The organism is Micromonospora sp. R311, assembly GCF_056780015.1.
In genome coordinates, this window is the sequence record NZ_JBSWCE010000045.1 from 1 (window position 1) to 54,928 (window position 54,928).

Annotated in this window: 53 protein-coding genes and 2 pseudogenes; 37 read left to right on the top strand and 18 right to left on the bottom strand. The window is 70.0% G+C overall.

What is annotated here, in order from left to right:
* Nucleotides 1–288: 288 nt before the first annotated feature.
* From AC1WTP_RS29580 to AC1WTP_RS29605, 6 genes are all read left to right on the top strand, one after another.
* Nucleotides 289–1,008, top strand: a complete 720-nt coding sequence (locus AC1WTP_RS29580) for a hypothetical protein (RefSeq protein WP_481652528.1) — start codon at nucleotides 289–291, stop codon at nucleotides 1,006–1,008.
* Between the two features lie 98 nt (nucleotides 1,009–1,106).
* Nucleotides 1,107–1,892 (top strand): tyrosine-type recombinase/integrase, encoded by a 786-nt coding sequence (locus AC1WTP_RS29585; protein WP_481652529.1) that lies wholly within the window; start codon nucleotides 1,107–1,109, stop codon nucleotides 1,890–1,892.
* The gene (locus tag AC1WTP_RS29590; RefSeq protein WP_481652530.1) at nucleotides 1,847–2,023 is read left to right on the top strand and encodes a tyrosine-type recombinase/integrase; all 177 of its coding nucleotides are present in this window, start codon (nucleotides 1,847–1,849) and stop codon (nucleotides 2,021–2,023) included. Before AC1WTP_RS29585 ends, AC1WTP_RS29590 begins: the two co-directional genes overlap by 46 nt.
* A 381-nt stretch (nucleotides 2,024–2,404) precedes the next feature.
* Nucleotides 2,405–6,709: an nSTAND1 domain-containing NTPase gene (locus AC1WTP_RS29595; protein ID WP_481652531.1), complete on the top strand. Its 4,305-nt coding sequence runs from the start codon at nucleotides 2,405–2,407 to the stop codon at nucleotides 6,707–6,709.
* Nucleotides 6,710–6,752: 43 nt separating this feature from the next.
* A complete protein-coding gene (locus AC1WTP_RS29600; RefSeq protein ID WP_481652532.1) occupies nucleotides 6,753–7,127 on the top strand; it encodes a CU044_2847 family protein in 375 nt (124 codons plus the stop codon).
* A gap of 153 nt (nucleotides 7,128–7,280) precedes the next feature.
* Nucleotides 7,281–8,105, top strand: a complete 825-nt coding sequence (locus AC1WTP_RS29605) for an SDR family NAD(P)-dependent oxidoreductase (protein WP_481652533.1) — start codon at nucleotides 7,281–7,283, stop codon at nucleotides 8,103–8,105.
* Between the two features lie 155 nt (nucleotides 8,106–8,260).
* Here the strand turns inward: AC1WTP_RS29605 and AC1WTP_RS29610 are convergent, their stop codons facing one another.
* Both AC1WTP_RS29610 and AC1WTP_RS29615 read right to left on the bottom strand, forming a co-directional pair.
* Nucleotides 8,261–8,839 carry a hypothetical protein gene (locus AC1WTP_RS29610; RefSeq protein WP_481652534.1) on the bottom strand — a complete coding sequence of 193 codons (579 nt, stop codon included), beginning with the start codon at nucleotides 8,837–8,839 and terminating at the stop codon, nucleotides 8,261–8,263.
* Nucleotides 8,840–8,993: 154 nt separating this feature from the next.
* Nucleotides 8,994–9,704, bottom strand: coding sequence for a VOC family protein (locus tag AC1WTP_RS29615; RefSeq protein WP_481652535.1), 711 nt, complete (start codon nucleotides 9,702–9,704; stop codon nucleotides 8,994–8,996).
* A gap of 286 nt (nucleotides 9,705–9,990) precedes the next feature.
* Here AC1WTP_RS29615 and AC1WTP_RS29620 point away from each other — a divergent pair, with 286 nt between their 5' ends.
* A complete protein-coding gene (locus AC1WTP_RS29620; protein ID WP_481652536.1) occupies nucleotides 9,991–10,569 on the top strand; it encodes a TIGR03086 family metal-binding protein in 579 nt (192 codons plus the stop codon).
* A 215-nt stretch (nucleotides 10,570–10,784) separates the two neighbouring features.
* Here the strand turns inward: AC1WTP_RS29620 and AC1WTP_RS29625 are convergent, their stop codons facing one another.
* Complete coding sequence (locus tag AC1WTP_RS29625; protein WP_481652537.1) at nucleotides 10,785–11,240, bottom strand: hypothetical protein; 456 nt, start codon at nucleotides 11,238–11,240, stop codon at nucleotides 10,785–10,787.
* Nucleotides 11,241–11,550: 310 nt separating this feature from the next.
* On the opposite strand from AC1WTP_RS29625, the gene AC1WTP_RS29630 reads away from it, so the two are divergent.
* From AC1WTP_RS29630 to AC1WTP_RS29740, 23 genes and pseudogenes are all read left to right on the top strand, one after another.
* Nucleotides 11,551–13,989, top strand: coding sequence for a type IV secretory system conjugative DNA transfer family protein (locus AC1WTP_RS29630; RefSeq protein ID WP_481652538.1), 2,439 nt, complete (start codon nucleotides 11,551–11,553; stop codon nucleotides 13,987–13,989).
* A 400-nt stretch (nucleotides 13,990–14,389) separates the two neighbouring features.
* Nucleotides 14,390–15,193, top strand: coding sequence for a replication-relaxation family protein (locus AC1WTP_RS29635; protein ID WP_481652539.1), 804 nt, complete (start codon nucleotides 14,390–14,392; stop codon nucleotides 15,191–15,193).
* Between the two features lie 505 nt (nucleotides 15,194–15,698).
* Nucleotides 15,699–16,520 carry a hypothetical protein gene (locus tag AC1WTP_RS29640; RefSeq protein WP_481652540.1) on the top strand — a complete coding sequence of 274 codons (822 nt, stop codon included), beginning with the start codon at nucleotides 15,699–15,701 and terminating at the stop codon, nucleotides 16,518–16,520.
* Between the two features lie 147 nt (nucleotides 16,521–16,667).
* The gene (locus AC1WTP_RS29645) at nucleotides 16,668–17,246 is read left to right on the top strand and encodes a hypothetical protein (RefSeq protein ID WP_481652541.1); all 579 of its coding nucleotides are present in this window, start codon (nucleotides 16,668–16,670) and stop codon (nucleotides 17,244–17,246) included.
* Between the two features lie 630 nt (nucleotides 17,247–17,876).
* Nucleotides 17,877–18,725, top strand: a complete 849-nt coding sequence (locus AC1WTP_RS29650; protein ID WP_481652542.1) for a MarR family transcriptional regulator — start codon at nucleotides 17,877–17,879, stop codon at nucleotides 18,723–18,725.
* Nucleotides 18,726–18,814: 89 nt separating this feature from the next.
* Nucleotides 18,815–19,453: a diguanylate cyclase domain-containing protein gene (locus AC1WTP_RS29655; RefSeq protein WP_481652543.1), complete on the top strand. Its 639-nt coding sequence runs from the start codon at nucleotides 18,815–18,817 to the stop codon at nucleotides 19,451–19,453.
* A gap of 91 nt (nucleotides 19,454–19,544) precedes the next feature.
* Nucleotides 19,545–20,390, top strand: coding sequence for a hypothetical protein (locus tag AC1WTP_RS29660; protein WP_481652544.1), 846 nt, complete (start codon nucleotides 19,545–19,547; stop codon nucleotides 20,388–20,390).
* 231 nt (nucleotides 20,391–20,621) lie between these two features.
* Nucleotides 20,622–21,134, top strand: coding sequence for a hypothetical protein (locus AC1WTP_RS29665; protein WP_481652545.1), 513 nt, complete (start codon nucleotides 20,622–20,624; stop codon nucleotides 21,132–21,134).
* On the top strand, nucleotides 21,131–22,198 hold the full coding sequence (locus tag AC1WTP_RS29670) for an NlpC/P60 family protein (protein WP_481652546.1): 1,068 nt from the start codon (nucleotides 21,131–21,133) through the stop codon (nucleotides 22,196–22,198). The genes AC1WTP_RS29665 and AC1WTP_RS29670 overlap by 4 nt, the downstream gene beginning before the upstream one ends.
* Nucleotides 22,199–22,392: 194 nt before the next feature.
* On the top strand, nucleotides 22,393–22,902 hold the full coding sequence (locus AC1WTP_RS29675; protein ID WP_481652547.1) for a hypothetical protein: 510 nt from the start codon (nucleotides 22,393–22,395) through the stop codon (nucleotides 22,900–22,902).
* A complete protein-coding gene (locus tag AC1WTP_RS29680; protein ID WP_481652548.1) occupies nucleotides 22,899–23,984 on the top strand; it encodes a DUF4314 domain-containing protein in 1,086 nt (361 codons plus the stop codon). Before AC1WTP_RS29675 ends, AC1WTP_RS29680 begins: the two co-directional genes overlap by 4 nt.
* A gap of 45 nt (nucleotides 23,985–24,029) precedes the next feature.
* On the top strand, nucleotides 24,030–24,332 hold the full coding sequence (locus tag AC1WTP_RS29685) for a hypothetical protein (protein ID WP_481652549.1): 303 nt from the start codon (nucleotides 24,030–24,032) through the stop codon (nucleotides 24,330–24,332).
* A 259-nt stretch (nucleotides 24,333–24,591) separates the two neighbouring features.
* The gene (locus AC1WTP_RS29690) at nucleotides 24,592–25,710 is read left to right on the top strand and encodes an AAA family ATPase (RefSeq protein WP_481652550.1); all 1,119 of its coding nucleotides are present in this window, start codon (nucleotides 24,592–24,594) and stop codon (nucleotides 25,708–25,710) included.
* A 17-nt stretch (nucleotides 25,711–25,727) separates the two neighbouring features.
* Nucleotides 25,728–27,326: a vWA domain-containing protein gene (locus AC1WTP_RS29695; protein WP_481652551.1), complete on the top strand. Its 1,599-nt coding sequence runs from the start codon at nucleotides 25,728–25,730 to the stop codon at nucleotides 27,324–27,326.
* Between the two features lie 224 nt (nucleotides 27,327–27,550).
* Nucleotides 27,551–28,732 carry a Rossmann-fold NAD(P)-binding domain-containing protein gene (locus AC1WTP_RS29700; protein ID WP_481652552.1) on the top strand — a complete coding sequence of 394 codons (1,182 nt, stop codon included), beginning with the start codon at nucleotides 27,551–27,553 and terminating at the stop codon, nucleotides 28,730–28,732.
* 100 nt (nucleotides 28,733–28,832) lie between these two features.
* Nucleotides 28,833–29,825 carry a DUF4192 domain-containing protein gene (locus AC1WTP_RS29705; protein WP_481652553.1) on the top strand — a complete coding sequence of 331 codons (993 nt, stop codon included), beginning with the start codon at nucleotides 28,833–28,835 and terminating at the stop codon, nucleotides 29,823–29,825.
* Between the two features lie 136 nt (nucleotides 29,826–29,961).
* The gene (locus AC1WTP_RS29710) at nucleotides 29,962–30,396 is read left to right on the top strand and encodes a DUF3085 domain-containing protein (RefSeq protein WP_481652554.1); all 435 of its coding nucleotides are present in this window, start codon (nucleotides 29,962–29,964) and stop codon (nucleotides 30,394–30,396) included.
* Between the two features lie 75 nt (nucleotides 30,397–30,471).
* Nucleotides 30,472–30,990 (top strand): hypothetical protein, encoded by a 519-nt coding sequence (locus tag AC1WTP_RS29715; protein ID WP_481652555.1) that lies wholly within the window; start codon nucleotides 30,472–30,474, stop codon nucleotides 30,988–30,990.
* Nucleotides 30,991–31,042: 52 nt separating this feature from the next.
* Nucleotides 31,043–31,891 carry a hypothetical protein gene (locus AC1WTP_RS29720; RefSeq protein ID WP_481652556.1) on the top strand — a complete coding sequence of 283 codons (849 nt, stop codon included), beginning with the start codon at nucleotides 31,043–31,045 and terminating at the stop codon, nucleotides 31,889–31,891.
* A gap of 122 nt (nucleotides 31,892–32,013) precedes the next feature.
* Nucleotides 32,014–32,310 carry a hypothetical protein gene (locus tag AC1WTP_RS29725; RefSeq protein WP_481652557.1) on the top strand — a complete coding sequence of 99 codons (297 nt, stop codon included), beginning with the start codon at nucleotides 32,014–32,016 and terminating at the stop codon, nucleotides 32,308–32,310.
* Nucleotides 32,311–32,385: 75 nt separating this feature from the next.
* Nucleotides 32,386–32,982 carry a hypothetical protein gene (locus tag AC1WTP_RS29730; protein ID WP_481652558.1) on the top strand — a complete coding sequence of 199 codons (597 nt, stop codon included), beginning with the start codon at nucleotides 32,386–32,388 and terminating at the stop codon, nucleotides 32,980–32,982.
* 408 nt (nucleotides 32,983–33,390) lie between these two features.
* Complete coding sequence (locus AC1WTP_RS29735; protein WP_481652559.1) at nucleotides 33,391–33,768, top strand: hypothetical protein; 378 nt, start codon at nucleotides 33,391–33,393, stop codon at nucleotides 33,766–33,768.
* Between the two features lie 171 nt (nucleotides 33,769–33,939).
* A pseudogene (locus AC1WTP_RS29740) lies at nucleotides 33,940–34,110 on the top strand (hypothetical protein); the annotation flags it as partial.
* On the opposite strand, the gene AC1WTP_RS29745 reads toward AC1WTP_RS29740, so the two are convergent.
* On the bottom strand, nucleotides 34,058–35,443 hold the full coding sequence (locus AC1WTP_RS29745; RefSeq protein WP_481652560.1) for an IS110 family RNA-guided transposase: 1,386 nt from the start codon (nucleotides 35,441–35,443) through the stop codon (nucleotides 34,058–34,060). The pseudogene AC1WTP_RS29740 and the gene AC1WTP_RS29745 sit on opposite strands and share 53 nt — an antisense overlap.
* 90 nt (nucleotides 35,444–35,533) lie before the next feature.
* Here AC1WTP_RS29745 and AC1WTP_RS29750 point away from each other — a divergent pair, with 90 nt between their 5' ends.
* Together AC1WTP_RS29750 and AC1WTP_RS29755 are read left to right on the top strand one after the other, a co-directional pair.
* Entirely contained in the window at nucleotides 35,534–35,896 is a 363-nt protein-coding gene (locus AC1WTP_RS29750) for a metalloregulator ArsR/SmtB family transcription factor (protein WP_481652561.1), read from the top strand.
* A complete protein-coding gene (locus AC1WTP_RS29755; protein ID WP_481652562.1) occupies nucleotides 35,893–36,396 on the top strand; it encodes an SRPBCC family protein in 504 nt (167 codons plus the stop codon). Before AC1WTP_RS29750 ends, AC1WTP_RS29755 begins: the two co-directional genes overlap by 4 nt.
* Before the next feature lie 385 nt (nucleotides 36,397–36,781).
* Here AC1WTP_RS29755 and AC1WTP_RS29760 read toward each other — a convergent pair whose 3' ends face one another.
* Nucleotides 36,782–37,339, bottom strand: a complete 558-nt coding sequence (locus AC1WTP_RS29760) for a hypothetical protein (protein ID WP_481652563.1) — start codon at nucleotides 37,337–37,339, stop codon at nucleotides 36,782–36,784.
* A 91-nt stretch (nucleotides 37,340–37,430) separates the two neighbouring features.
* On the opposite strand from AC1WTP_RS29760, the gene AC1WTP_RS29765 reads away from it, so the two are divergent.
* Nucleotides 37,431–37,823 carry a PPOX class F420-dependent oxidoreductase gene (locus tag AC1WTP_RS29765; protein WP_481652564.1) on the top strand — a complete coding sequence of 131 codons (393 nt, stop codon included), beginning with the start codon at nucleotides 37,431–37,433 and terminating at the stop codon, nucleotides 37,821–37,823.
* 385 nt (nucleotides 37,824–38,208) lie between these two features.
* Here the strand turns inward: AC1WTP_RS29765 and AC1WTP_RS29770 are convergent, their stop codons facing one another.
* Both AC1WTP_RS29770 and AC1WTP_RS29775 read right to left on the bottom strand, forming a co-directional pair.
* The gene (locus AC1WTP_RS29770) at nucleotides 38,209–39,546 is read right to left on the bottom strand and encodes a hypothetical protein (protein ID WP_481652565.1); all 1,338 of its coding nucleotides are present in this window, start codon (nucleotides 39,544–39,546) and stop codon (nucleotides 38,209–38,211) included.
* Between the two features lie 117 nt (nucleotides 39,547–39,663).
* Nucleotides 39,664–40,928: pseudogene (locus AC1WTP_RS29775) on the bottom strand (IS110 family RNA-guided transposase).
* A 473-nt stretch (nucleotides 40,929–41,401) separates the two neighbouring features.
* Between AC1WTP_RS29775 and AC1WTP_RS29780 the strand changes: the two are divergent.
* A complete protein-coding gene (locus tag AC1WTP_RS29780; RefSeq protein WP_481652566.1) occupies nucleotides 41,402–42,637 on the top strand; it encodes an IS110 family RNA-guided transposase in 1,236 nt (411 codons plus the stop codon).
* Nucleotides 42,638–42,786: 149 nt separating this feature from the next.
* Here AC1WTP_RS29780 and AC1WTP_RS29785 read toward each other — a convergent pair whose 3' ends face one another.
* Nucleotides 42,787–43,143, bottom strand: coding sequence for a VOC family protein (locus tag AC1WTP_RS29785; RefSeq protein WP_481652567.1), 357 nt, complete (start codon nucleotides 43,141–43,143; stop codon nucleotides 42,787–42,789).
* A gap of 221 nt (nucleotides 43,144–43,364) precedes the next feature.
* Between AC1WTP_RS29785 and AC1WTP_RS29790 the strand changes: the two genes are divergently transcribed.
* Nucleotides 43,365–43,991, top strand: coding sequence for a hypothetical protein (locus AC1WTP_RS29790; protein ID WP_481652568.1), 627 nt, complete (start codon nucleotides 43,365–43,367; stop codon nucleotides 43,989–43,991).
* 196 nt (nucleotides 43,992–44,187) lie between these two features.
* On the opposite strand, the gene AC1WTP_RS29795 is transcribed toward AC1WTP_RS29790, so the two are convergent.
* The 5 genes from AC1WTP_RS29795 to AC1WTP_RS29815 all read right to left on the bottom strand — a co-directional run bounded on the left by AC1WTP_RS29795 (nucleotide 44,188) and on the right by AC1WTP_RS29815 (nucleotide 49,159).
* Entirely contained in the window at nucleotides 44,188–45,417 is a 1,230-nt protein-coding gene (locus tag AC1WTP_RS29795; protein WP_481652569.1) for an RNA polymerase sigma factor, read from the bottom strand.
* Entirely contained in the window at nucleotides 45,414–45,737 is a 324-nt protein-coding gene (locus tag AC1WTP_RS29800; protein WP_121157025.1) for a YciI family protein, read from the bottom strand. Before AC1WTP_RS29800 ends, AC1WTP_RS29795 begins: the two co-directional genes overlap by 4 nt.
* 53 nt (nucleotides 45,738–45,790) lie before the next feature.
* Nucleotides 45,791–46,402: a dihydrofolate reductase family protein gene (locus AC1WTP_RS29805; protein WP_481652570.1), complete on the bottom strand. Its 612-nt coding sequence runs from the start codon at nucleotides 46,400–46,402 to the stop codon at nucleotides 45,791–45,793.
* A gap of 555 nt (nucleotides 46,403–46,957) precedes the next feature.
* Nucleotides 46,958–47,902 (bottom strand): hypothetical protein, encoded by a 945-nt coding sequence (locus tag AC1WTP_RS29810; protein ID WP_481652571.1) that lies wholly within the window; start codon nucleotides 47,900–47,902, stop codon nucleotides 46,958–46,960.
* 93 nt (nucleotides 47,903–47,995) lie between these two features.
* The gene (locus AC1WTP_RS29815) at nucleotides 47,996–49,159 is read right to left on the bottom strand and encodes an IS110 family RNA-guided transposase (RefSeq protein ID WP_481652572.1); all 1,164 of its coding nucleotides are present in this window, start codon (nucleotides 49,157–49,159) and stop codon (nucleotides 47,996–47,998) included.
* Between the two features lie 331 nt (nucleotides 49,160–49,490).
* Between AC1WTP_RS29815 and AC1WTP_RS29820 the strand changes: the two genes are divergently transcribed.
* Nucleotides 49,491–50,285, top strand: coding sequence for a HEAT repeat domain-containing protein (locus AC1WTP_RS29820; RefSeq protein ID WP_481652573.1), 795 nt, complete (start codon nucleotides 49,491–49,493; stop codon nucleotides 50,283–50,285).
* Between the two features lie 187 nt (nucleotides 50,286–50,472).
* Nucleotides 50,473–51,090, top strand: coding sequence for a hypothetical protein (locus AC1WTP_RS29825; RefSeq protein ID WP_481652574.1), 618 nt, complete (start codon nucleotides 50,473–50,475; stop codon nucleotides 51,088–51,090).
* A 211-nt stretch (nucleotides 51,091–51,301) separates the two neighbouring features.
* Here the strand turns inward: AC1WTP_RS29825 and AC1WTP_RS29830 are convergent, their stop codons facing one another.
* From AC1WTP_RS29830 to AC1WTP_RS29850, 5 genes are all read right to left on the bottom strand, one after another.
* A complete protein-coding gene (locus AC1WTP_RS29830; RefSeq protein WP_481652575.1) occupies nucleotides 51,302–51,964 on the bottom strand; it encodes a hypothetical protein in 663 nt (220 codons plus the stop codon).
* Entirely contained in the window at nucleotides 51,913–52,998 is a 1,086-nt protein-coding gene (locus AC1WTP_RS29835; RefSeq protein WP_481652576.1) for a transposase, read from the bottom strand. Before AC1WTP_RS29835 ends, AC1WTP_RS29830 begins: the two co-directional genes overlap by 52 nt.
* Nucleotides 52,926–53,126, bottom strand: coding sequence for a hypothetical protein (locus AC1WTP_RS29840; RefSeq protein ID WP_481652578.1), 201 nt, complete (start codon nucleotides 53,124–53,126; stop codon nucleotides 52,926–52,928). Before AC1WTP_RS29840 ends, AC1WTP_RS29835 begins: the two co-directional genes overlap by 73 nt.
* A 217-nt stretch (nucleotides 53,127–53,343) precedes the next feature.
* Nucleotides 53,344–53,865, bottom strand: a complete 522-nt coding sequence (locus tag AC1WTP_RS29845; protein WP_481652577.1) for a hypothetical protein — start codon at nucleotides 53,863–53,865, stop codon at nucleotides 53,344–53,346.
* A gap of 54 nt (nucleotides 53,866–53,919) precedes the next feature.
* Nucleotides 53,920–54,345: a hypothetical protein gene (locus AC1WTP_RS29850; protein ID WP_130336310.1), complete on the bottom strand. Its 426-nt coding sequence runs from the start codon at nucleotides 54,343–54,345 to the stop codon at nucleotides 53,920–53,922.
* Nucleotides 54,346–54,928 lie beyond the last annotated feature (583 nt).

Sequence of the window (54,928 nt, forward strand, 5' to 3'; positions counted from 1 at the left end):
GCGAGCGGCATTTTCGCTAACAGCGCGCTGATTCCGGAGGCTGAGGCGCAGCGTTTCACGGCATCCGCAAATGCCGCCGAGCGAGCGACTACGTTCCGTGAGGAAGCGCGGTGAGTCAGACACCCGGTCGTGCCGAGTTGAGTACGACCGCCCACGGGAACTCGAGTTGCCAACCCGCGCGCCGAGGTTGCTCGACTTCAGCGAAGTCCCCGCAACCCTTCATCGACTCCGCGTCGTTTCGGCGGCGGGGCTAGTCTGTGCCTCGCCTCGACCAAGGGAAGGTTCGTCATGCTCGACGACATGCGCGTGCTGCGCAGTGCAGTGAAGGGCTATCGAGCGGCGGCGACTGCCGCCGGTGTCCCCTGGCTCGATGAGGACGACCGGATCGACGGGCTGCCCGTCGATGTGCTTTGCCGGGTCTTCGACGTGGTCCGCATCGCCGAACAACCGATCTGGCTCAGTACCCAGGGCTTGCCGTATGGACGGGTTCTGCCCGACGGCGCGTTTCCGCTGATGTGGAACAACGCCGATGACCTGTTTGGCTACCTGTCCTTCGCGGTCGGGATCCCCTTCCACTGGCGGCATCAGATACCACTGTTCTTCATCGACCACCTCGTTTTTACGTTCGTGCTCACCGGCGACAATGAGGGGGAGATCTGGCGCTACCAAATCGACGCCGACGACTGGAATCCGGTTCGCGCCGCCCCCAGCCTGGCCGCGCTGTTCGCGGAATGGACCAAGGGGTTCACGGCAAACGTGTACGACCGCTCACCGTACGACACGTGGTTGCATATCGGCTACGACGGGCGCGACCCGGTCGACGTGCTCCTTGAACGAGACCTCGACCCCTTCGCCTTCCCCGTGTACATCTCGCAGTACCCCCACAAGGATCTGCTCCGTGCACGGCAATTGGAGTGCGGTGTCGACGTAGACCGTGCCGACCAACCCGAGCGCCAAGAAGAACTGCTCGACGCCATCGACGCGGCTCTTGCGTCCCTTCGCAGGTGATCCGGCGCCGTTCGACGAGTCGGCAGCTCACGCCAACGCACGCATCTGCCGCGCGGAGGGTGTTGGCGCTGACTGTGACTGGTGACGCACCGTGAGGTATGACTACCTCTCCCGCTTCCGGTCCCGGTGTCGTCTCTCCTGATCGTGTTGTTCTTCGTGCGGCGGTTTCTGCCTATCTCGGTCGGTACCGCGGTGACTCGCGGCTGCACACCGAGTCCGACCTGCGCGTCTTTCTGACCTGGTGCACCGACCAGGACCTGGAGCCGCTGTCGGTTGCTCGCATGGACATCGAGCGGTACGTGCGCTGGCTCCAGGACGTACGCCGCTTTCAGCCCTCGACCGTCTCCCGCCGCCTGTCGGTGGTGGTCGGCTTCTACCGCGTCTGCGTCATCGACCACATCCTGCCGCACTCACCGGCCGACTACGTCCGTCGACCGGTCGTGCCACCCGAATCACCCACCCTCGGGCTGGGCCACCTACAGCTCGAAGCCCTGATCACCACCGCACGGAAGTCGGCCAACCCGAACGACTTCGCGCTGATCGCCATGCTCGGACTCCTTGGGCTGCGGATCTTCGAAGCCTGCGGCGCCAACATCGGCGACCTCGGCGAGGAACACGGCCACCGCGTCCTTCGCGTCCGCGGCAAGGGCGGCAAAGTCGTCCTCGTCCCGCTCCCGCCCGCGGTGGCCAGGGCCGTGGACCGTGCGGTGGACGGGCGCCTCGATGGTCCGATTCTGCGCAACGCCATCGGGGCGCGGATGGACCGGCATGCGGCGACCGCCGGCTCAAGCACCTGGCTGCCGCCGCCGGGATCCGGATGCCGAGGATGCACCCGCGCATGCTGCGGCACACCTTCGTCACCACCATGCTCGACGCCGGTGTGAGCCTGCGCGACGTGCAGATCGCCGCCCGTCACGCCGATCCGCGGACGACCATGCGCTACGACCGCGCCCGCAAGACCCTCGACCGGCACCCCAACTACATCCTCGCCGCCTACATGGCCTCGGGAACGTAGCGACCACAACGAGCGGATCTGCCAATGACAGCGCCCGTCACGGATACAAACCCGACGATCACCTTGCCGCACCCCGCGTCAAGACTGTCCATTTCGACCTGGACTGATGCCGACTTCCCAAACATGGGATGGTACGACTGCCCGGTCCATGCCGTGAGCATCGGCGAGTACGCGGACGACACCCTTCCGCCCGCCAGGATGCGGAGCGCGACCTCTGGCCGGATGCCCCGATATTGCCGAAGCCATCCAGTGGGCTAGTCACATGACCAGGCCCTTCGCAATCTTCGAACCCAAATAATGATCTTGAAATGATCGTGCCCTGTCGCCTTGCAGCTATGCCTTACCATCGATGCCTGGCTGACGAGCGGCAAGGGGAGGGCCATGGGGGAAAGCACGTCACCAGCTGCCGCGCTGGGGCGCGTACGTGGACGCTCCGGGCAGGTGGTTGGTACAGCCTTTCTCGTCACTGCTGATCTCGTTCTCACCTGTGCCCATGTCGTCAGCGCGGCGCTGGGCGGTGATCCCTACGACTCTGTTTCGCCGGCTGAGGCGGTCACGGTCGAGTTTCCGTTGACCGGTGATGGGGCCTCGATGGCGGCGTACCGAGCCGTGGTGGTCGGTTGGCGACCGGCACGGGTCGATGGCAGTGGCGACACCGCCCTGCTGCGGCTGGATCGCTCGCCGCCAGCCGCTGCCCGACCCGCCCGCCTGACTCTTATGGACATGGCATGGGGGGATAGTGCGCGGGTGTTCGGCTTTCCGGCGGATCTCAAGGACGAGTACGGGGTGTGGGTCGAGGCCAAGCTCCGGGCCCGTCAGGGTGCTGGCTGGCTACAAATCGAGTCCCCGCCGCAACAACGTGGGATCGGCCCGGGGTTCAGCGGCTCTCCGGTCTGGAACCCCTCGGTGGGCAGGGTCATCGGCATGGTGGTGGCGGCAGAGCGGGGCAACACCACCGCGTACCTGATACCCGTGCGGACCCTGGTCGAGGCCCATCCGGAGATCGCCGTGCCGGATGCGGCCGAGACCTGCCCCTACCGGGGCCTCGATCCGTTTCTCGAAGAGCACTCGACTTACTTCCGCGGCCGGGAGTCGCTTACCGAACGCTGCGTGGCCCAGGTCGCGCGCTTTCCGCTGGTGGCCCTGGCCGGTCCATCGGGCAGCGGAAAGTCCAGCCTGGTGCATGCGGGGCTGACTCCTCGGCTGCGCCGGCAGGGCATGCTGGTCGCCACATTCCGCCCGCTGCCGGGTGCTCGATCCACTTCACTGCTCGCCAACGCGGTCATCGGCGTCCTTGATCCGGACCGGGGCGAGGTCGCGCGGCACGACGAAGCCGAGGCCCTCGCTGACCGGCTCGATGCGTCGCCGGCCCGGACCGTGCCTTGGCTCGCCGGGCAGATGGTCGAACGGGCCGGCGACGGAGGTCTGCTGATCTTTGGCGACCAGTTCGAGGAGCTGGCGACCCAGGACGCACATCGGCTGTGGCTGCTGCTGCACGATCTGACCCGCGCTGCTCCGCGCCGGGCGGACGGCACCCCACGGCTGCACGTCGTGCTGACCATGCGATCGGGTGCGCTGGACACCCTCATCACCGAGGAGACGGCGCTGGCCGCCGCCCTGGGGATAGTGCTCGTGCCCGCGATGAGTCGATCTCAGTTGCAGGCCGCGGTCAGCGCCGCCGACGTCGATTTCGAGCCGGGGCTGGTGAACCGGATCATCGAGGATACCGGCAGCGAGCCTGGGCAACTTCCCTTGCTTGAGTTTACGCTGACGCAGCTCTGGCAGCAGCGCAGCGCCGGGACCCTGACCCACCGGGCGTACGAGGATCTGGGCGGGGTGTCCGGCGCGTTGGCCAGGTACGCCGAGGAGGTGTACGACAGGCTGCCCGAGCCGGCGCGACCATCCGCCCGTCGCCTTCTCATCCAGCTAGCCCGGCCCGAGAAGGACGGGAGCTTTCTGCGACGGCCGGTGCGGCTCACCGATCTGGGCGACTATCTCCGTCCTGTCCTCGGTCGGCTCGTGGCCAGCCGGCTTGTCGTGGTCAGCAAGGCCACGGACGGTTCCGAGGTTGCCGACCTTGCCCATCAGGAGCTGATCCGACACTGGCCGCAGCTGAGGGAGTGGCTGACGCAGGAGCGCGATTTCCGCAGCTGGCAGGAGGGGTTACGGACCAGCCTCGCCGGCTGGGACGCCGATGGCCGGGACACCAGCGGCCTGCTGCGTGGCGCCGCGTTGACCACCGCGGACCGGTGGGCGCGGGAGCACCCGGAGGACATTGGACCGGCCGAACGCGCCTTCATCCGGGCCAGTCGGGCCAACGAACGACGCCGCGTGCGGATCCTCCGATCGGTGGTGGCCGCCATCTCGGTTCTCGCCGTGGCCGCCACCGCTCTGGCGGTGATCGCCGCCCGCCAGACGGCCCAGGCCGAAGCACGCCTGCGCACCGCCGTCTCCCGGTCGCTGGCCGACGAGGCCGACCGGTTACGCGACAGCGATCCGCGGGCATCCTTGCAGCTGGCCCAAGCCGCGTGGCACCACGACCAGTCGGCGGAGGCCTGGGGTGCCCTCTTCACTTGGTACGCCGCACTGCAGTCAGTGGACAAGGTGTATCAGGACGCGTGGGAGGGAGATCTCAAGCAGATCCTCACCAGCCCGGACGGGTCGGTCGTAGTGTTCGTGAGCAAGTCGGGGCTTCCCGCCGTCTGGACGGGCATGACCGGCGAGGCCCCCGAACGATGGCGACTGCCAACGGCTGGTGCCGCTCAGGTCGGCGGCAGCTTCGCCCTTAGCCCGTCCGGCCGGTACCTGGGGTACATCAGCGCCCTCGGCGGAATCCTGCTTTGGGACCTCGCGCGCCGCACCGGCCCGGTGGAGCTCGCGCCGGACACGAGCCGGGAGGATCTGACGACCAACTCCCGGTTCGACTCGATCTCGTTCTCTCCCGATGACAGCCGGGTGCTCGTCTGGTCCCGAGCGGGAGCGTCGGCAGAGTCGACCATCCGGGTCTGGGAGGTTAGAGACGGGCGCCCCGTTCGGGCGGTGAGCCCGAAGCTTTCGGTCGAGTCGACCTTCTCAGTCTCGTTCGGCCACCGGCCGGACACCCTCCTACTCACCGGTTCGGGACCCGCGCGCCTCTACCAGCTCGACAGCGGGCGGCTGCTCGGGTCCCTCTCCGTCCCGGATTCGGCGGTCACGAGGCCCGCAGGCGACGGTGCACTCATCACCTACTGCGACGACGAACGGTTGCATCTCATCGACGTGGCGACCTTCGCGCTACTACGAACGACTGCGGTGCCGTCATGCACCGGGGCGTTCGTTTTGCGCGACGGCCCGCCCTACGCTGTCTCCGCTACCTCGCACGCGTCCGGTGACTCGAACACCGCAGTGAGCGTTACCGACCTTCGCACCGGCCGCAGCTACCAATTCACCACTCCGCCCATCGACTTCGACCCGCTGTTCAATCCCGCCATCGCCCTGTACCGCGGCTCGGGCGACCGACTGGTTGCTATCACCGGGGTCGGTACGCAGGGGTATCAGCTGGCAGCGAGGCCGCTGCCGGCGGCCACGGAGCCGACCGGCCCCACACCAACGCAGCCGCCCGGTGCACGGCCGCTGGGATCGGTGACCCTGTCCAGTCCCGACGACCGCTGGGTGGTCGCGGTGAACGGCGAGACCGGCCAGCTCGACCTGCTGGACAGGAAGACGGGAGGAACAGTAGACAGCACCCATGGCTCCCCGGCGCCCAGCGCCACGACGGTGACCTTCCGGGGTCTGTGGTGCGGGTTTTCCCGCGACAGCAAGCGATTCCTGGTGGTCCAAGGCGACGAACTGGTCAGCTACAGCATTCCCGGGCTAGCGGTCGAACGCCGTATGTCCCTGCCCGTACAGCCCGAGCTCGGCAAGCCGCCGGACGAGCCCGACATCTCGTCTTGGGCGAGTTCCGTGGCGGTGGACGATGACGGGCGGATCATCGTGTTGCACGCCGGCGTCCTCACCCGGTGGGACGTCAGCACCGGCGATCTGGCCGACTCCCCACTGCCGCTGCGAGCGGACCACGCAGGTCAGCAACGATCGGCCCTGCTTGCCGTCATGGCACCGCTACCTAGGCCCGGCCACCGCGGGGAGGTTGCCGTCGTGGAGCCCAACGGCGACGTGGAGATCTGGAGCATCAACCAGCGGCGCCCCATCGCGACCGTAGCGGCAGATGCGGTCTCGGCACAGGGCTCGCTGGTCTTCGACCTGTCGGGCTCCCGCCTGGCCATCAAGGCCGAGAATGGGCTGATCAAGATTTGGAATATCGACGAGCGGCAAGTTGAAGGGGCGCCGATCCCGGTCGGCTACACGGACAACGTACTTGGGTTCACCCCCGAGGGACGGCTACTCACCGTCTTCACGCTCGTCAAGCCGAGCGTCCAACTGTGGGATGACAAGAGCGGGAAATCGCTGGCGACCCTAACCATGCCCATCGATAACTTGGCAGCCCTTGTTCATGGCCCCCCAGACACCAGCTGGTCCCTCACCGGAAATCGGCTGACGGCGTGGGGTGGTGGGCGGACGCATTCCTGGCCGTTGGATCCCGACAAGTGGATGGAGAGTTTGTGCGCCCTCAACGACCGACCGTACACAGAGGCCGAACGGCAAGCCATCGAACGGCACGATGGCGCCAGCGAACCGCCCTGTGGGTGATCCGTAAGCTCTCTTGGGACACCAACAACCAGAGGAGTTGCGGATGGCGCACGTCGTGGCAATGCCGGTTGACGGAGGCGGTTCGGTCCTGATCGAGGTTTCCGACGAGCGGGCCGGTATCGAGCGGGTCGGTCGACCCGGCGAGCTCGTCCGTGATGCCGGCGAAACGCTGCAGCAGGCCCTCGCCCGGGTCCGACCGGCGGCCGAGGCGGTCCTCGACAGCGTCCGAGGCATGGCGAAGCCCCCGAACAAGGTCGCCGTCGAGTTCGGCATCAAACTGACTGCAGAGGCTGGCGTGATCGTCGCACGCACGGCCGGCGAGGCGAACTTCGCTGTCACCGTCGAGTGGTCCGCACCCGCTGACGATCGGACGGAGGGGCGAAACGCAGCGGTTCCCGCTGTAGAGGCGGGCGAGTAAGCTGAGCGCCCTTACTCTATTGCCGCGAAGCGCTCGTCACCGACGGTGATGTCGGCGCCGGTCGTCGGCGTCCGGACGTGCCGATGAGCGGATGCTGTCTCGTTCCGATCGTCGGGGCATCCGGGCGCTTGGTGGTCCTGGCATGCTGGGTGCGTGATTGACCTTGCAGGACAAGTGGTCGTCGTTACCGGAGCGGGACGTGGCCTGGGCGAGTCTTACGCTCGGTTGCTGGCGGCCAGAGGCGCGCACGTTGCCGTGCACGATGCAGGAGTTGACCGCGACGGCAGCGGCAATGATCCGGCTCCCGCCCATGCTGTGGCCGGTGAGATAACCGACGCCGGGGGGCGCGCCTCCGTGCACGTGCAGAACCTCGCGACGCGCCGCGGCTGCGAGGAACTGATCGCTGAGGTCCTGACCAAGCACGGACGCATCGACGCACTGGTCCACAGTGCGGGCATCGTTCGTTACCACGGCATCAGCGAAGCGACTGCGGACGAGTACGACACGACCATGGCGATCAACGCCGGCGCGGCATGGTGGCTCTGCTGGGCGGTGTGGCCGCTGATGCGGACCCAGCGCTACGGCAGAATCGTGCTGACCACATCGGACTACGGATTACGGACCATCGACGGCGCTGACGTCGCCGCATATAGCGTCAGCAAGGCGTCACAGTTCGGTCTTATGAACGCCCTCGCCGGCGAAGGCCGGTCACACGGGATCCTGGTGAACGCCATCTGCCCAGTGGCCGCCACCCGCATCTTCCGTCGAACCGTGCAACCGCAGGAACTTACCCCCGCGTCGGTGGCCCCAGGGATCGCCATGCTTGTTTCCCGCGAGTGTCCCTTCACGGGACATGTCCTCAGGGCCGCTGGCGGCGAGTGGAGGATTTACCAGGTCACCGCAGTGCGGCAAGCCGACCTCGGCTGCGATGCCTCACCCGAAGACGTGCTCGACTGGGCGACCCGCCCCACTGCTTGAGCAGCTATGCCGCTCCATCCGAGCCGGTCTCCTTATCTAACTTCCGCTCAAGGCCGCCATCCGCTCGTGGCCGTGCGTGACCGGCGACGCCGGGGCTTCCGAGTGAGTGTCAGTCGGCAACGCCGAGCGTCGTGCGGCGACCGCCAACCGCCGCCCTATGAGCGCGGTGTCGAGATCTCGGCGATGATGGCAGTTCCTTGTATGGACAGACCTTCGTGCATGGTGATCGTCTGGTCCGGTCGGAGATTACGCCACGCGTCGGGGCTCAGGGGTGCCAGACGGATCGGTCCGGTCGCTCCGGGTGCCAGTTCCGGGGCGTACTCGACCCAGATTCGCGCGACACGAAGGTTGGGGTGCCCCTCGGGCATGTGCTGGCCGATGTGCCACACCGGCCGCAACACGCCCTTACCAGGTATGGGGATTCGTCGGCCTCCATCAGCGACCGGCACGAGCGTCAGCTGGGCGCGGATGATTCCGTGGATGCTCTCCCATCGCCGCCATCGGCACCATGTGGCCGTGTCGGCGAGCCACATCAGCTCCGCAGCCTCAATCAGCAGGTCCCACCACTCCGCACCGGCAGGCCAGTCATCGAGGTCGGCGAGGAGATCAAGGGCGACGTCCCACTCGTTGTGTTTGAGATACTCCGCCACGTCGGCGGCTGTCGCTCCGGCCTCGTTGGTGGCGTTGGCCGGCACCATCGTGACCGCTCGATCTAGCAGCTCAGGAACATCCACCTCAGCATTGTCTGGCGGCACCGCCTACTCGGCGACGACTTATCCGGCGGTGCACGCTCATGCCGCCGACCGGGCGTCACGAAGCGTGACGAGGCGTCGTAGGGCCGAGCGCCTCGGTCGCGCCGAGATAGGGAAACTCGCCTGCGTTGCCGAATCACCTGTGCGCCGCTGCGAGTTCGGCGGCGTTCTGGAACGCAGAGGCCGCCCGTTCTGATTCATCCGCGTTCAGCACGACGCGTTCGACACGGGCCAGCATCTCGGTTGCGGTATCAGGGTCGTGCAGCACCATCGCGAGTTCGGCGCGGTACACGAGGACCTCTAACTGTGCGACCGGATCGTCCCCGGCCTGGGGGCGGGCCAGTGCGCTGTCGAGGATCCGGACGGCCTGCCGGACATCGCCCCGGGAATCGGCCTGCACGACAGCGTTGGCCAGAGCCTTGGCCAGGCGCCCCGCTGGCGTGGGTTCAGGGGCGGCGGCCTGGTGGACGACGCGGATCCAGTTGCCGCCGGGGTCGATGACGCTGAACCCGCTCACCCCGTCAGAGTTCTTCCGCGCTCGAGGCCGGGTCATGCGCGGCGTTCCGGACACCAGAACTTTCCCGTACGTGGCGCGCATGCCTACGGCGAACGCCCGGTGCAGTCCTTCGATGTCCGAGGTGAGGACTAGGCAGGAGCCGTAGGACTGCTCCGGGTCGAAGCCGGCGATCTCGAAGAAGTGAAGATGCAGGTCTTCACGCTGCAATGCCACGTACGGGTTGGGCTTGCGCTGCCGGTAAGTCGTACGGAAACCGAGAACCTCGTAGAAATTGACCATGTCGTCGATGGAGGCGCAGGGCAGCAGCGGAACGGTCACCTCGTTGGCCATGCCTCCTTTCCTACGCAGGTTGGGGTGCCCGTCGCACATGGAAATAGCCGTTCGCCTTGCCCAGCCACCTGATCGTCCGAGGTGCCAGAGTGCGGGCCCAGTGTGACGGGAGCCAGCGCAGGCCTCCGCTGCCGGCATCCGCATCTGCCGCCGTCCGTGCGCGCCGGCCGTCGGCGTACCCGTCACGGTTCGTAACAAGTCAGCCAGCGTTGGCGCCGCCGTTCGGCTTCCCCGCCCGCGGCGTTCCGGGAGAACATGAATCGATGATCTGCCCTATCGTCGTGGCGTGACCTTCGCCGGGCAACGACACGACTACTTCGATTCTCTCGGCTGGGTGGCTCTGCTGATGACAGCAACCCCTCCCCGTCAGCTCGATGCTCGTACGCCCTGCGAAAACTTCGACGTACGGACCCTGCTCGGGCACCTCATCGGCACCGCGCGCCGCGGACTCGCCACCGCCCAAGGCCGTCCGATGCACGACATCCCCCACGTCATCACGGAGGTGCCGGACGGCGAGGTGGCCCCGACGTATGTTGCCCTGACACGTTCCCTCCGCCGAGCCTGGGCACCGCTGGCCGCAGCCGACCAGGTCAAGGCGCCCTGGGGACCGTGTACCGCGTTGGACGCCGTACGAGGTTTCACGGTCGAAACCGTCACGCATGGGTGGGATTTGGCCGTGGCCACCGGGCAACCGAGCGACGCCCCCGACGGCGTAGCCGAGAGCTGCCTCAGTTACGCCGCCGGCATCATTCCGGACCGATTACGCGGCGTCATGTACGACGCCCCCGCCAGTAGCCCAGAAGGGGCGTCCGCGACCGAACAACTCGCACACCTTCTCGGTCACAAGCGCGACAGAAGCAGATGATCACGAGCCCTTCGAATGCGGCTACGCGGTACGCCAGAGCTCAACGCAGCCCGTCTCTGCCCCGAAGATCCGGTGCACGGATTTGCCGCGACCCGCGCGCATCCGTCCGTCCTACGGTGACAGGACGTGACCGGACGACGCGGGCGCCCCGGTGATGACAGCCCCAAAGGCAGCCGACGTTGCCTCCGTCAACCTGCGGATCTTTATACGTCAGCTCAGGACGTGTACACCAACACCCCCAGGCAGCGGGTGCCGAGGTCAGATCCGGTAGGTGCCGCCGGGTCGGGGCTGTTGACGGTCTCGATGTAGCGCATAGCCCCGGCGGCGGACAGGCCGAACAGTTCGCAGAGCATCCGTAGGTCACCGCTGGTGGCGTGGGCTTCGTCGAGGATGCGGTCCTTCTTCTGCACGGTCAGGGCCGCACGGCCTGCCCGGCGTTGCGAGGCGAGGAACCGGTCCGCGTCAGCTGGCTTCGCGGTCCAGACCGGCCGGCCCAGGTAGCGGATGAACTCGAACAACGCCGACCGATCGCCGATGACGGTGCTGTCACAGATCCCCGCGCCCACGCACGCCAGCAGGTACTGGTCCACCAACTCCTGCTCGTAATCCGCCTCATCCTCAGCCGACCCGAGCTGACGCGGCGAACCCAACGAGCGCACGACAGCCAGCACCACACCCCTTTAACGATCCGAGAGATTGGTAGGAAGTCATGAAAAAAGGTGACAGGTCAGAATTCCTGACCTTCGGTCAAGCGCCCGTGCAGCCAGCAAGCAAGACGAGATCGAAGGTCTGGCCAGCGACTACGCACCTCACCAAGAGCATCGGCCGCGATCAACTCTTGGTAGTTCCGGCAACACGCCCGAGCGAACTGGCCGACCTGGACGAGGGAGACGACTTGTGACCCCGTCCGCCTCCGCTATCACGGCTGTCCTCCCGCCCACGCCGGCGCCTAGCCCATCAGGGCCGGGCGCCGGCTTTGTCGTGCCCCCTACCGGGCCGACCCGCTGGCTCCTCGACGCCGCCGCCTGGGCCGGACAGCGGCCGTGGCTGCTTGCCGTGGCCGCCGCCGTTCTGGCCGCCGTCGTCGCCGGGCGCAACCTGCTCGCCCTGTGGCGGCACCGCCGGCACGCCGACGGCGCCCGCCTCGTCACGATCGCCCCGCCACCAGAGGTCGACCCACACAGCGCGGCAGCGTTGTGGGCCAACCTCACCGGCACCCTCACCCCATCCCGACGCAGACGGTGGCTCTACGGCAGCCCCCACGTGGTGTGGCAGTACACCTGGACCGGGCGGCGGCTGCTCATCTCCGTGTGGGTGCCCGGCACCGTGCCGCCCGGTGCCGTCGAGGCTGCCGTCCGTGCCGCATGGCCGGGGGCCGCCTGCACCACCGACGACACGACCCCACCACCGATGCCCGTCGACGTGCCGGCGGCGGTCGGTGGGCACCTGCTGCCCACCGCCGCCGAATGGCTGCCGCTGCAAACCGACCACGACAACGACCCGCTGCGGGCGCTGATGTCCGCCGGCTCCCAACTCAAGGCCGACGAGTACGCGGGCGTGCAGATCCTGGCCCGCCCCGCCGCACCCCGCCGCGCCCTGCGCGCACGACGAGCCGCCGCCCGGCTGCGCGACGGCAAGACCGCCATCCCCACCATCAACCCGGCCGCACCCCTGCTCTGGCTCATCGAGGTCTTCCAGACCGGATCCTCCACCCGCCCCCGGTCCAGCCCTGCCGCAAGCCAGCGGCGGGACCCAGGAGTGGAACGCGACGTGCGGGCCATCCTCGACAAGACCGCCCACCCGCTGTGGGAGACCGCCGTGCGCTACGCCGTCGGCAAGGACAGCCGGCGCGCGAGCACCGACCAGCGGCCCCGGCTGCGGGGCATCGCCGACACGGTCGCCTCCTCCTTCGCGGTGTACTCCGGCCGCAACCGCCTCACCCACCGCACTCGCATGCCCCACCCCGCCGCAGTCCTCGCCCAGCGGCGCCTCGGCGCCGGGTTCCTCACCTCCACCCCCGAACTGGCCGCCCTCGCCGCCCTGCCCCGAGACCTGGCCGTGCCGGGCCTGGACCGGGCGCGGGCGAAGTCCATGCCCACCCCGGTCGCCGTGCCTACCGGCGGGCGCGGCACGAAGATGATCGGCGACGCGCAGGTCGGCGGCCACGGCGTCGCCTTGGCCGTCCCGGACGCCCGCTACCACCTGCATGTCGTCGGATCCACCGGCAGCGGGAAGACGACGCTGTTGGTGAACATGGCCGTCGACGACATCAAAGCCGGCCGCGGCACCGTCGTCATCGACCCGCACGGTGACATGGTCCTGGACATCCTCGACCGGCTCCCCGCATCGGTCGCGGACCGGGTGGTGCTGTTCGACCCCGACCAGCCCAACCCGCCGACGATCAACCCGCTGTCCGGCGACGACCCCGACCTGGTCGTGGACAACCTCGTGTCGATCTTCGGGAACATCTTCGCCAAGGCGTGGGGACCCCGGATGGACGACGTCATGCGGGTGGCGTGCCTGACCCTGCTCCGGCACGCCAACGTCACCCTGCAGCACATCCCGCCGCTGCTCAACAGCGCCCAGTTCCGGTCGGCGATGACCGTCGACCTCGACGATCCGGCCGGCCTCAGTGGCTTCTGGCAGTGGTACGACGAGCTCAACCCCGCTCTGCGCTCGCAGGTCATCGGCCCCGTCCTGGCAAGGCTTCGGGCGTTCCTGCTCCGCGACTTCGTCAAGCGCACCATGCGCTACCCGAAATCCAGCTTCGACATGGGCAAGGTCCTCGACGGTGGCGCCCTGCTCGTCCGGATCCCGAAGGGCCAGCTCGGGGAGGACACCAGCAAGCTCCTCGGCTCCCTGATCTTGGCGCAGGTGTGGCAGGCCGCCACCGCCCGCGCGAAGATCGCCCCCGACAAGCGCCGGGACGCCACGCTGATCATCGACGAGGCGCAGAACTTCCTCACCCTCGCCAACAGCCTGGACACGATGCTCGCCGAAGCCCGCAAGTACCGGCTGTCGCTGGTTTTGTCGCATCAGGACCTCGCGCAGTTCCCCAAGGACCTCCTCGCCGCGGCGTCTGCGAACGCCCGCAACAAGATCTACTTCTCGTGCGCGCCCGAGGACGCCCGCGTCCTCGCAAGGCACACGCTGCCCGAGCTGGACGAGCACGACCTGACCCATCTCGACGCCTACACCGCCGCGACCCGCCTCGTCGTCGACGGCCGGCAGACACCGGCGTTCACGCTGCGCACCCGTCCGCCGCAGCCGGTCGTGGGTGAGGCCACCGCGATCCGGGAGACCGTCGCACGGACCGTCGAGGCGCAGAACACCAGCGCCATCGACGCTCTCGTCGACCGGTGGTCCCAGCCCCGCGACGACAAAGGCGCAAGGGCCAAGGGCGGCAGAGGCGTCTCCTGACCGGGCTCAAAAGCCCTGCGGGATCAGCGCTTCGGTGTCTGTCAAGACGGCCGGATCGAGGCCGGGATGCCCCTTCGGTCAGCGCATCACCACCCCTTCACCACCGTCAACTCTGTGCCGCTGACAGAACGGCTCGGGTGGGCCTGTCAGTGCTGCACACCCGCCGTGACCAGCCACGGCCACGGCCTCCACCAATTCCAGACACCCCTCCCACAGAGGGGATCCTCCTTCCTCCCTGAAGGGAACCCGCATGTCCGCCGAACCCGACCCGCAGTGTCCTGACCCCCCTCACCCCCACTCCTCCGAGCCTTCCTCGCCCGGCCGCTCCGCGTCGTCGAGCCGCCCGTCCCGCCAGGGCCGCCTGCAACTCCTGCGTCGTCTGACCCTGCGCGACCGTCAGATGCTCGGCTGGCTCTCTGAGCACTACCTGCTGTCCACCGACCAAATTGCCCAGGCGCTGTTCCCGTCCCGGCGGGCGGCCCTGTTGCGCCTCGCGGCGCTGCACTCCATCGGCGCGGTCAGCCGCTTCGTGGACATCACCACCGGCACCGGTCAGTACCTCTACGCCCTCGGCCCTCTCGGCGCCGTGCTGCACCCGACCGCCTACACCGACCCGGACCGGCCGTCGGCGCGGGCGCCGCGCAGCAGCATCGAGCGCACCGAACGCATCGTCGGCAGCCACAAGCTGCGCCACCTGCTCGGCGTCAACCAGCTCTTCGTCGACCTGCACGCCTACACCCGCACCGACCCGAACGCGCAGCTGGCGCGGTGGTGGTCCGAGCAGCACGCCACCGCCGCCTACGCCGCCGCCGACATCCGCCCCGATGCCCACGGCGTCTGGACCGTCGGCGAGCGCAGCGTCGGGTTCTTCCTCGAACACGACAACAACACCGAGAACCTGGGCAGGGTGCTGCGCAAGCTGCGCGCCTACGAACGCCTCGCCGAGTTCGGCCCCCGCTACCCCGTCCTGCTGCGGGTGCGCAGCCGCCGCCGGGAGGCGAACCTCCTGCGCGCCCTGGTAGGCGTGCCCACCGCCATGCCGGTGGCCACCGGCGTCCACGACGAGCACCCCGCCGGCCCGGCCTGGACGCTGACCACCGACCCGGGCCTGCGCCGCTGGCTGCACGAGCTGCCCAGCGACCACGGACCCGACAATCCCGCCACCAACCCGCACCGCTTCACCCACCCCGACGTAAGCGACTAACCCCAACGGGCCTGCCAGCCGCCATCGCTGTCTGACAGCGCAGGTCACGGCCCCGCCGCCCCAGCGCCCGGCCCGGTGAGCGCCCCGCCTTCTGACAGGCGACCAGGTCGCCTGTCAGACCTACCGGTTCTGACAGGCGGTCCGCCTCACCAGCCCGCGCTGAGGGCGAAAGCGTCTGACAGTGCTGCTCAGCGGCGGGTTTGCGCCCACGACGCGCGCGGCAGGCGGTGACAGACAGCGTCGCTACCGTTTCGGCAACACCACACCCCACATATCGCTCCACCCCGGTTCGGTTCCACCTCAGGGACACCCCGCCGCACCCAGCGGTACGCGACGCCCACCCGCTCCGGCCGGTCGGCACGCGCTCCGCGCGACGGCCCTCGAGGTCGCACCAACCACCCGCACCACCGCACCGCTTCTTCCCTTCCGCCCTGACCCGACCCATGCACCCGGTGGGCCGGTCAATCCCGCCTGCCTACACGCACTCGACAAGGAGGACCTGCGCATGTCCGCTCTCAACGGCACCCCGCTGACCCGTCACGGCAGCCGCGTGCCCGCCATTCCCACCCGACCCGCCCCCGTGCAGGCCACCAAGGCGCCCGCGCGCCGACCGGCCCCTGCCCAGGCCACCACCGTCGTACCGAGGACCGTCACGCCGGCGCCGACCATCGCCACGATGATCGTCTGCCTGCCCGACGAGCTGCCCGCCGAGGCGTTCACCGCGCACCAGCTGCACACGCAGTTCGGGGTCGCCGGCACCCTCACGCCCCTGTTCTGGGCTGTTCCGCAGCTGCGGCTGTGGCAGCGCCAGCAGATGATAGGCCTGCGCAAGGGCCGCCCCGCGCCGTGCGCGGGCGGACCGGTCAGGCTGCTGGACCTGCAGGGCATGCGCCACGCCGCTGGCGTCGGCGCCGGGATCCGCTACCAGATCTGGCAGCAGGTCGTGCACGGCACCCGCCCGGCCACCCCGTGGCCCGTGTTCGAGAGCCGCCACCTCACCGACCCGCAGAAGTACCCGTTCGAGGCCGCCTCGGCGGACTTCCACGCGCAGCCGCGCGTCAACGCGATGCGGATGCACGCCGCGGCGACGCCCGGCACCGGCCAGCCCAACCCGGGCGAGCTGGAGATGTACCAGGCAGGCCAGATGGCCTACCAGCACTACCACGCCACCAGCGCCATCGCCGGTGACGCTCTGCTCACCGCCGACGGCCGCAAGCTGGCCCCGGCCAGTGACGCCCTCGCCCACCGAGTGACCTACCTGGAGCAGGCCCTGCGCTACCTCGACACCGTCGAGCCGGACCAGCGGCTGCTCGCGGTCGCCCTCTAACCGCACAACAAGCCGCCCGGACGGCGCGCCCTGATCCCTGTACCCCGGGGGACAACCAGGCGCGCCGCCCGGCCGGTGCGCGTCCACGCCCAGACACGCGCAGGCCCCGCCATGCGCACCCCTCACGCAGTAGGAGGCATCCACCTGATGAGGTCACGACACCGCGCCGCCGCCATCCGCGCGGCGCTCACCGCCGTCGAACACGACGCCGACACCCGAGGCTGGGACGCCCTGCCGGCCCTGCTCGGCCTGTTCGACGCCACCACCCACCGCCACCAGCCCCGCATCGACATCGACGCACTCAGCGTCGATCCGGCGTTCTGGTGGCTGCACGCGCAGACCGTCCCCGGCATGCGACTGCCCTACTGGGTCGGCCTGAAGACCCTCACCACCCACCTCACCGCCCCCGACGCGGCGCCGCTGCTAACCCAGTGGGCGCACACGGGGCAGCGGCGGCTGCTCGGGATGGCCTTCCTCGGCGAGGGCTTGGATACCAGCGACGCCGGCCGTCGCGATGCCGCCGTCCACGGACTGCCCGCCGACGACGAGGGAATCCCGGTGCGGGCGCTCACCGCCTGCGACATCGACGGTCGCCACTACCAGATCCTGCGGTACCGGGGCGTCGACACCACCACGACGCTCGTGCTGGACGACCCGCCGGCACGGGTGCGGGCCACCGTCATCCCGGCCTGCCTGCGCCGCCTGCTCACCACGGCGCGCGCCTGATCGACGCAGCCGACCACCGGGGGCCGCAACGCGGCACTCCAACCGGACGCGCCGGCCGATCCGGTATGGGGCCCCCCGCGCGCCGACACCGCCTCCGACCGCTCACCGGCTGCCGCTACGCGAGCGGGCGCCCGCCAGCAGTGGCCTGTCTGACCCACCCCACGGCAGCTCCACTCACCTGTGGAGGGCGCCGTGGGCCGCCGGGCGCCCTGGGCTGGGGCGTGCACCCGAGCCCGGCCAGCAACAGGCCGCCCTTTCCCTCTTCCCCCAGCGGCTGGGCCTGACCGCCCTCGCCGCGCGCGCCCGCGAGATCGGCGCTTCCCGCCGGCCGCCCCGGCCGCCCCGGCAGACGCCTCCTGCCGACGCCGAGCCCCCGTTCTAGCCGCACCCCAGCCGGCGACGGCAAGGCGGCAACCGGGCGCAGCAGAAACAAAGGGCCCGACCCCAGGGTGCGGACCTGCCAATACGCAGGCCGCCTCTGACCCACAGGGGATTTTCCGACGCGGTAGGGACGGCGTCCCTTGCCCGTCCCGAGATGCGGTCCGTGCACTTGATCACCGCCGCTGTCGAAGGGTGGATCAGTGCATGGACTTCGATCCGCACCAATCCCTACGACGGAAGGACACCAGCATGACCGACACGCACGAGGAACCCGTGCCCGCGCACGGCGCGTTCAAGGTCCTCGGGGCGCTGGCGGAACTCGGCGAGGCCACCGCCGCCGCGGTCGCCGAGCACGCCGGACTCGGCTACTCCACCACCACCCCGAAGCTGCGCGCCTGGGAAGGATCCGGGCAGGCCGAGCGATTCCGCACCGGCGACGGCCGCAGCCTGTGGCGGCTCACCGACGCCGGCCGCGCCGCCACCGCCACCACCAACATCCCGCAACCCACGGCGGCCGAGGTGCCCGAGCCGACCGCCGACGTTGCGGCCACCGAGGACCAGAGCACGACCGACGACGCGTCCCCGCCCGCCACCGCAGCCGACACCCCACAACCGGCCGGCGGCAGCCCGTCCCCGCAGCCGCATCCCGATCCGCACGTACTGGCCGCCCCTGAGCCGGCCGAGCCCATCGAGCCGAACAGCAAAGTAGACACGGCAGCGGTTGCCACCTCCATCCCCGCCGCCGACGCAGACCAGGACCAGGACGCGCCAGGGGAGCCGACGCCTGCGGATGGGCGACCCGACGCCGAGACGGCGGACGCACCGCCGGACGGCAGCCCCCCGGCCACGGCGCGCCGGGTCGGCGGGTCGCTGCGCGGGGCGGTCCTGGACCTCCTGGAAGCCCACCCCGACCGGGCCTACAAGACCGGTGAGCTGTGCAAGCTCATCGACGCCGCGAACGCCGGCACCGGCGCGGCCAAGGCCAGTCCCGGGGCGGTCGCCAACGCCGCGATCAAGCTCGTCGCGACCGGCAAGGCGGTGCAGGCCGTGGACCGCCCGGCCACCTTCCAACTCGCCCCCGCCACCGGCGGCCAGTAGCCCGTCCGTCAGGTAGCCCGGGGATGGGCGTCGAAGTTAGCGCCTCACGCCCACCCCCGGTGCTCCTTCTATCCAAGGAGCGTTCCCGAGTGTCTCCCATCCTGCACACGATCGCTATCGCCGTCGGCGGGATCCTCGCCGGCCTCGCCCTCGCCGGAGCGCTGCTCTGGCGGCAGCAGCAAGCCCTGCACGTGGCCCGCTACGAGGCCACCCACGACGAGATCACCGGCCTGCCCAACCGGCGGCTGTTCCTCACCCGCCTGCGCGCCGCCCTCGCCGACAACGCGCCGGTCGGGGTGGTGCTGCTCGACCTCGACCGGTTCAAGACCGTCAACGACACCCTGGGCCACGACAGCGGCAACGTCCTGCTCGACCAGGTCGGCCGGCTCCTGGCCAGCCTGCCCACCCCCATCCAGGTCGCGGCCCGGCTCTCCGGCGACGAGTTCACCCTGCTCGTGTCCGGCGACCCTGACGACACCGCGGCCGCGGCCCACGCCGCGTGGCAGGTCATCGGCGCCGCCCCGATCCGCGTGATCAACGGCGACGTCCGCGTGGCCGCCTCGGTCGGCTACACCCACACCCACGACCCGCACGCCAGCCCCCGGCAACTGCTCGCCGAGGCCGACGCCGCCATGTACTACGCGAAGCGCTCCGGCATCGGCGTGTGCGACTACCGCCCCCACAGCGCGCCCGCCCCGCGCCGCAGCCGCGACCGCCACCACCGCTGACCCGCCTCCACGACTCCTCGCACACAGAAGGACCCCGCAGCCGCTGGCTGCGGGGTCCTTCCCCTTTCCCACCCTGCCAAAGGAGACCCCTGTGTTGTCCTTCAACGCCGTCCACACCCTCACCGGTTGCCTCCTGGCCGCCGACGCCGACGCCGAAATGCTGGGCTGGGGCCAGCCCGCGACGCTGCTGCTCATCCACGACCGGCCCCTGGACACCGCCGGGCCGGCGCCGATGCGCGAGATGCGCAGCCTGGAGTTCCCGCTGCACCGCGACGACCTGCTCACCGATCCCGCCGGGCTGCCCGCGCTGCTGCACCGCCTCGCCGCCGGCCTCGACAACCCGGATGCGCCCACGCCCTACCAGGCCACCCTGCACACCATCATCCGGCTGATCCGGGCCACCGCGCCCGACGCTCGGCTGCTGGCCTGGGCGACCTGCTACGACGACATCCTCGACACCGACGGCCGGCTCCGGCAGGCCCGCCGCGTCGACGCCGTCGACATCGACGGACGCGTCTACCAGTTCACCCGCCTGCGCGGCGAGGACCACCCGCTCCTGCGCGGCGACGACACCCCCGACCCGGGCGACATCCCCGCCACCCACCCTGGGCTGGCCGCGCTGCTGGCCGCCACCGCCCGCTACATCCACACGAGCATGCACGCAGGCATGGCATCCGGCCCGCAGGTGCCGCCACACGCCGACCCTGACGAGCCGATCTTCGGCGTGTGCGGGCCCGACGGCGCGTCCATCCGCTGCCGGATCTGCGGGGCGGTCGACGAGATCGCCTTCGACGAGGTGCCGTCCATGGCCGGGTACGGCGAGGACACCTACACCCGCTGCACCCGCTGCGGGTCGGTCGAGACCACCGACCCGATCTTCGGCTGGCGCGCCAAGCCCGCCCCTTGGCCGCCCCACCCCGCGCACGAACAGCCGTGACGAGCAGCCGCGGCAGCCGGACCCACGAGCTTCCACCCCCCGAGCACAGGCGCGGCAAGCGCCGAATGGGGCGGCATTGCCACAGCTGCACGCGCGTCGCCATCCGCAGCCCCCGGCCACGCGCCAATCGCGCGTGATCCGCCCCGCGCGGGGCGTCCCGCCGTCAGCTCGCGCCTGCGTACACGCACGCGCGGGTCCGAATCATCGCCTCTCGCTGAAGGAGCCTGTCCCGTGAGCACCCACAGCTACATCGGCGCCACCGACCCCGACAGTCCGCACCTCGTGCACGCCCGTTTCGTGCTCTTCGACGGCCACCCGGGCGTCGTCCTGCCCACCCTGGCCGCGATCTGGGCCGGCCACGCCCACTACGACACGCGAGCGCTGATCACCGCGATCCTCGCCTGCGACTGGGAGTACCTCGACCCGGAGGTCACCGCCGCCGCCGGCTCCGGGTTCGCCGGGCAGCAGCCGGTGCCGGGCGTCGGCATGAGGCTGGCCTCCACCACCGGCGGCACGGTGGACGCGCCGGAACCGGTGACCGTGTTCCCGCTGTGCCACGCCGGGCACCTCGACGCCGAGTGGATCTACCTCATCGAGGCGGACACCGCCACGATCGCCGTGCACACTGGCGACGGCAGCCGCGTCTCCCGTTACCAGCTCACCGGCTGCCTGCCCCCGCCCACCGCGGACCGCCGCCCACCGCAGCGCTGTGGTCCGCGACCGGCGGTGGGAGCGTCGCGGTGAGCGCCCGCGCCCTCGCGGCGATCAGCGCCGGGGTGATTGCCGTGCTGGTGCTGTGCGCCGGCGGGATCGGTGCCCTGTTCACCGGTGGCGGCACCGCCTCGGCTGCCTGTCTCGGCGCGGTCGGCCCCAGCTGGGAGCCGCCGCTTGCCGCGGTCACCGCGTCCCCGGCTGCCGGCGGCGCGGGTGGCTGGAGCAGTGAACAGATGGCCAACGCCGCCGTGATCGTCGCCGTCGGCGCCGAGCTGCGGGTCCCGCCTCGGGGTTGGGTCATCGCTTTGGCCACCGGGATGCAGGAGTCGACGCTGCGCAACCTGTCCGGCGGGGACCGCGACTCCGTCGGGCTGTTCCAGCAGCGCCCCTCCCAAGGCTGGGGCACGCCCGCGCAGCTGCAGAACCCCCGCTACGCCGCCGACAGGTTCTACCAGTCGCTGCTGGCCGTCGATGGCTGGCAGGCCATGGCGCTGACCGATGCCGCGCAGGCGGTGCAGCGCTCCGCCTTCCCTGACGCCTACGCGCAGTGGGAGGACGACGCGAGCGCCCTGGTCCGCATCGTCGCCGCGCAGAATCCCACAGCTATCGCGGTGAATCTCGACCCGTGCGTGAGCGTGTGCGCGGACCGCGCAGCCGCCGCCGGCGGCGGCTGCGTCGGTGTCGCAGCGGTGTTGGCACGGGCACGGTCGTGGTTGACGGCCTGGTCGGGTGGACCGGTGCCGTACCTGTCCAGCGGCGACCCGGGAACGTGGTTCCGCGGCTTCCGCAGGGACTGCTCGGGCTACGTGTCGATGGCGTTCGGCTTGGGCGGGCCCGGCTTGAACACCGCGGGCCTGGCGGCACGTTCAACGGCCATCACGAAAGCTGATTTGCGACCGGGCGACCTGCTGATCAACACGGCACCGAATCTTCAAGGCCACGTGGTGCTGTTCGAGCGGTGGACGGATTCGTCGATGACCCGCTACTACGGCTACGAGCAGTCCGGCGACGGCGGCACCCACCACCGCTTGATCCCGTACCCCTACTTCGGCGACTACCCGATGACCCCGTACCGGTTCGGGACCACGTCATGACGGGCGCTGCAGCACACCCCGCAACCGGGGTGCCCGCGACGCTCCCGCCCGGTGGTGCTCGCAGCGCAGCTGACCAAGGACGGCGTCAGCCACCCGGGGTGCCGAGAACTGGTGCAAATCCCGCCACAGAAGCACACTCCCCGCCCGGCCACGACCGGCCGGCGGACCGCACACACCTTGATGGAGGTTGCACCATGAGCTGTTCCACCCTGATCGGCCCCACCGCTTCCGGCGGCACCTATGCCGCCCGGATGCTGCGCAACAGCGGCGACCCAGAGCAAATGGCGCGGCTGCTGCGGCGCATCTGGCAGCGCACCTTCGAACGGCACACCCTCGCCCTGGCCGACACGCTGCTGCGCCACGACTGGGGCAGGCTCCACCACGTGGCGTGGGACGCCGTGTGGCTGCCGGTTGCACGCGCCGGCCTGGACGCCCGGATCTGCCTCGCGGCCCACCCCAACGTGGCGACGGTCCTGCACGCCACCGCCCATGCGGTCTGCGCCGCCACCGCCCCCACGCCGGGGGAGGCCGGGCGGCGTGAGCCGTGGCTGCGGCAGGTGAGGACCGAGTTCGACCTGGTCTGGCCGCACGGGCGGGGGCCGCACCGGCTGCGCCGCGACGCCGACGGCCTGCTGCCCGACGTCGACGTGCCCGACTGGTCGTGGTGGCTGCTGCCCACCCCGAACGAAGGGACCAGCCGGTGACCTACCAGCCCGGCGACCGCGTCGCCCTGGAACACACCGCCGACCCGCACACCCTCCTGCGCCCTGGCGACGAGGGCACGGTGCGCCGCTACGACCGCGATCAGCGCATCCTCCACATCGACTGGGACAGCGGTTCCCAACTGGCGATGCTCTTCGACGCCGGTGACCGCGTCCGCCGTATCCCCGCCCCGATCGGCGCCACTGACTGGGAGCGGGTGCTCGACGCCCTGCGCTCCGCTGGCGCCACCGCTGGGCAGGAGGCGGCACGGTGGTGGGCGCAGCACGTCCTCGGCGGCCGAGCCGCCGGCGACGTCGCTGCGATGGCGCGGCAGGTCTTGGCCGGCGTCGAGGAGGTCGACCCGCCGGTCCTCGACGGGCTCCCCGCCGCCGACCGGTACGTCCTGGCCGAGGACTCCGACCGGTACGCCGAGCATGCCCCGCCCGATGCCCCAAGGTGGGAGGAGCTGACCGCGCGGCAGTGTGACCAGTCGCGGTGGGCGTGGTGCGACGGGTACGACGACGCCGCGCAAGCCGAGGCGGCCCGGCAGTGCCGAATGATCCTGCACCCCGACGGCGACGACCGGGACCTCAGCCACGTGCACCCCGATCAGGTGCGCCTGGGCGGGCCGGGTGTGTTCGGCGGGGACTGGGCGTGGACGCCCAACCCGGACGGGGAGCTGCGCATCCCGGTCGGGTTCGCCGGCACCCTGGTCGACACCTGGAACGGGTGGGCGGTGTTCACCTGCACCCGCGAGGTGGCGGAGGCGATCGTCGTCGACCAGTCCGACGCCCGCGACCGCTACCGGCAGCACCTCGCCGCCGACGGCATCACCGGCGAGCGCCTGGAGCGGATGGTTGACGAATCGATGGCCCGCCTGTGCTTCGTCGGCGACGTCATCGTCGTCGACGAGACCCGGGTGCACGACGACCCGGATGTCATCGAACGGATTACCCCCGACGCGCACGGCCGGTACGTCGTGATGGGCCGCGCCTGGACCTGGACCGCGGTGCACCCCTACGACTGCGACCGCATCGCCGGGCACATCCCCGACCCGCCTGCCCGGCCCGCACCCGAGGTGTAACTCCCGTCCGACACCAACCCTCGACTCCGAAAGGACCCCACTGCCATGCTCGACAACGGCGACGCCGACCTCGGCGGATACGGCCACGAGGAGATCCTGCAGGTCCTCGTGACGCACCTGCTCACCACCGCTGATCTGGACCAGCTCTGCGACGACGCCGATCTACCCCATCTCGTTCACGACGACGGCACCCCGGTCACCATCACCTCCGCCCGCGTCTACCGCGACGCCGGAGTCATGACCCTCGACCGCGGTGTGTGGGTGGAACTGTCCGACGGGAGCGTGTTCGGCCTGACCGTGCATATCTCCCGCCGCCCCCGCTACGACATCACCCTGCGCCGCCGATAGCGCCGAACCCCGCAACGACTTGATCGATCCGGGGTCGGGTGCGTTCCTTGTCGTCGCCCACCGGCCGGTGACGGCGACACCCGACCGGCAGCCCCTGCCGGCCTTGCTTGCTGCACCAACCTCACGGAGGTCGCTGGCCGCCCCTGCCACAGGGCCGCGCCCGGCACCGCCGTCTCCGCCGCGCGGACACCGCACCACGTCTGCCCGCGTGCCCGGAGACGGGTGCGCGGGCCCCATCCCTGACGACAGGAGACCCCGCATGGACGCTGCAACCCCGCCCACCCGCACCGAACCCGCCGAAGCGGGTGGCGGGCGACGGCCCGGCTACCTCTACCGCCTGGTCGCCGCCCACCTCGCCGCCCACCCCGACCAGGTGCTCAAGGTCGGCGAGATCACCACCGCCATCTCCGCCCCCTCCACCGGCGCGGTGTTCGACGCGTTGAGGAAGATGGCCGCCGCCGGCTACGCCACCCACCACACCGGCCCGCACCGCTTCCAGATCACCCAGGCGGGCATCGACGCAGCCGGCGCCATGCCACCATCCGCCCCCCGCGCGTCCGGCAACGGCGGGCGGTCCACCCGGCGGCAGCCGGTGACCCGGCCCAACGGCGACCTGTACTTCCCGCGCAAGCTCGCCGGGGCCACCGACGTGGACGTGCTGCGCCGGCTGCGCGACAAGCGCATCCCGGTGCTGCTCTACGGCCCGCCCGGCACCGGCAAGACCGCCCTCGTCGAGGCCGCGTTCCCCGACCTGCTCACCGTCGCCGGCACCGGCGACACCGTCGTCGAGGACTTCCTCGGCAACTTCATCCCCCTCCCGGACGGCGGGTTCGAGTTCGTCTACGGACCCCTGGTCACCGCGATGCGCGACGGGCGGGCGCTGCTGGTCGACGACGCCACCCTCATCGCGCCGAAGGTCCTCGCCGTGCTCTACCCGGCCATGGACGGCCGCCGCGTGATCACCATCCCCGGCTACCGCAACGAACGCGTCGACGCCGTCGACGGGTTCTACGTCATCGCCGGCCACAACCCCGGCGTCCACGGCGCCATCCTCACCGAGGCCCTCGCGTCGCGGTTCGACGTGCACATCGAGGTCACCACCGACTGGGACCTCGCCCGCCACCTCGGCGTCCCCGCCCCCGCCGTCCAGGCGGCCGTCGCCCTTAACGCGGACCTGGCGGCGGGGCGGGTGTCGTGGGCGCCGCAGCTGCGCGAGCTGCTCGGATTCGCCCGCGTCCGCAAGACCCTCGGCCTGCCCGCGGCGGTGGCGAACCTCGCCGGCCGCGCCCCGGAAGGGGACCGGGAGGCGGTCACCGCCGCCCTGCGGCAGCACTTCGGCACCGAGATCACCGCGCTGACCCTCGGCAAGCAGCGATAACCCCCGAAGGAGAACTGATGCCTCATCCCCACAGCCACCTGCAGCACGGCCCGGCCGCGCCCGCCGCGTACGACCCGGACTGGCGGGAATGGAGCGACGCCTGGACCCGGCACGTCCCGGTCCTGACCGGCCGCACCGACCTGACCGTCGCCGTCGCCCCCGGCGCCGGCGGCGGCGCACCGGCCTGCTTCTACCCCGACGCGCGCCGCATCGAGGTCGACGCCACCCACATCGGCGCCCCCGATGTCGCCAACCCCCGCCGCGCCGGCCACAAGAAGCTGGTTCCCACCGCGTATGGGCTGCTCGTGCACGAAGCCGCGCACGCCGCCCACAGCCAGTGGACCGCACCGCCTGGCACTCCACCGGTCGTCGCCCACGTCGCAGACCTTCTGGAGGAGTCCCGCGCCGAGAACCGGCAGCGCGGCAGACGGCGCGGCGACCGCCGGTGGCTGCGCCACACCGTCACCACCCTCCTCGACCCCACTGACGCTCCTGTCGACGACGCGTGGCACGCCGCGCACCTCGCCGGGCTCCTCCTGGCCCGGGTCGATGCCCGGATCATCACCGCCAAGGACATCAAGGGCGTTCGCGCCGCCGTCACCGGTGTCCTCGGCCGCAAGCGGCTCCTGCAGCTACGCGATGTGTGGCGACAGGCGCACCTGGCCGAGGACACCGATGCCGAGCAGATGGTCGACCTCGCGTGGCGGTGGTGCCGCATCCTCGGCATCGACCCACACCGGCAGCCGCACCCGCCCGTGGCGGACGCAGGCGTGTTCGCCGGCATTCTCGCCCAGGCCCTCGCGGACTACCTCGCCCACACCGCCGGCCTGAGCCCGGCGCAGTACCGCGATCAGCAGATCACCGTCCGGCACTCGGCACCCACGACGTGGACCCGCCGCGACCCCACCGACGCCGAACGCGCCGCCGCCCGCACCCTCGCCGCAAGGCTGCGCCGTGCCCGCACGCACCAGCCCGAACCCGCCGCCCGCCCCAGCACGGTCCCACCGGGCCGGCTGCGCACCCGCCACGCGATCACCGCCCAGGCGCAGATCGCCGCCGGCACCATGCCCACCGCCACGCCGTGGCAGCGCCGCCGCCAGCTTCCGCCGGCGAAGCCGACCCTGCACCTGGGCGTCATCGTCGACGCCTCTTTCTCGATGCACCCCTACGCCGCGCCCATGTCCTCGGCCGGGTGGGTCCTCGCCCACGCTGCCCTCAGTAATCAGGCCATCACGGCCACGATCGCCTTCGGCGGCGACGTCACCCTGCTCGTCGGACCCCGGCAACGCCCTACCCACGTGCTGGAACTTGCCGCCGACGGCGGCAGCACAGCGTTCACCGACGCGGTGAAACTCGCCGACGAGGTGCTGCAGCTGCGCCAGCCCGGCAGGTTGCGGATGCTCGCCGTCGTCTCCGACGGCGACCTGCCCGACATCGACCCCGCCCAGCGGCTCATCACCACCCTGCACCGCGCGGGTTGCCCGGTGCTGTGGCTGCGCCCCGCCGACCTCGACGGGCACACCTTCGCCGACACCACCACGCTGCTGGTGTCCGACCCGGTGCAGGCCATCGGCCACATCGCCGAGGCCGCCACCACCGCCCTCGAACAGGCCTGAACCAGCCGCCAGCCAGCCCCACCGCTGGCGTCTCCGCCGCCGCAGCGGCGACACCGACCCGCTCTGATCACCACTTCTCCGTCGCGGTGAGAGGCCCTGCTTCTCCCGCGCTTGTCCTGCTCGCACCGCCACTTGGCCGTCGCCCGGCCACCGCGCACCCCGCGCACACCCGGGCACGGCCGATGAGGCCGTTCCCGGGTTCCCACAGCTCGAAGGGAACCCCCGTGACCCACACCTGCCCTGTCCGCCCCGCCACCGGCGCGCCGGGCACAAGCCGCCAGCCGAGGATCGCCGTGGTCGGCGGCTCCCTCACCGGCCCCGTCGCCGCGCTCCTGCTACTTGACGCCGGCTTCGACAACGTCGCCGTCTACGAAGCCGCGCCCGCCACCGCCAACCTCGCCGGCGGCCTGATCGGTCTCGAACACGCCGCCCTGGACGTGCTGGACCGCCTCGGCATCGGCCAGGACGAGTTCGTCGCCCACGACTCGGAAACCATCTGGCAGATCCCCGTCCGCCACCGGCGCCCGGCCGCCGGGCTGCGGCGGGTCTACCCGGGCCGCAACACCACCTGGACCCTGCTGCACGCCGCCCTTGCCCGCCGCCTGCCCGCAGGGCTGCTGCACACCTCGCACCGCGCCACCGGCCTCGACGCCCCCGCCGGACAGCCTCGGCTGCACTTCAGCGACGGCCACACCGCCGGCTGTGACCTGGTGGTGTTCACCGACGGGCGGTCCTCGGCAGGCAGGCGGCTGCTCGACCCGGACCGGCGACTGCGCTACGCCGGCTACGTCGCCCACCGCGGCCACGCCCCCACACCGCACACGCCGCAGCGGGACTTCCTGCGCCTCGAACCCGGCCCCGGCTGCCAGTACAACGTCGCCCCGGTCCCCGACGGCCTGGACTGGACCCTCTACCTCAACGCCAGCCCCGCCGAATACACCGACCGATTCGGCGCCCCACCCAACCGCCGGGCGTTCGCCCTCCCACAGCACGTCAGCCCCGCCGCCCGCGCCCACGTCGACACCCACGCCCAGCGGCTCCTGCCGGCCGAGCACGCCGCCACCGTGCACGCCACCGACACCCGCATGGCCGTGCCCGTGATGGACATCGACCCACCCACCCGCATGGTCTGGCCCGTCGGACGCGGCCACGCCGTGCTGCTCGGCGACGCCCTCGCACCCGTACGCCCCCACACCGCCCGCGGCGCGAACAACGGCATCGAACAGGCAGCCGGCCTCGTCGCGGCCCTCACCCAACGCCGCCGCTACGACGCCGACCTCGACGCGGCCCTGCACGGCTGGCAACGCCGCCACCTGCCCACCGCCGTCGCCGCCGTCCACCGCGGCCCGGCCATCGGCGCCCGCCTCGGCCTCGGCGCCAGCACCCGTCACGACACCCGCAGCTGACCGGCCACACCTCGCCGACGCCCGCACTCATGCCACACATCCGCCGGCTCCGCGCCCCGATCCCGGGCTGCGGAGCCTCTTGTCACAAAGGAGTTGCCCCGTGCACGAAGACCACCAGACCCGGCTGTCGCTGGCCTCACCCGGCGACCTGCTCGCCGCCGTGCCCTACCTGCTCGGCTTCCACCCCGCCGACAGCCTCGTCATCGTCGGCCTCACCGGCAACCGAGTCACCGTGGCCGGCCGCGCCGACCTCCCCCAACCCGCCGACCGGAGCGAATGGACGGGCAATGCCGCAACCCGGTACCGGGCGATGCTGCGCAACGTTGACGCCACCGCCGCGATCCTCATCGGCTACGGACCCGCCACCACGGTCACCCCGGTCATCGACGCCCTCACCCGACACCTGCACGCCGCCGGCATCACCGTCCACGACGCGCTGCGGGTCACCGACGGCCGCTACCACTCCTACCTTTGCGCAGATCCGCGCTGCTGCCCGCCCGACGGAGTTCCCTTCGACCCCGCCTCCAGCGCCACCGCCGTGCACGCCGTCGTCGCCGGGCAGACCGCCCTGCCGGACCGGGCCGCCCTCGTCGCCAGCATCGCCCCCACCGCCGGCGCCGCCGTGGCCGCAGCCACCGCACGGGCACAGCAACGCCGCCTCACCGTCCGTGCCGCAGCCGGGCGGGCAGCGCTCATCCGCACCGGCCGCACCGCCGTCGACGACGCGCTCGCCCGCTACGCCGCCGACGCCGTGCTCACCGACGACGAGGCGGCCTGGCTGTCCGTCCTGCTGACTGAAGTCGCCGTCCGCGACATCGCCGGGCAGGCCACCGGCACCGAGCCCAGCCACCTCGCCCTGTGGACCGACCTGACCCGCCGCGTCGACCCCGCCCTGGCCGCCGCCCCCGCGAGCCTGCTCGCCTTCACCGCCTGGCGGCTGGGGCACGGCGCCCTCGCCTCCGTCGCCCTCGACCGGGCCTTCGCCGCCGACCCCCACTACCGCCTCGCCCACCTCATCGACCAAGCCCTGCGCCACGGCGTCCCACCCACCGCCCTCAACGACTGGCCCAGCACCGACAGCCCCACCCCGTAGCCACAGCCGCCGCGGCGGCCTGACCCGCGCCGCCACCCACCCGGCAGTGCGGCACCCGAAAACCCGCAGGACGCGCAGCACGGCCCGGCCGCCGGCCCGGTCCGCGGCGGCGCCCCAATACGACCAAGGAAACCCGATGGCACTGCACCTCTACTTCGACCTGGCAGACACGCTACGGCTCGCCGAACACGCCGTCACCAGCGCCTCGCACACACCGTCCTTCACCGAGCACACCGACGGCATCGCCTGTCCCGGCGCGCTGGTGTGGGTCCACGACCACGGCGTCTACCTCATGTCCAGCGGCCTGCCCCACCTCGACGACCCGCACCGCCCCGGTTCCAGCCTCGTCGTCTACGCCCACGGCTGGAACCCCGACACCCACGGCCACCGCCGGGACCCGGACCTGGGCGGAGACGACTTCGCCGAACACCTGCACCTCACCGAACAACCCAGCCCGCTGATCGATGCCATGCGCGCCGGCCACGGCCGCGGCTACCGGTGGCTGCACCTGACCGTCACCGCCGACACCTACCAGGTGCGCCTCGCCCACACCCGCGACCACCAGCACTGACAGCCCGCCCCGCACGCCGGCCCCGCCGACCCAAAGAACCGGGCGGCGGGCCGGCGTCCGCCCTTGGAGACCCGCATGTCCACACCCCACTCAAAACCGGAACCGGTGACCCTGGAGTCCGTTCTCCGCGACGCCTGGGACGCCTTCCACCCCGGCCAGCCCGCACCGCTGGGCTGGCTCACCCACACCACCACCCGCATCCACGACCACCTACGCGCCCAGCGCACCGCCCCGCCCACGCCGCCTCCGCCCGACGCAGAGCCAGCGGCGCGCCTGCGGCAGCGGGTGTGGCAGACGCTGCGCGAGGCAGCCAGCGAGCACCACATCGACGCCGACGCCGCCGACCGGATCCTGCACGCCCTGGACCTACCCGGACTGCCCCGCCACTGGCACGTCCGCCTCACCGTCCCCGTACTGATCGAGATCACCGCCACCAACCGGGAAGACGCCTTCGACGCCGCCGAGGACGCCCTCGACACCGCCCTCACCCGCACGGGCCGCGACAGCCACGCCGACTGGGACGCCGCCACCCGCGCCGACGCCACCCCCGGCGACCTCGACACCTCCGCCGACGAACCAGCCGACCTTCGATGACCCGCCACCGCCGACCCACCAAGCCAGCCACCGCCGTGAGGAAACCACTCCCGTGATCGAACATCCTGTCCGCACATACACCGGGCACACGATCACCGACGACGCGATCACCGCCGCCCAACGAAGCAGCGGCGCGGTGGCGGTGATCGCCGCGGCGATCACCGACGCCTGCCACGCCCTGGCCGGCACCGAGGCCGACCTCGCCCGCTGCGCCGACGCGATCGGCGCGCACCTCGACGAGGTCCACCGCGCCATGGCCGCCGGCCCCGGCGAACCGGCACCCACCCTCAACCCGCTCAGCGTGCTGCAGGCCCTCGGGCCGCGCCTGGACGCCCTGACCGCCCAGCGCGCCACCCAGATCAGCCACCTGCGGGCTCTGGCCCGCATCTGGCTGGCCCACCACACCCCAGCGTCCACCGCGGCCCGAACCGGCCAGGTTCGCCGCTACGCCGAACTCATCGTCGCCGCGATCGACGCCGACATCAGCGAGGGACTCGTGCCCGCAGGGGTCGGCTCGTTCGCCGACCTGCACCGCTACGTCGACGCCAACGACTACCTCATCGCCGCCGGCGTCCCCTACGACGGCACCCAGGACAGCACCGACCTCACCACCGCGGTGCAAGGCCTGGTCGTCGCCCGGCTACGCACCCCCGGACGCCCGTTCTGCACCCACGGCTCCTGCCGCTTTCCCGCGCACGACCACACCACCGCCTACGACCCCGGCGGGCAGGAGCCCGACCACGCCGCGCCGATGCAGTGCCGGCACTGCGGCCAGCCCGCCCACTACGACGCCCACCTCGAGGACTACCGGCACGACGACCCCGCCGCGCCAGACTGCTTCCTCATCCACCGCGACGACCCCGCCACCTCGATTGCCGCAGGTGGCGGGACGACGACTTGATCGAAACGGAAAGTCGAGCGTCACTGCACCCGGCCGCCGCCCTGGCGAACCCGACAGCGGCATCCCCACACCGCTGGCCCCGGCGGCGGCCACCCGACTCCGACCCCTGAAGGGAGAACCGGATGCCGCACCGCCGATCGATACCCGGCACCGTCACCGACGTCCTGCTGTGGCTGCTCGCCACCGACGTCGCCGCCGCCCACCAACCCCACCCCGACGCACGCGGACGCTGCGCCAACCTGCGCTGCACCGGCCAGACCTACCCATGCCCGCCCGCACGCGACGCCCACCGCGCCTGCCGGGCCGCGACCCGACCCGGACTGCTCGCCCGAGGGCGGGCACGCGTCACCGCCCCCACCTGCCGGTTCACCGGCTGGTTCCGGCCCACCCGGCCGCAGCCGACGGCCCGCGCCGCCTGACCCTGCCCGGAGCATCCCCTGCGACGCCCCGCCGGCCACGGCACAACCTCGAACCCCTACCCAGGAGAACCACACATGCCGGACACCGGATACCCCTTCGACACCACCAACCGCGCCTACCAGCGCTTCCTGACCCTTGCCAGCGACCACTTCGAGATGGTCGGCTGGGATGACGCCGAGACCGGACGACCCGCCATGATCACGCTGATCGACATCGGCAGCCGCGACGCGTTCAGCGTCGCCCTGCTCGACACCGTCGAAGACCGTCACCCCCACGCCCTGCTCGCCGTCACCACCACCGCCGCCCTGTCGGTGCACGGCCCCATCCCGGGCCGCGCCGCCGCCGCCGACTACGCCCCCCACCTGGCCCTGCACCACGCCGACGTCGCCGCCACCACACCCGCCGCCCTGCACCACCCCGACCAATCGGCGATCAGCCCTGACGAGTGGCTGACCATCCCTCCCGACATCGCGGCAACCGCCCGCGCCATCGCACCAGCCACGGCGAGCGCCGCCCTGGTCCTGCTCGACCGCGACCGCGCTCAACTCGCCGTCGTCGGCCCCTTCACCAGCGTCGACGACGCCCAGGCATGGCAGGCCGAAGCGGACGGCTGGCCGCCCGTCGACCGCCTCGTCGTCGACGTCCATCCGCCCGCTACGCACGACAGCTGACCCGCTCCACAAAAGGACGACACGCGGCATCCTGACCGCCCGCCCGCCGACATGCGACCGTGGGCGCCGACACCCGACCAGCACACCGGGAACCGGACTGCGAAGCACGGGGGCACGATCGCCGCTCGGGTGGCCCTCACCAGACCGTGGTCGACGACGACCGCGGGCTGACCCATCCGGCAGGACCGGCCCAGCCGACACCTCGGAGCGGCCGGCGCTGGCGGCATCACCGATCTACCGGCGGCCGCGCCCCTCACCGATCGCCCGCGAACGGCGGACGGTACGAGGCACCGGCTGAATCGAGCCCGCTACCGGCAACGGCCCGCCCACCGCGACACCTGAACCCCACACCGACCCACAGGGGACGTCGCCGTCGGCGGCGCCTCCTGCCGCCCGCAGGGAGACATCATGGAACCTGTACCCCACCTCAACTGCGACGACGAGCCCGCCGGCACCACCGACCTCAGCGTCGGCGACCCGGTCCTCGGCAAGTCGCGGCTGCTGTCACAGCAATGCGACACCTGCATCCTCGCCCCCGGCAATCGGATGCATCTCGCCCCCGGCCGGCTGCGCGACCTCGTCACCGAAGCCCGGAACCGGGAGTCGTTCATCGTCTGCCACGACACGCTCCCCGACTACAGGAACCCCGACGCCAAACCAGCGATCTGCCGCGGCTTCGCCGACCGCTACCGCACGCAGGCGCTGCAACTCATCGAACGCCTCTTCGGGTTCGTCGAGGTCGACCCGCCGCAGCCCTCCGGCCCCCACCCCACCGCAGGGAGCTGACACGTGGCCGGCACGCGCGACCTCATGCGCCGCCAGAACAAGATGATCGACCGGATCGGCTGGGCAGTCACCCTCGCCATCCCGCCCGCCGACGACCCCGACCAGGGCAGCGCGTACGCCTAACCGTCGGCCTCACCGCCCCACAACCACCCGGAACTGCTCACCGCCGGGCTGGACGGCCACGTCGCAGGCGCTGCGCACGACCCCGCCGGCCGCGTCTACGACAGGGCCGAGCGGTTCGGCCACGGCCAGCGTGTCAGCGACGTCATGGCCGACCACGACGCCGTCATCATCGACGGACCCGCCACCACCCACCCGTATCCGGGCACCGCCTGCGCCCGCTCACGCGACGAGCGGACGCGCAGGCAGCAGATCGTCTGGCCCGACCCGCGCGGCCGCTTCTGTCGGCGTACAGGTGAACGTGCCCAGGTAGGTACGACCGAACGTGCCCGACGTCGCGTATCGACAAGCGCCCCGGACCCGTCCTGACCAGCTTCGCGTCGGCCATCATCTGCCGGTAGACGATGTCGGACAGGCGCCGCTTCAGCGCCCGTAGGGCCTCCATCGGGGTCTTGCCCGCCGCCAGTCTGCGCCGGTAGTAGCGGCGCCCTTCGGTGTCACGGCGTAGCTGGACGATGGCCATGATGTGCAGCGCCCGGTTGATGCGCCGGTTCCCGGCCCTGGAGAGCCGGTGCCGGTTCTGGTCACCGGACGAGGCGTCGATCAGTGCGGTGCCGTTCCAGGAGGCGAAGTGGGCGCGGCTGGGGAACCGGGCGATGTCTGCGATGTCGCCGAGCAGGCGGGCCGCGCCGGACGGTCCGATGCCGGTCAAATTCATCAGCCGGCTGCCGGTGCTGTTGACCAGGTCGGTGAGTTCCTGCTTTGCGATTTTGATCTTCTTGTCGATGACGACGAGTTCGCCGATCAGCTCGGAGGCCAGCCGGCGGCGGGTCTTGCCGACCACGTCACGCGGGCGCACGGTGCCCAGCAGGGCGCGGGCCTGCTGGGCGGACAGGTCCTTCTTCGCGCCGCCGGGCACCAACTCGAGTAGCAGGTGGTGCAGCCGGGAGACCACTTCGGTGCGGGCCCGGCCGAGCTGGTCACGGCGGTCGACCAGCAGCCGTAACGCGACCGTGGTGTCGTCGGTGACGACCTGCCGCAGACCTTCGGTGCGCAGGGCGACCACAGCGACGCTGCGGGCATCGACCGGGTCGGTCTTGCGGCCCTGGCCGGTGGCGAACACGCGGGCCCGGGCGGACAGCTTCGCGGGAACGTCCACGACGGTTTCGCCGTCGGAGACCAGGCGTTGCGCGACATGCCGCCCGATGCCGTTGCAGCCCTCGACCGCCCACAGGCGGTCTTTGTGCTTGCGTCCGGCGGCGAGCATGGCCTGGTAGCCGTCGCGGTCGGTGCCGAACCGGCCCTGCCCGACCGTCTTCTCCCGGGCGTTGATGATTTCGATGGTGGCGGAACGCTTGTGCGGGTCCACGCCGATGATGACCTGAGCCATCCTGTCCTCCCTCGATCCGACGGTGTTCGTCGACGGGAGGGCAGCGCTACCTTGAGCCGGGCAGTCCCCTCTTGAGCCTCTCTCCGCCGCGGTGACCGGCGGGGCGCACGCCAGATGAGAGCCACACCAAACAGCGGTGGGCAGCCGCGATGAGAGCGACCCCACCGGTCACCTCGACCAAGCCTGGCCGGGCTGCGGTCGTACCACCAGTCAACAGGTAGCCGCGATCCGCGCGCAACGCAGCACGCTTTTACAGTGGACGACGTGGCGGCAGCGATCGCCGACCCGGTCCGGCGAGACATCCTCGTGATGCTGCGCGAGCAGAGACTCCCCGCAGGGCAGATCGCCGACCATTTCACGATCAGCCGACCCGCCGTCAGCCGACACCTGCGGGTACTGCGGGAAAGTGGCCTGGTCCGCGACACCCTCATCGGCCGCCAACGCGTCTACCAGCTCGACGCGACGCGGCTGGCCGACCTGATCGAGTGGCTCGACCAATTCGCCCTGACCGTCAGCTGGCAGCGTCGCCTCGACGCGCTAGAGACCGAGGTCTACCGCACCCGACGCGAACGCCACCGACATGACACGACAGATCAACGACAGGAGAACACCGCATGACCAACCAACCCAACGGCCGGCTCGCCCCGACCGCAAACGGCAACCAACTCGTCGTCAGCCGCACCTTCCGCGCACCCATCCAGGACGTATGGGCCAGCGTCACCGAACCCGACCGCACCGTCCGATGGTTCGGAGCATGGAAGGGCGACGCCGCCCCCGGCCGCATGATCAAAGTGCAGATGGGCTTCGAGGAGTCGGCACCGTGGCTCGACAAGCGGATCGACGTATGCGACCCACCCCGGCGACTCGTGCTGTCCAACGAGTCCGGCGACATGCGAATCGAGCTGCAGCTATCGCACACCGACGGGCTGACCGAGCTGCAGCTCGTGCACCACCTCGACCCCACCGACGACATCAGCGCTTACGGCCCCGGCTGGGAGTACTACCTGGACATGTTGGTGGCATCACGGGACAACCTGCCGACACCGACCTTCGACGACTACTACCCGGCGATGAAGCCCTACTATGAAGCGCTGCTCACGCAGACCGACCCCGCGTGACCTGGCAACGGCGCCGCGAACAGCAGGGCGATCTCCCGAGCCCTCCTGACTTCGAGTCGGTCGAGGCATGGGCCGGGGCCGGACCGGTCATTCGCGGACCGATGACGTCGACGCGGCATACGGTCGGCTGACTGCGACTGGCGTTCCTTCGATCCAGCCACCGCACGACACGGGCAACAACCGCAACGCCTTGCTGCGCGACCGACAGCAACCTCGTGGAGATCGTTGCCAAAAGATCGTAGGAACGAGCATCCGCTCATAGCCGATGTGCGAGCTTTTGCCCGACCGAAGCGCCGGAGGCTCGGACACAGCGCCTGTCTCACCCGATCGGGCCGTGGTTAGGGATGTGGGCGAAAGGGTGTTGTGGTCTACTCGCCGATAGCATTCACGCCGTCGGTTGGTGCCCGCCGTGGTCTGTTGCGCCGGGGTGTCGTTCGGCTGGCCAAGTGTTGCACCACAGGCATGACCAGCACAGGTTTGCGATGTTGTTAGAACCGTCGTTGAAGCGGGCGAGCCGGTGGCCGAGGGAGCCGATGCGTCGACCAACGAGCGCCCACGGTGCCGGCCGCCCGTCGGCGCCCGACGGCCGATGTTCGAGGGCGAGGGAGCCGCAGTGCTCGCAGCGCCCTTCAGCGGCCTGAAGAACGTTCCAGATGTCCGCGGCGGTGATCCTGCAGTCTGGTGGCCCGGACATGAGCCTCGTCCGGTTCGCTGCGCGTGCCTTCAGCCGACACCACGTCTGGCGTTCCTCTGCTGTGGTGTCCGTAAGGTACTGGGCCCAGGACGCGTAGACCAGGGCAGGTGGCGCTACCCCAGCACCGTCTTCGGGTTTGAGCGGCGCGGGATGCGCGCTCGCGAGCAGCTTCCGCGCCTGCTCGGGCGGCAGTTGCGTCGCGAAGCGCACCAACTCATCAAGGGTCGAGGCCTCGCGTATGGGCTCCATGATGACGATTCTGCGCGTCCTCCCGGGCCGGCGGCTTCGTGTATGCGGGCCTGTCGACCAGGCGGCGCTGGGTGCGGCGTAGTGTCGGATCGTGGATCTACCCGAGGACCTGGTCGACCTGCTCCATGGGCCCAGCATCTGCTTCATCACGACACTCATGCCGGATGGGTCACCTCAGATCAGCGAGACCTGGGTGGACACCGACGGCAAGCACATCGTCATCAACACCGTTCAGGGTTTTCAGAAGGTGCGCAACGTCGTACGTGACCCGCGCGTCGCGGTAGCGATCGCCGACCCGGAGGACCCGAGTCGCTACATCGCGGTACGGGGCCGGGTCCTCGACCTGACCGAGCACGGCGCCGTCGAGCACATCGACCGCCTGTCCCAGAAGTACCTCGGCCGCCCCTATCCGTGGTTCGGTGGCCGTGATCAGACTCGCGTGATTATGACGATTGAGGCGGAGAAGATCAGTTCTCCGGGTTGACCGTCCGGGACAGCGCTCCGCGGGGTACGACCATCGTCTTGCCAATGCATGTGGCGCACTCAACTGCCGCCGAGCGAGCGCGCTCGGCGCGGTTCAGGTCGCGTCTGCTGCAGCGTGCGCCTACGGGACTGGTGAGTCGAGCCGCATCGTACGGATCGACGGCAAGCGGTTGATCGAGTTGCTGGCGCGGTCAGAGTGCCCCAAGCCGCACCGCCGGCTCTGAGGAGCGGGACGTCCGCTCTTACCGCTGGTCACGCTCACCGCCACCGGCACCTGGCGCTACCGCAGGTCGGGCTGACCGCCCGTACGCTACTCGGCGCCGCGCTGTTCTCCCTCGCGCTCGCCGTGCTGGTGACGATCCTCGCCGTTCGGCTGACCGGCCGGGTCAATCCTCGAAGATCCGCCAGCAGGCGTCCCGTGCCGCGGTCAACTGCTCCGGCTCGAGGCCGGCAAAAAGCCACACGTACCGGTCCGCCGGGGGTCGTACCGCGCTGCCGGGGACACCGGAGAGCGCCTCGGCCACCATCGGCCCGCCCTTGACCAGCGCCAGGCCGGTTTCCAGGACCGGTATGAGCTTCGGCGCCACCACACCCGGTGCGCGTTCGCGGATATCCGCGGCGTAGAGGTGGCCGTCCTCGTCGGGGACCAGGTTCAGGCCGACTGAGCGGGGACGCCGCCCGACGGCCACCAGGTTGGCGACCATCGTCAGGCAGGTGTGCCGCACCATGGTCAGCTGCCCGGGGTCGAGCCGACCGAGGACCGGCGCGAACCGGGCCGCGATTATGGCCGGTGCCGGGCGCCGGTCGGCCGGGTCCGGCCGGGCGCTGACCAGTTGCTCGAGTGCGTGGCCGGCGGTGGCGATGGCGGCCACCGCCTCGTAGCCGGGAACGAGCTCGGAAGGCAGCAGGAACTCTGCCACCTCCCGGACGGCGACCGGCCCGGACGGGTCCGGCCGGGTGTCCGGTGCCTCATCCGGCTCCACGGCGACGGCCGGCGGCTCGGCCTGCGGCTGCCAGACGACGCTGACGTACCAGTACAGCGGCGAGTGGGTCGACCGCGCCTCGGACTGGTACAGCGTCACGCTTCCCCCGGCGCTGTCCCGCCACAGCGTGTACCGGACGGTGCCGTCGGCGGTGAGCGGCCGGGGGACGACACCGAACGTGCAGCCGTAGGCGCGCAGCCGATCGAGGTATCCGGTGAACGGGCCGGTCGACCGGCGCCACGCCGCGTGTTCACCCGTACCGTCCCGGGAACGCCCGGCCTGGACGAGGGTGGCCTCCTCCGGCACCGGGAAACCGTCGGGGAAGCCGGGTGGCAGCCCGCGCGCGTCCAGTTCGGACAGCGGTTCCATGTCCGTGAACCGGGCGGCCCTCGGGTCGTATTCGAACGGATCCTCCGGCTGCCGCTTGGGTTCCAGTTTTCCGTCGACCCCGGCGGCGGCCAACGCGTCGAGGATGATCCGGACGATCAGGGCGGCGTACCGGATCTCGTCTTTCATGTCCAAGTGCAGGACGGGTACGCCATCGTCGTCGAGCACCTCGCACCAGTTTGGCAGGCTCCACTCCGGCTCGTCCGGGTGGCGAATCTGGGAGATCTCCGCCGCCGCGGCCTGCAGCGCGGCACGGGCCCCGACCGGGTCGGTCGCGTCGTAGACGGCGAGCGCGACTCCGGAGGAGTTCTCTGCGACGTAGACGACGAGCGCTGGTTCATCGGGATGCGGCACGCCGAGGATGCTGCCACATACGCACGCATCTAATCCGAAAATTGGTGTCCGACCGCAGGCGGCATCAGCCCATGGCACCTCGACCGGACTGTGGCCGTGACGTTGTGGGGTGTTGGGTCAGGCTGCCGATTGGAGGATGACTGTGTAGCCGAGGGCTTCGAGCTGGCGGACGTGACCTCGTTTGCGGCGTTCGGGGTCGATGCGGGTGGTGTAGAAGTCGGCGCCGAGGTCGTGGAAGCGGGCGTCGTCGTCTGAGAGCAGGTGCCAGATGATGACCAGGAGGGATCGGCCGATAGCGACGACGGCCTTCTTGCGACCGCGGCGGCGGGCGATGCGTCGGTAGCGTTCCCCGAGGAAGGTGTCGGTCTTACCGGCGGCCACGGCGGCGTTACCCAGCACCCGGGCCAGGTAGGAGTTGCCGTGGCCGGTGGCGTTCTTACCCTTCTTCTTGCCCGCGGACTCCTTCACGCCGGGGGCGAATTTGGCCCAGGACACCAGATGCCCGGCCGTGGGGAAGCGGTGCATGTCCAGTCCGACCTCGGCGAGGATCACGTGCGCGGCGGCCGGGTTGATGCCGGGAATCTCATCCAGCTTCGCCACCGCCGCCATGAAAGGGGCCATCTGTTCCTCGATTTTGGCCTCCAGAGCGGCGATGTCGACGTTGATCGCGTCGACGCGCGCCAGCATCCGTTGCAGCAGGAACGCGTGGTGGTCGGTGAAGTAGCCGGTGAACGCCTCCTCCAGCAGGGCGATCTTCGCTCGCATGCTGCGCCGCGCCATCTGCGCCAGCACCTTCGGGTCACGTTGGCCGGCGACCAACGCGGCCAGCATGTCCCGGCCGGATACCCCGAAGATGTCCGAGGCGACCACGCTGAGTTTGATCTGCGCGTCTTCGAGGAGCTTCTCCACCCGCTGTTTCTCCGCGGTGCGCACCGCCACCAGGTCGGCCCGGTATCGGGTCAGATCCCGTAGCTTGCGGATCGGTGGCGGTGGGACGAAGCTGGGGCGGATCATCTGCCGCTCGGTGACCTTGCACAACCACACCGCGTCGAGTTTGTCGGTCTTCGGCCGGCCCGGTAGGTGTTTGACGTCCTTGGCGTTGACCAGCCAGGTGTCGAATCCGTGGGCCTCCAGCAGGTAAACACCGGCTTCCAGTAGTCCGAGGTTGCCTCCATGACCACCCGGGTGACCCCGAGCGCGGCCAACCGCTCGGCCATGCCCAGCAGCGAACGGGTCATCGTGGCGTAGGTCGTCACCTCCTGCATCCGCCTACCTGACGGGCCCTGGCCGGGTACCCGCGCGCAGCACACCAACTCCGCCTTGCCGATGTCCAGCGCCGCGACCCGCTCGATGATCTCTTCGTTGTCCTGCGTCTCGGTCAGCACCACGCCCTCCTCGCACTCGCAGGGGAAAGGTGGCCGCTGCCCGCAGGAACCATAGGGACAGGTGGAGAAATCTAATCCTCGTGCTCGCAGCAACACTGAAGGGCCCGTGAGCTGGCTCCCCGCGCCCGGCTAATGGTCGACCTCGAAGACCAAGGTGAAGACGGCGTCAGCGAACAGCGACCACCCCCGATTTTCCGCCCGGAACGGGCGTCCCTCAAGGGAGACAGAGGCTAATGGGTTCTGTCAGCCTGCTGGTGCAGGATGGCTCCGGTAGCGGCTGGCGGGTCAGCACTCCACTCATCGGGCCTTCAAGGTCTTGCGGCAGACCGTGCGCCCGCTGGTCGTGAGGAGGCTGGACAGCTGATGGGATGACGTGCCCCGCTTCTGTGCGGTGAGCACTTGGCCATTAGATCGCTGGGGTCTCTTCCACGCTGCCGTGACCGACATGGTTTGTCGAGGAAGAGGGCGAGATGCTGTTCCTGGGAGACGATTGGGCCGAGGACCATCACGACGTGGAGCTCGTTGACGATCGAGGGTCGAAGCTGGCCCGCAAGCGGCTACCCGAGGGACTTGAGGGTGTTACCCGGTTGCATGCGCTGATCGCCGAGCACATGCCGAGCGAGTGGGCCGAGCTCGAATCAACCGAGGCCGCAACGAAGGTGCGGATCGGTATCGAGACCGACCGCGGCCCGTGGGTGCAGGCGCTGATCGCGGCCGGCTATCAGGTGTATGCGATCAACCCGATGTCGGTGGCTCGTTACCGGGAACGGCATTCCACCTCGGGGGCGAAGTCCGACGCCGGCGACGCGCACGTGCTGGCCGAGATCGTGCGTCTCGACCATGCCCATCACCGTCCGGTCGCCGGGGACAGCGACCAGGCCGAAGCGATGAAACTCGTCGCTCGCACTCACCAGACGCTGATCTGGGACCGGTCGCGGCAGATGCTGCGGCTGCGCAGCGCGCTGCGCGAGTTCTTCCCCGCGGCGTTGAACGCCTTCGACGACCTGACCGCGCCGGACACGCTGGAACTACTCGGCCGGGCACCGGACCCTGCCCGCGCCGCCCGGCTGTCGCGGTCGCAGATCGCTGCGGCGCTGCGCCGGGCGAACCGCCGCGACATCGACGCCAAAGCCGCGAACCTGCAGCAACAGCTGCGCGCAGGGCAGCTGCGCCAGCCAGACGCCGTCCAAGCCGCTTATGCGGCCATCGTGACCACCCAGGTCCGGCTGATCGCGGCGCTCAACGCCGAGGTCGAGCAGCTCGGGCAGGTGGTGGCCGACCATTTTGGCCGGCACCGGGACGCTGACTACTACCTGAGCCAGCCCGGCCTCGGGGTGGTCCTCGGCGCCCGGATCCTCGCCGAGTTCGGCGACGACCCGCACCGCTTCACCGACGCGAAAGCCCGCAAGAACTACGCCGGCACGTCCCCGATCACCCGGGCCTCCGGCACCCGCACAGTCGTGCTGGCCCGCTACGCGCGCAACCGAAGACTGAGCGACGCCCTGCACCAGTGGGCGTTCTGCTCGCTGAAAGGTTCACCCGGCGCCCGCACCTACTACGACAGCCTGCGCGCCCGCGGCACCGGTCACCAAGCCGCCCTGCGCCAACTCGGCAACCGCTTCGTCGGCATCCTGCACGGCTGCCTCAAGACCGGCACCCCCTACAACGAGGCAACCGCCTGGGCCCATTTGCAGGCCACCTCTTGACATCGAAAAACATGGGATGTCTGCCGCCGACCGTGCGCTACGCAGCGTCACGGCAAGCGGATCGATCCGGCGTCCGGTCGTGCCGATGAGCGCGAACACCACGCCCGAGCCGTCCAGGGCTTCTTGTGATTGAGGATCGCCCGTCCGGATCAGTTCACGCAGAGGCAGAAAGGGTGACCTTCCGGGTCGAGGAAGACCCGGAAGGACGTACCGGGCTGGTGCGGGTGTTTGGTTGCGCCGAGATCGAGCACTGCCGCCTCGGCGGCATCGAGGTCGTCAACGATCACATCGAGGTGCATCTGCTGGGGCGGCTCCTGGGTTGGCCACACCGGCGGCGTGTACCCATCCACCTGCTGAAAGGAGATGCACTGACCGTACTCCGCGCGGACCTCAGCCCAGTCGGAGGAGACGTCGACCTTCCAATCCAACATCGCGCCGTAGAACCTTGCGAGCGCACCAGGATCGGGACAGTCGATGACGATGCTGGGGAAGCGAGCGATGGCCATGCCGGCCATGGTACGGGCGGTTGCGGACGATCTACGTCCGGATTGCGTCGGCGACGTGCGGCGGTGCGGCTCGCCGAGACGTCCGCTCATACCGCAGGTCGCGCGCCACTGTGTCTGAGGTCGTCACGTCTGTACCTCTGCTCGCTGCTTGACCGCTGCCATGGGTGTTATGCCTGCAGAGAGAAGTGCTTTCAATCTTCGGGGTGTGCCAAGCTTCGCGGGTGATCTTCTCTTCGGAACTTCTGGATTCCGCGGCGGCCGATCCAGCTTCTCCGGCCTGGAGTCTGATCTGGCACGAGTCGTGTCACCAGGGAACGTTTGACCCTGCCAGCGCAGCGTTGCTGCCCTGGCTGGCGCGAACCTGCGCCAGCTTCGCGCCGGAGAGGCGGGACGGGGTGGTGGCGCTCGCCGGCTTCATCGCGGTGGATGCCACCGACGCGGACCGCGTCGCGTACAGCCAAGAGATCGCTACGTTGCGTAGGCGCGCGGTCGAGTGCCTGCCGGGCGCGTCCACCGACAGAGACTTCGTGTTACTGCAACAGGCTGTGCTCGGCTTCGACGGCGACGCGATCTGGGGCAAAGAACTCGACCTCGTCATCGACGGAGAAGTCGACGTGCAATGTCCCGAATGTGAGGACGAACTGTGGCTGGACCTGGTAGCCGAGGACTCCCCAATCGAGCCGTGGCTTACCTCCGATCTTGCCGTTCGCATCCATGCTGAGGCCGTCGAGGCGGGCCGGAACTCGCTGGCGACTGCCTTCACGTACCTCTTCGGCCGGGTCCACTGCCCGAACTGCCGTACGCGATTCGATCTGGCTGACCAGGTAGGCCGTGTTTCATGGGGGTGAAGTGGGCATCCGCATCTGCCGCGATCCGCGCGCTACCCAGCGTCACGCCGAGCCGGCCCGGTTGCCGTCCGGACGTGCCGATGACAGTGCAGTGCCGACCGTAGAAGCTGACGATCTCAGGCGGGTATCGGGCCGATCTGATTGCGTCGGGGCCGGCCGCCGCTGCGCGCGGGGTTTCGATCGGGATTCGTGGGCGCTACCGCAGTTGGTCGCGGCGGCGGGTCAGGTTGGCGGTCTGGGCGGTGTTGCCGGCCAACTCGATGGCTTTGTCGTAGGCCGCGCGTGACTGCTGACTTTGGCCCAGCCGGCGCAGCAGGTCGGCGCGGGTGGCGTGGTAGGCGTGATAGCCGGCCAGCTTGTCCTCAAGACGGTCGACGGCCGCCAGCGCCACCTCCGGTCCGTCGAGCTCGGCGACCGCGATGGCCCGGTTGAGGGCGACGATCGGGGAGGGGTCGAGGTGGACGAGTTGGTCGTAGAGGGCGACGACCTGCGACCAGTCGGTGTCGCGGATGTCGCGGGCGGAGGTGTGCACGGCGTTGATCGCGGCGAGGATCTGGTAGCGGCCCGGAGCCACCCCGGCAGCGGCGAGGCGCTCGCGCACGAGCCGGTGACCTTCGGCGATCAGCGCCTTGTCCCAGGCCCCACGGTCCTGCTCGCCGAGGGTGACCAGTTCGCCGCTGGCCGAAACCCGAGCGGTGCGGCGGGCCTCGGTGAGCAGCATCAGCGCCAGCAGCCCGGCCACCTCACCGTCCTCCGGCAGCAGAGCGCGGATCAGGCGGGTGAGCCGGATCGCCTCGGCGGTCAGGTCGTGACGTACGGGATCGGTGTCGGGGCCGGTCGCCAGGTAGCCCTCGTTGAAGACGAGATACAGCACGGCGAGTACGCCGGAGACGCGTGCCGGGAGATCCTCGGCGGCCGGCACGCGATAGGGGATCCGAGCCGCCTTGATCTTGGCCTTCGCGCGGGTGATCCGCTGCTCCAAGGTGGTCTCCCGCACCAGGAAGGCGCGGGCGATCTCGGGCACGGTCAGCCCGCCGAGCATGCGCAGCGTCAGCGCCACGCGGGCTTCCATCGCCAGCGCCGGGTGACAGCAGGTGAAGATCAGCCGCAGCCGGTCGTCGTCGATGGCGCCGAGAGGCTCGGGTGGGGTGTTGTCGTACACCATCTGAGCCTCCTTGTGCTTGTCGTCGCGCTTGTTCTCGCGCCGGATCCGGTCGATGACCTTGCGAACGGCGGTGGTGGTCAGCCAGGCGCCGGGGTTGGGGGGTACGCCGTCGGCCGGCCACCGCTCCACGGCGGTCGTGAACGCCTCGGCCGCTGCCTCCTCGGCGATGTCGAGGTCACCGAAACGCCGGGTCAGCGAGGCGACCACCCGGGCCCACTCGTCGTGGTGGGCCCGGGTGACCGCCTCCTCGACGTCGCTCACTGGAACGGCCGCACCTCGATCTTCCGATCGCAGACCTTCGACGCCTCGGCGGCGAGCTTGAGCGCCACATCCAGATCGGGGACCTCCCACACCCAGACGCCGGCGAGGTACTCCTTCGACTCCACGAAAGGCCCGTCGCTGAACACCGCCTGCTCGCCCCGGTTGTCGATGACGGTGGCCGCGTCGGTGTCCGCGAGTCCGCCCGCGAAAACCCAGTAGCCCTCGGCGATCAGTCGTTCGTTGAACGCGCTGATGGCAGGCTGCCTGTCCGTGCTGCCGGGATTGCTCTTGTCATCGATCACGGAAACCAGGTACTGCATCTGAAGATCATCTCCTCTGGTGTCAAGACAGCGTGGTTCGGTGGTCAGGGACTTCAGGCCGTCGCATACCGCGGGCGCCCGGCCGGCCGGTAGACCTGGATCGTCACGCCCTTCGAGTCGACCCGCGACTCGACCAGGTCGAGCGCAAGATCCGGACCGGTCTCCGGGAACAGTCTCGCGCCCTGGCCGAGGATCACCGGGATCACGATCAGAATCATCTCGTCGACCAGATCGTTCTCCAGCAGCCACCGGGTCAGGGCGCCACTGCCGTGCACCTGCAGCTCACCCCCGGGCTTGGCCTTCAGCTCACTGATGGCCGCCGCGAGGTCACCGCGGAGAACGGTCGTGTCCTCCCAACGCGGCGCGGTGAGCGTGGTCGAGGCAACGTACTTGGGGGCCTCGTTCAAGGCCACGCCGATGGGATGTGCGCGCATCTGGTCGATTGATCCCCAGGAGCCGGCGAACAACTCGTAGGTGCGCCGGCCGAACAGGAACGCCTCGGCGCGCTGGTAGGTCTGCGTGATGAACGTCCTGGTCTCGTCGTCACCCGCCCCCAGGGCCCATCCGCCGCGCTCGAATCCGTTCCTGCGGTCCTCATCCGACGCACCGCCGTTTCCCTGCATCACTCCATCGAGGGTGACCTGGGTCATGGTCGTCAGCTTCATGATCGCGGTTCCTTTGCCTTGGCGCCGCCCCTTGTGGGCGGCCTCACCCCTGCTACGAACACCACCGCCCCGATCCGACACCCCCTCCCGGACTTCTTTGAAGAACTTTCCGGGACGCCGGTCGTCATCGCTCCGACAACACGACAGTTTCGCAGCGACTGCGCTCCGCCTCCTCAAGCACGCCCAGCGCGGACAAGCTCCTGGACCAGATCGACCGATCACGAAGATTCTGACTAGTCGTCCGCACATCAGCGTAAGTCGTTTTGTGTCAAGCTTTTGGTCGGTGCCTCGGCCGTCGTCTGTCCCTGCATAGCGGTGACGGGGTTGGTTCCCAGCAACGTGTAATCGGGTTGATGAGGCGACGGACCGGGGCTGCCCATGATGTGCGTCGAGATCACGTTGTGTCTCAATGCCGCGCAGGGCTCGCCCCGACCGTCAGCTTGAACGCCGCAAGGCAGAGTCAGGCGGCCAGAGCCATCTGCCGGCGGCCGTTGGCACCCGGCCCCACCTGCAAGATTGAGTGTCCACATCTGGCCGGTGAGCGAGCGGTACAACCTACTTGTGCCGCTCGGCGAGCGCGGTCAGCCGTTCGGTCGCCAGGCAGGAGACCAGGCAGCGTTCCTTCGTGTCACCGAGAAGCTGCGCGGTCCAGGTGGTCAGCCCGCCGTCGCCGAGGTCGACGGTCCGGCCGTCGACGTCGGCCCGCAGCCCGATGGCGGCGCCGGTGTAGTAACCGGCCCCATGGCGGCGCTTGGGGTCCTCGACAACCGGAACAGGCGGCGCGCCGGCCAACGCCGGGTGGATCGTGTCGTGGAGGCGTTCGGTGAGGACCGGTTGCTCGAACGTGGTGACCGTGATCCGGGTGGCGGTCGTGGGCAGTAGCTCGGAAAGTACCCGCTGCCAGAAGCCGATGTGCTCGATGAGCAGCTGCGCTTCGGTGGATCCCGAGCCGCGGTCGCGGGCGGTGGAGGCCAGGGCGAACAGCCGGAAGTGCGCTGCGTTGCCGGGGCCGAACCGCTGGGCTCGCAGCACGCGGTGGCACGCGGCGAGGTCAACCCTGCCGCCGACGCCCTGCTCGCGGCGGCGCACGGCCGCCTCGACCGCGAGGGCATTGGTCGGGTCGCTGAGCGCTTCACTGCCCCGCACCGTGCTCACCACGCGATGCTGGTCGACCGGGGCCAGCGCGGAACACGTTCCCAGCGGCGCCACAGGTGACAGTTCCACACCGGCGAACCGTTGGGGCAGCAACCGCCATAGCGTGGCTTCGAGCTGGGCCAGCAGCCGCGGATCGCATGCCGACGGGCGCACGAAGCGGTCCTGGCGCCAGCGCTGCAGGACCCGGGCCGGGGTGACCTTCCGCGCCCGGGCGCGCGCCACCGCCATCAGCAACGTCTGCAGATCAGTCGGCGCGAGGCCGTTCTCCAATGCCTGCCGCGTCCCTACGGGAACAACACCCGAGACCCGTCGTTCGGCCGCGACGCCGGACGGCTGAATATCCATCGAACCAGGTTGTCAGCATCCGTCCACGGTCGTCAGGCGATTTCCCACCCGACCGGCCGACCCACAGCCGTCCGCATCTGGCACCCCTCTGTGTCAAGTGATGATCAAGAGGGGTGTTCTAGGCTGGGGTTCGGCGGGTCCGGGAAGTGACTTTTCCGAAGTGTCGATCTCGGGGTTCAGATCGGCCGCGCTGGATTGCAGAGTCGCCCCCGCGTGTCCTCCCGGACCCGTCCTGACCAGCTTCGCGTCGGCGACCATCTGCCGATAGACGATGTCGGACAGGCGCCGCTTCAGTGCCCGTAGGGCCTCCATCGGGGTCTTGCCCTCGGCCAGTCTGCGCCGGTAGTAGCGGCGCCCTTCGGTGTCACGGCGCAGCTGGACGATGGCCATGATGTGCAGCGCCCGGTTGATGCGCCGGTTCCCGGCCCTGGAGAGCCGGTGCCGGTTCTGGTCACCGGACGAGGCGTCGATCAGTGCGGTGCCGTTCCAGGAGGCGAAGTGGGCGCGGCTGGGGAACCGGGCGATGTCTGCGATGTCGCCGAGCAGGCGGGCCGCGCCGGACGGTCCGATGCCGGTCAAATTCATCAGCCGGCTGCCGGTGCTGTTGACCAGGTCGGTGAGTTCCTGCTTTGCGATTTTGATCTTCTTGTCGATGACGACGAGTTCGCCGATCAGCTCGGAGGCCAGCCGGCGGCGGGTCTTGCCGACCACGTCACGCGGGCGCACGGTGCCCAGCAGGGCGCGGGCCTGCTGGGCGGACAGGTCCTTCTTCGCGCCGCCGGGCACCAACTCGAGTAGCAGGTGGTGCAGCCGGGAGACCACTTCGGTGCGGGCCCGGCCGAGCTGGTCACGGCGGTCGACCAGCAGCCGTAACGCGACCGTGGTGTCGTCGGTGACGACCTGCCGCAGACCTTCGGTGCGCAGGGCGACCACAGCGACGCTGCGGGCATCGACCGGGTCGGTCTTGCGGCCCTGGCCGGTGGCGAACACGCGGGCCCGGGCGGACAGCTTCGCGGGAACGTCCACGACGGTTTCGCCGTCGGAGACCAGGCGTTGCGCGACATGCCGCCCGATGCCGTTGCAGCCCTCGACCGCCCACAGGCGGTCTTTGTGCTTGCGTCCGGCGGCGAGCATGGCCTGGTAGCCGTCGCGGTCGGTGCCGAACCGGCCCTGCCCGACCGTCTTCTCCCGGGCGTTGATGATTTCGATGGTGGCGGAACGCTTGTGCGGGTCCACGCCGATGATGACCTGAGCCATCCTGTCCTCCCTCGATCCGACGGTGTTCGTCGACGGGAGGGCAGCGCTACCTTGAGCCGGGCAGTCCCCTCTTGAGCCTCTCTCCGCCGCGGTGACCGGCGGGGCGCACGCCAGATGAGAGCCACACCAAACAGCGGTGGGCAGCCGCGATGAGAGCGACCCCACCGGTCACCTCGACCAAGCCTGGCCGGGCTGCGGTCGTACCACCAGTCAACAGGTAGCCGCGATCCGCGCTATGCGGCGTCACGAAATGCTGACTCGGCCGGCATACGCACATGCCGAGATGAGTGCGTTGTTCGTCGCTCCGATCGTGTAGGGCGCCCGAGAACTCGTGACCATCATCAACCGCCTGCCGGCTACCATCCTGGCAATGGCGGAGTTCGTGCACATCACCGTGGCGCAGTCGGCTCGACGCATCGAGCGCTCGGGAATCGCCGCGCGTAGCCACGGGTGGGCCGGCGGACGGGGCGTGTTCTGCATGCCGGTGCTGCCGTCGTTCACTCTCACCTACCAGTGGGTTCGTGAGCTGCGGCGCTGGCACTCGGGCGTGCTGGTAGGGGTGCACCTGCGGCTGCCCGACGACGAGCCGGTGACCGTCGGGCGCTACGGGGCCCCACCGCGCGAGGCCACCGCTGCACGAGCGATCGCTGCGGTGCGTGAGCTCGACGATCCGCGCGGCTACGAGGTGTTCGTGCCCCGTGCGATCACGAGCGCCGAGGTACGACGGATTCGTGACGTTCCGCAGGGAGTCGGTTGGCGGTACCTGCCGGCAGCCCACGGCCGGCGGCCCTGCCCGTGTCCATCCTGTCTCCCGCGCGGGGGGTACAAGGTGGCCAAGTTGCGCCGCCGGTTCCCTTACGACGAGCCACCCAAGCCGAAGCTTGAGCTGATGATGCGGTTGCGGACGGCGAGCACCGCCGACGAGATCATCGACGTGCTCTGCGAGCTGGGCCAAGGCCGGCGCGGCGGCGCCGAGGAGTTGGCATACCTGGCCGATCATCCGGATCCGGACGTACGCGACACCCTGGAAAGCGTCCTGCGGGCTTACCGCGGTCGCGAAGCGCGGCGGCTACGCGAGCGGTTGCAGCTCAGCGATCCAACAGCGTCGGATGCGGACAACTGCTGATCGACACCATCGACTCGGCCGGGACCCGTCGTTGCCGACACTGCGGGCTCCTCGGCGTAGGTCGTAGGGATCTGCCGCGATCATGGCGCCGGCCCACCGGTCGCTGAACGACCGGATCTGCCGAGAACAGTGCATCGCGAGCCGGCAGGCGACACGGATTCAGATCCAAAGCGGCTACGCTGCGCTCATGGAGGCAGCCGACATCGAGCCGGGGGCCGTGTTCCGGTTCCCGCACGACGACAGACCGAACCGGGTGCTTCTTCGCGACAGCGATGTCGTCATGTATGACGCTTGGTGGCCACACCTCGAGGCATGGGGACTGGCAGACCTCGCAGCGATCAAGCGCCAGCGCATCAGCTACTACGTCACCACCGTGTCCACGTTGATAGAGAAGGCGACACATCTGCGAACGGCGCCCTTGACGGCCGACGAGCTGGCGGTGCACCGGCCTGACCTGCCGTTCGCTGCGGTGCAGGACCTGGCGATGACGTGGTCCTCGGGCGATGCCGGTCGGGTCACCGACGCCAGGGCAGAGCTGAGTGCGTCCCGGGTTTACTTGTTGCCGCTCGGACCCGGCGGAGGTACCAAGGCGGGGGTTCGAGTTGCCGCGGACGACGGCAATGCCTTCACCGTCGGGGAGCTGTTCCGCAAGGCCCAGGCCGTCCAAGCTCGGCACCTCGGTGAAGTGTTGCCAGGCGCGGGAGTCGGGATCTATCGGTCCGGGCTACAGCGAGGACTTCCTGCCTACTACCTGTGGGTAGCGGTGAGTCGACTTCATGAGCACCTCGCAGCACATCGGCGATAACGGCGCACGCTTCTGCCGCCGACCGTGCGCGCTGGGCCTTGAGGCGCCGTGACGCTCGGTCTTCAACAGCAGCTGGCGCGGCTGGGAATCATCCGAGTGCGGTCCTCACCGAGCGACCGGCGGCGGTCTTGCGGAACCCGCAGCATGGCGAGCTGTTCATCGTTGACCGACGCAACCCTGCCCTGCCCACGCGGACACCCCGGGCCCGCGCTCAGTCCACGTCGGCCGGGATCGGGTCGAACGACGTCCCGTCCGCCGGGCCCACCTCGTGCAACCGCCCGTCCCGCACCAGGTACACGAAATTGTGCCGGGTCCGCGCGGCGAAGTCGGCCCGCTGCTCGTCGGTCCAGTCGTCGCGGTGGGTGCGGGGGTACTCGGCGTGGTCCGGTTCGGTCAGCAGCCGGACCACGTAGACGGCGTTGGCGCGCACCTCGATACGCCAGCGGTCGTCGGGCCACTCGCCCTCGGCCTCGATGACGCCGTCGACGACGTGGTCGAAGGTGAACCTGTCCAGCGCGGGCGGATACACCCGGCCCGGCACCGGGTCGACCCGCTCGCGCACGACGGTGGCGTCCTGCTTCAGGAACGTGTGCACCAGGTACCCCATCCAGAATTCGGCATCGGAGAACTTCTCGCGCTCGTTCCAGGCGATCGCGGTGCCGTCGGCGGTCGGCGCCCACTTGCACCAGTACCCGGGCTTGCTCGGGTCCGGATCCCTGGCGTCCTCGATCTCGTCGCCGTAGCCGAGGGCGTAGGGGCCGGTGGACCGGGGTTCGTGCCTGGTCTCGGCGAACGCCAGCAGGTAGTCGATCTCGTGCTGGTTCAGCGGAGGAGTGATCGCCACCTGGCCGGTGAACGTGGTCTCGTAACCCACGGCGGTTCCCTTCCACGAAGCGTCGCATGTGTATACCAAAGCGTGGAAGGCGCTGATCCGGGCGTGCAGGAGTTCGGGAGTGGAGCTGACCGGCACGTTGGCGGAGACCCACTGGGAATCGCATCGACCTGCGATCTTCGGGGCGGCCTACCGGATCCTCGGTTCCGAGGCCCAGGCCTGCCTGTCGGCGGCGTGGCAGCGCAGGAGCCGAACGCAAGATCTGAAATCGGCGAAGGCATCCGCTTCTGCCGCCGTCCGTGCGCGCACACTGATCGCGAGTGGTCACGCTCGGTAGCTGGCCTTTGAGTCGAGCAGGCATCCTGATCTGCCGATGAGCGCGCACGGTCGTTGCAGGCGAACTCGGCGCCGTGTTTGCGGGCACGGCCGATGGCGCCTGGCTGCCTGGTCGGCTTGGGAAATCGTAGGACCCGGTCCGAGCGGATTCGGCCGACCAGGAGCACGGGCAGGTCGGACAGTACCCAGGCCAGCCGGGCGGTGTTGTAGCCGGTGTCGCAGAGGATCAGGATGTCGGGGTCGCCGGGCCAGTGCCCGGCGCGGATCAGCCGGTCGATCAGCTGACGAAGTTGGTCGGCGGTGACTGGGGTGGCGTCGTCGGCCGGGCCCAGCCGCACCGCGTCGAGCACCTGCGTCCACGACGTGCGGCCTGGTTCCAAGGCGGCGATGAACGAGTACGGCCAGCCGGGGATCATCTGCGCCTGACCCCTCGCGCGCCCGTACGTGTGGCAGAACAACCGGTCTGGGCTGGTGGACGCGTCCGGCGCAGCCAGTTGCTGACGTGAACGGCGAGCATGATCCGCCCGTCGGCGGCGCGGGGCAGCGCCAGCCCTGCGAGAGTCACCCGCAGCCGGGCGACGTCGATACCGCCGGCACCCAAGGGCGTCATACAGAGCACCGTGACCACGGCGGTGCTCGACGACCAACGACAAGTCGACCAGGCTGGTCACCGGCCCACCCGAGCACACAGCAGCGCATCGGTGAGCTCGAACAACGCGTCCGCCCGACGTGGCAGACACCGGTAGAAGTCCTGACGAAACGCCGACAAGCTCGCTGCTGGATCCTCAACCAACCCGACCGCTGACGGACCCGGCCCGGGCGTGTCGGGCAACACGAGGCTGCCCAGGTAGTCCAGAATCGTGGCCACGGCCACCACCTGTCCTGTTCTTCGTGTCCTTGCAGGGAACGCGAAGGATCATCAGGCGGTGGCCGCTTCACGTCTCCACGACACGCCGAGTCCACACAAGACCGCCTGCCGACCGAGACGACTGAGGTTAAAGATCGATCTCAGGTGTTCCCGCGGAACGGGTGAGGGGAATTGAAGCCCCGGACCACAAGGTAAGTGGCGGAATACTCTGGCGCCGTTACTGGCTGGCCGTGGCCCAGCTCATCATGAGGTCGAACTTCTGCTGCAGAGCATCGGCGTAGCCGGCGTTCGCCATGGCAACCAGGGTGTGCACGTACATTTCGAGGTCCCTGGGAGGGCCGAAGCCGATGATGACGGCCTGGCCGCTGTGGTAGGTCGGGCTGCCGTCGGGGGATCGGTAGATCGCCCAGTGTGCCCCGGGCACCGCCCGAATGAGGGCCTCGCCGAGGTAGTAGAGGATCGCGTCCATCAGCTCCAGCGACTCGTTGGGCCACCACTGCTCGGGGGTCCTGCCGAGCCGGCCGAACCAGACCGGCTTCGGTCCTGGTTCCGGCTGGTCACCGTCGCGGAGTCTGCGAAACCGCGGCGCCGCCCAAGCCCACAGCGGGACGAGGCTGTCGCGGGTGAAGTCGAGTTGCTCCGAGGCCGGTCCGCCCGTCTGCGCCGACTGCTCACGCAGCCACTGCAGCCTCGGCCCTGCAGCTTCCAGAAACTGCTGAAGATAGGCGTCGTCGTCCATCGCAGCCTCGACCGTCGCAGCGCGGTCGATCGCAGCGGCCTGCGGCGACCAGCCTCATTCCGGCCCGGACCCGGTGAGGAATTCGGCTATATCCGCCGGTTCCGCGTCTGTCAGGTCGTCACCCGCGTCGTCGACGAGGAGCCGAGCGCCACCAGCCCGGGCCAGGCCCAGCAGCGGGCGGGTCAGATCGGCCAGCTCCGACCGGTACTCGTCGATCCCCTCGTACCGATTTCGAAGGCGGGTGAAGCGGGTGTGCACCGCTCGCACTCCGTGGCTTCCGGCGTACAGGGTGGACGAAACATGGAACCACTCGGCGTCACGGCTGATGTCGACTTCGGGTTCGTCCGCGTCGGGCAGCGTGAAGTCGGGAAACACCGGCCGCAGCCAGCTCGCGACGAGATCGGGGCCCAGCTCGGCGCCGGGCCTGAAGGATCCCCGGCGTTCCTCGTCGGGGAAGCATACGGTCATCACGAGCGACACGGTGGTCCTTCCTTGAGCGTCGTCGCGCGGAGCCCGGTCCGCGGTACGGCATCGACAAAGCATCGGGCCGGTGACGTCCAGGGGCATCCGCATCTGCCGCGATGAGCTCGCTACGAAACGCTACGGCGAGTGGGGTTGCCCGGCTCCCCGACATGCCGATGAGCGTGCGGACTGTCCTGCATGTCGATGCACTGGCCTTAATGGAACCGATGCCACTTGACCTGGTGGCGCATCGGCCCGAGGCAGGTCGTCGAGGCTGGACGTCGACACTCACGCCACGCGAACGGTCGGCGACCCCCGGGCCGCCAATGAGCGTATCCCGGATGGCGGCCCTGTGCGGGAATGTTCACCGGACGGGTCATACGGGACATCCCCGCCGCGCTCAGGCCATCTGAGCTGTGGCGTCCCGTATGAGGTTCCTTGTTCGAGATGGCGCAGACCGGGCACCGCTAATGGACTGGACCTCAATTGCGGTTGAGGTTTTAGGGTGTGGGTCATGCCAACTGCTGAGACGGGAACGCGTCTATCCATGGGTCGCGATACTTTCGGCCGTCAGGGATTCGGCGCGATGAGGTTGCGCGAT

Coding starts and splice junctions, on each gene's coding strand:
- AC1WTP_RS29590 (WP_481652530.1), top strand. CDS start 1,847: ATGCTGCGGCACACCTTCGTCACCACCATGCTCGACGCCGGTGTGAGC.
- AC1WTP_RS29640 (WP_481652540.1), top strand. CDS start 15,699: ATGTCCGCTCTCAACGGCACCCCGCTGACCCGTCACGGCAGCCGCGTG.
- AC1WTP_RS29755 (WP_481652562.1), top strand. CDS start 35,893: ATGACCAACCAACCCAACGGCCGGCTCGCCCCGACCGCAAACGGCAAC.
- AC1WTP_RS29685 (WP_481652549.1), top strand. CDS start 24,030: ATGCTCGACAACGGCGACGCCGACCTCGGCGGATACGGCCACGAGGAG.
- AC1WTP_RS29780 (WP_481652566.1), top strand. CDS start 41,402: ATGCTGTTCCTGGGAGACGATTGGGCCGAGGACCATCACGACGTGGAG.
- AC1WTP_RS29585 (WP_481652529.1), top strand. CDS start 1,107: ATGACTACCTCTCCCGCTTCCGGTCCCGGTGTCGTCTCTCCTGATCGT.
- AC1WTP_RS29595 (WP_481652531.1), top strand. CDS start 2,405: ATGGGGGAAAGCACGTCACCAGCTGCCGCGCTGGGGCGCGTACGTGGA.
- AC1WTP_RS29825 (WP_481652574.1), top strand. CDS start 50,473: ATGGAGGCAGCCGACATCGAGCCGGGGGCCGTGTTCCGGTTCCCGCAC.
- AC1WTP_RS29635 (WP_481652539.1), top strand. CDS start 14,390: ATGCTCGGCTGGCTCTCTGAGCACTACCTGCTGTCCACCGACCAAATT.
- AC1WTP_RS29810 (WP_481652571.1), bottom strand. CDS start 47,902: ATGGATATTCAGCCGTCCGGCGTCGCGGCCGAACGACGGGTCTCGGGT.
- AC1WTP_RS29615 (WP_481652535.1), bottom strand. CDS start 9,704: ATGGCCAACGAGGTGACCGTTCCGCTGCTGCCCTGCGCCTCCATCGAC.
- AC1WTP_RS29695 (WP_481652551.1), top strand. CDS start 25,728: ATGCCTCATCCCCACAGCCACCTGCAGCACGGCCCGGCCGCGCCCGCC.
- AC1WTP_RS29800 (WP_121157025.1), bottom strand. CDS start 45,737: ATGCAGTACCTGGTTTCCGTGATCGATGACAAGAGCAATCCCGGCAGC.
- AC1WTP_RS29730 (WP_481652558.1), top strand. CDS start 32,386: ATGCCGGACACCGGATACCCCTTCGACACCACCAACCGCGCCTACCAG.
- AC1WTP_RS29805 (WP_481652570.1), bottom strand. CDS start 46,402: ATGAAGCTGACGACCATGACCCAGGTCACCCTCGATGGAGTGATGCAG.
- AC1WTP_RS29815 (WP_481652572.1), bottom strand. CDS start 49,159: ATGGCTCAGGTCATCATCGGCGTGGACCCGCACAAGCGTTCCGCCACC.
- AC1WTP_RS29785 (WP_481652567.1), bottom strand. CDS start 43,143: ATGGCCATCGCTCGCTTCCCCAGCATCGTCATCGACTGTCCCGATCCT.
- AC1WTP_RS29760 (WP_481652563.1), bottom strand. CDS start 37,339: ATGGAGCCCATACGCGAGGCCTCGACCCTTGATGAGTTGGTGCGCTTC.
- AC1WTP_RS29600 (WP_481652532.1), top strand. CDS start 6,753: ATGGCGCACGTCGTGGCAATGCCGGTTGACGGAGGCGGTTCGGTCCTG.
- AC1WTP_RS29845 (WP_481652577.1), bottom strand. CDS start 53,865: ATGGACGACGACGCCTATCTTCAGCAGTTTCTGGAAGCTGCAGGGCCG.
- AC1WTP_RS29645 (WP_481652541.1), top strand. CDS start 16,668: ATGAGGTCACGACACCGCGCCGCCGCCATCCGCGCGGCGCTCACCGCC.
- AC1WTP_RS29580 (WP_481652528.1), top strand. CDS start 289: ATGCTCGACGACATGCGCGTGCTGCGCAGTGCAGTGAAGGGCTATCGA.
- AC1WTP_RS29715 (WP_481652555.1), top strand. CDS start 30,472: ATGTCCACACCCCACTCAAAACCGGAACCGGTGACCCTGGAGTCCGTT.
- AC1WTP_RS29650 (WP_481652542.1), top strand. CDS start 17,877: ATGACCGACACGCACGAGGAACCCGTGCCCGCGCACGGCGCGTTCAAG.
- AC1WTP_RS29735 (WP_481652559.1), top strand. CDS start 33,391: ATGGAACCTGTACCCCACCTCAACTGCGACGACGAGCCCGCCGGCACC.
- AC1WTP_RS29725 (WP_481652557.1), top strand. CDS start 32,014: ATGCCGCACCGCCGATCGATACCCGGCACCGTCACCGACGTCCTGCTG.
- AC1WTP_RS29710 (WP_481652554.1), top strand. CDS start 29,962: ATGGCACTGCACCTCTACTTCGACCTGGCAGACACGCTACGGCTCGCC.
- AC1WTP_RS29675 (WP_481652547.1), top strand. CDS start 22,393: ATGAGCTGTTCCACCCTGATCGGCCCCACCGCTTCCGGCGGCACCTAT.
- AC1WTP_RS29690 (WP_481652550.1), top strand. CDS start 24,592: ATGGACGCTGCAACCCCGCCCACCCGCACCGAACCCGCCGAAGCGGGT.